At 71.3% G+C, this 40,572-nt stretch carries 45 protein-coding genes and 1 tRNA gene (1 of these 46 only partly in view); 31 read left to right on the forward strand and 15 right to left on the reverse strand.

Annotation, left to right across the window (positions count from 1 at the left end; all coding sequences use genetic code 11):
* Both lysS and AOM06_RS08465 read left to right on the forward strand, forming a co-directional pair.
* Positions 1-829, forward strand: the 3' portion of a protein-coding gene (gene lysS, locus AOM06_RS08460; RefSeq protein WP_082105436.1) for a lysine--tRNA ligase. The gene continues 635 nt to the left of window position 1, outside the view; 829 of the gene's 1,464 nt are visible here — the last part of the coding sequence; its start codon lies off the left edge, out of view; it ends in the stop codon at positions 827-829.
* Between the two features lies 1 nt (position 830).
* On the forward strand, positions 831-1,022 hold the full coding sequence (locus tag AOM06_RS08465; protein ID WP_062304617.1) for a hypothetical protein: 192 nt from the start codon (positions 831-833) through the stop codon (positions 1,020-1,022).
* A gap of 15 nt (positions 1,023-1,037) precedes the next feature.
* Here AOM06_RS08465 and AOM06_RS08470 read toward each other — a convergent pair whose 3' ends face one another.
* Positions 1,038-1,226, reverse strand: coding sequence for a hypothetical protein (locus AOM06_RS08470; RefSeq protein ID WP_062304619.1), 189 nt, complete (start codon positions 1,224-1,226; stop codon positions 1,038-1,040).
* A gap of 266 nt (positions 1,227-1,492) precedes the next feature.
* Between AOM06_RS08470 and AOM06_RS08475 the strand changes: the two genes are divergently transcribed.
* Both AOM06_RS08475 and AOM06_RS08480 read left to right on the forward strand, forming a co-directional pair.
* On the forward strand, positions 1,493-1,816 hold the full coding sequence (locus AOM06_RS08475; protein ID WP_062304621.1) for a histone-like nucleoid-structuring protein Lsr2: 324 nt from the start codon (positions 1,493-1,495) through the stop codon (positions 1,814-1,816).
* Positions 1,813-2,880 carry a lactonase family protein gene (locus tag AOM06_RS08480; protein ID WP_062304624.1) on the forward strand — a complete coding sequence of 356 codons (1,068 nt, stop codon included), beginning with the start codon at positions 1,813-1,815 and terminating at the stop codon, positions 2,878-2,880. Before AOM06_RS08475 ends, AOM06_RS08480 begins: the two co-directional genes overlap by 4 nt.
* Positions 2,881-2,901: 21 nt before the next feature.
* Here the strand turns inward: AOM06_RS08480 and AOM06_RS08485 are convergent, their stop codons facing one another.
* From AOM06_RS08485 to AOM06_RS08495, 3 genes are read right to left on the reverse strand one after another with little or no spacing between them, the layout of a single operon-like run.
* On the reverse strand, positions 2,902-3,141 hold the full coding sequence (locus tag AOM06_RS08485) for a thioredoxin family protein (protein ID WP_062304626.1): 240 nt from the start codon (positions 3,139-3,141) through the stop codon (positions 2,902-2,904).
* 22 nt (positions 3,142-3,163) lie between these two features.
* Positions 3,164-4,219: a permease gene (locus tag AOM06_RS08490; RefSeq protein ID WP_062304629.1), complete on the reverse strand. Its 1,056-nt coding sequence runs from the start codon at positions 4,217-4,219 to the stop codon at positions 3,164-3,166.
* The gene (locus AOM06_RS08495) at positions 4,219-4,551 is read right to left on the reverse strand and encodes an ArsR/SmtB family transcription factor (protein WP_228372899.1); all 333 of its coding nucleotides are present in this window, start codon (positions 4,549-4,551) and stop codon (positions 4,219-4,221) included. The genes AOM06_RS08490 and AOM06_RS08495 overlap by 1 nt, the downstream gene beginning before the upstream one ends.
* Positions 4,552-4,780: 229 nt before the next feature.
* Here AOM06_RS08495 and AOM06_RS08500 point away from each other — a divergent pair, with 229 nt between their 5' ends.
* A complete protein-coding gene (locus AOM06_RS08500; protein WP_062304631.1) occupies positions 4,781-5,527 on the forward strand; it encodes a phosphoglyceromutase in 747 nt (248 codons plus the stop codon).
* 171 nt (positions 5,528-5,698) lie between these two features.
* On the forward strand, positions 5,699-6,523 hold the full coding sequence (locus tag AOM06_RS08505; protein WP_062304633.1) for a hypothetical protein: 825 nt from the start codon (positions 5,699-5,701) through the stop codon (positions 6,521-6,523).
* Positions 6,524-6,598: 75 nt separating this feature from the next.
* Here the strand turns inward: AOM06_RS08505 and phoU are convergent, their stop codons facing one another.
* Positions 6,599-7,258 carry a phosphate signaling complex protein PhoU gene (gene phoU, locus AOM06_RS08510; RefSeq protein WP_062304635.1) on the reverse strand — a complete coding sequence of 220 codons (660 nt, stop codon included), beginning with the start codon at positions 7,256-7,258 and terminating at the stop codon, positions 6,599-6,601.
* 139 nt (positions 7,259-7,397) lie between these two features.
* Between phoU and AOM06_RS08515 the strand changes: the two genes are divergently transcribed.
* The 6 genes from AOM06_RS08515 to pstB all read left to right on the forward strand — a co-directional run bounded on the left by AOM06_RS08515 (position 7,398) and on the right by pstB (position 13,407).
* On the forward strand, positions 7,398-8,507 hold the full coding sequence (locus tag AOM06_RS08515; RefSeq protein WP_062304637.1) for a sensor histidine kinase: 1,110 nt from the start codon (positions 7,398-7,400) through the stop codon (positions 8,505-8,507).
* Positions 8,504-9,202 (forward strand): response regulator transcription factor, encoded by a 699-nt coding sequence (locus tag AOM06_RS08520; RefSeq protein WP_304512038.1) that lies wholly within the window; start codon positions 8,504-8,506, stop codon positions 9,200-9,202. Before AOM06_RS08515 ends, AOM06_RS08520 begins: the two co-directional genes overlap by 4 nt.
* 209 nt (positions 9,203-9,411) lie before the next feature.
* Entirely contained in the window at positions 9,412-10,557 is a 1,146-nt protein-coding gene (pstS, locus tag AOM06_RS08525; RefSeq protein WP_228372900.1) for a phosphate ABC transporter substrate-binding protein PstS, read from the forward strand.
* Positions 10,558-10,654: 97 nt separating this feature from the next.
* A complete protein-coding gene (gene pstC / locus AOM06_RS08530) occupies positions 10,655-11,653 on the forward strand; it encodes a phosphate ABC transporter permease subunit PstC (protein ID WP_062304644.1) in 999 nt (332 codons plus the stop codon).
* On the forward strand, positions 11,653-12,609 hold the full coding sequence (pstA, locus tag AOM06_RS08535) for a phosphate ABC transporter permease PstA (protein ID WP_062304647.1): 957 nt from the start codon (positions 11,653-11,655) through the stop codon (positions 12,607-12,609). The genes pstC and pstA overlap by 1 nt, the downstream gene beginning before the upstream one ends.
* 18 nt (positions 12,610-12,627) lie before the next feature.
* Positions 12,628-13,407 (forward strand): phosphate ABC transporter ATP-binding protein PstB, encoded by a 780-nt coding sequence (gene pstB / locus AOM06_RS08540; RefSeq protein ID WP_062304650.1) that lies wholly within the window; start codon positions 12,628-12,630, stop codon positions 13,405-13,407.
* Between the two features lie 150 nt (positions 13,408-13,557).
* Here pstB and AOM06_RS08545 read toward each other — a convergent pair whose 3' ends face one another.
* On the reverse strand, positions 13,558-14,019 hold the full coding sequence (locus tag AOM06_RS08545) for a hypothetical protein (RefSeq protein ID WP_062304652.1): 462 nt from the start codon (positions 14,017-14,019) through the stop codon (positions 13,558-13,560).
* 208 nt (positions 14,020-14,227) lie between these two features.
* Here AOM06_RS08545 and AOM06_RS08550 point away from each other — a divergent pair, with 208 nt between their 5' ends.
* The 5 genes from AOM06_RS08550 to rlmB all read left to right on the forward strand — a co-directional run bounded on the left by AOM06_RS08550 (position 14,228) and on the right by rlmB (position 18,644).
* Complete coding sequence (locus AOM06_RS08550) at positions 14,228-14,710, forward strand: CarD family transcriptional regulator (protein ID WP_042213676.1); 483 nt, start codon at positions 14,228-14,230, stop codon at positions 14,708-14,710.
* Complete coding sequence (gene ispD / locus AOM06_RS08555; RefSeq protein WP_228372901.1) at positions 14,707-15,390, forward strand: 2-C-methyl-D-erythritol 4-phosphate cytidylyltransferase; 684 nt, start codon at positions 14,707-14,709, stop codon at positions 15,388-15,390. Before AOM06_RS08550 ends, ispD begins: the two co-directional genes overlap by 4 nt.
* Positions 15,387-15,863 carry a 2-C-methyl-D-erythritol 2,4-cyclodiphosphate synthase gene (gene ispF, locus AOM06_RS08560; RefSeq protein WP_062304657.1) on the forward strand — a complete coding sequence of 159 codons (477 nt, stop codon included), beginning with the start codon at positions 15,387-15,389 and terminating at the stop codon, positions 15,861-15,863. The genes ispD and ispF overlap by 4 nt, the downstream gene beginning before the upstream one ends.
* Before the next feature lie 229 nt (positions 15,864-16,092).
* Positions 16,093-17,517, forward strand: coding sequence for a cysteine--tRNA ligase (cysS, locus tag AOM06_RS08565; RefSeq protein WP_062304659.1), 1,425 nt, complete (start codon positions 16,093-16,095; stop codon positions 17,515-17,517).
* A gap of 161 nt (positions 17,518-17,678) precedes the next feature.
* Positions 17,679-18,644: a 23S rRNA (guanosine(2251)-2'-O)-methyltransferase RlmB gene (gene rlmB / locus AOM06_RS08570; RefSeq protein ID WP_062304661.1), complete on the forward strand. Its 966-nt coding sequence runs from the start codon at positions 17,679-17,681 to the stop codon at positions 18,642-18,644.
* A gap of 39 nt (positions 18,645-18,683) precedes the next feature.
* Here the strand turns inward: rlmB and AOM06_RS08575 are convergent, their stop codons facing one another.
* Together AOM06_RS08575 and AOM06_RS08580 are read right to left on the reverse strand one after the other, a co-directional pair.
* Positions 18,684-20,156, reverse strand: a complete 1,473-nt coding sequence (locus AOM06_RS08575) for a DUF4032 domain-containing protein (protein ID WP_082105432.1) — start codon at positions 20,154-20,156, stop codon at positions 18,684-18,686.
* Positions 20,157-20,265: 109 nt separating this feature from the next.
* Positions 20,266-21,429, reverse strand: coding sequence for an ABC transporter ATP-binding protein (locus AOM06_RS08580; RefSeq protein WP_062304721.1), 1,164 nt, complete (start codon positions 21,427-21,429; stop codon positions 20,266-20,268).
* A 191-nt stretch (positions 21,430-21,620) separates the two neighbouring features.
* Here AOM06_RS08580 and AOM06_RS08585 point away from each other — a divergent pair, with 191 nt between their 5' ends.
* The 4 genes from AOM06_RS08585 (at position 21,621) to AOM06_RS08600 (ending at position 24,866) form a co-directional block, all read left to right on the forward strand.
* Complete coding sequence (locus AOM06_RS08585; protein WP_062304665.1) at positions 21,621-23,213, forward strand: serine/threonine-protein kinase; 1,593 nt, start codon at positions 21,621-21,623, stop codon at positions 23,211-23,213.
* A 106-nt stretch (positions 23,214-23,319) separates the two neighbouring features.
* Positions 23,320-23,829, forward strand: coding sequence for a MauE/DoxX family redox-associated membrane protein (locus AOM06_RS08590; RefSeq protein ID WP_062304668.1), 510 nt, complete (start codon positions 23,320-23,322; stop codon positions 23,827-23,829).
* A gap of 54 nt (positions 23,830-23,883) precedes the next feature.
* Positions 23,884-24,711 carry a DsbA family protein gene (locus AOM06_RS08595; protein ID WP_062304670.1) on the forward strand — a complete coding sequence of 276 codons (828 nt, stop codon included), beginning with the start codon at positions 23,884-23,886 and terminating at the stop codon, positions 24,709-24,711.
* A gap of 79 nt (positions 24,712-24,790) precedes the next feature.
* Positions 24,791-24,866: transfer RNA gene (locus tag AOM06_RS08600), tRNA-Thr, on the forward strand.
* 187 nt (positions 24,867-25,053) lie between these two features.
* On the opposite strand, the gene AOM06_RS08605 is transcribed toward AOM06_RS08600, so the two are convergent.
* A complete protein-coding gene (locus AOM06_RS08605; protein ID WP_156163650.1) occupies positions 25,054-25,722 on the reverse strand; it encodes a uracil-DNA glycosylase in 669 nt (222 codons plus the stop codon).
* An 83-nt stretch (positions 25,723-25,805) separates the two neighbouring features.
* On the opposite strand from AOM06_RS08605, the gene AOM06_RS08610 reads away from it, so the two are divergent.
* The 3 genes from AOM06_RS08610 to groL all read left to right on the forward strand — a co-directional run bounded on the left by AOM06_RS08610 (position 25,806) and on the right by groL (position 28,612).
* The gene (locus tag AOM06_RS08610) at positions 25,806-26,093 is read left to right on the forward strand and encodes a DUF3263 domain-containing protein (protein ID WP_062304723.1); all 288 of its coding nucleotides are present in this window, start codon (positions 25,806-25,808) and stop codon (positions 26,091-26,093) included.
* Between the two features lie 22 nt (positions 26,094-26,115).
* On the forward strand, positions 26,116-26,721 hold the full coding sequence (locus tag AOM06_RS08615) for a LytR C-terminal domain-containing protein (RefSeq protein ID WP_062304672.1): 606 nt from the start codon (positions 26,116-26,118) through the stop codon (positions 26,719-26,721).
* Positions 26,722-26,986: 265 nt separating this feature from the next.
* The gene (groL, locus tag AOM06_RS08620; protein ID WP_062304674.1) at positions 26,987-28,612 is read left to right on the forward strand and encodes a chaperonin GroEL; all 1,626 of its coding nucleotides are present in this window, start codon (positions 26,987-26,989) and stop codon (positions 28,610-28,612) included.
* Between the two features lie 88 nt (positions 28,613-28,700).
* Here the strand turns inward: groL and AOM06_RS08625 are convergent, their stop codons facing one another.
* The 4 genes from AOM06_RS08625 to AOM06_RS08640 form a co-directional block, all read right to left on the reverse strand.
* The gene (locus AOM06_RS08625; protein WP_062304676.1) at positions 28,701-28,970 is read right to left on the reverse strand and encodes a DUF4031 domain-containing protein; all 270 of its coding nucleotides are present in this window, start codon (positions 28,968-28,970) and stop codon (positions 28,701-28,703) included.
* Between the two features lie 40 nt (positions 28,971-29,010).
* Positions 29,011-30,381 carry a glycoside hydrolase family 6 protein gene (locus AOM06_RS08630; protein ID WP_369401403.1) on the reverse strand — a complete coding sequence of 457 codons (1,371 nt, stop codon included), beginning with the start codon at positions 30,379-30,381 and terminating at the stop codon, positions 29,011-29,013.
* 71 nt (positions 30,382-30,452) lie between these two features.
* A complete protein-coding gene (locus AOM06_RS08635) occupies positions 30,453-30,740 on the reverse strand; it encodes a WXG100 family type VII secretion target (protein ID WP_062304680.1) in 288 nt (95 codons plus the stop codon).
* Between the two features lie 72 nt (positions 30,741-30,812).
* Entirely contained in the window at positions 30,813-31,535 is a 723-nt protein-coding gene (locus tag AOM06_RS08640; protein WP_062304688.1) for an HD domain-containing protein, read from the reverse strand.
* Positions 31,536-31,707: 172 nt separating this feature from the next.
* Between AOM06_RS08640 and AOM06_RS08645 the strand changes: the two genes are divergently transcribed.
* The 3 genes from AOM06_RS08645 (at position 31,708) to AOM06_RS08655 (ending at position 34,293) form a co-directional block, all read left to right on the forward strand.
* Positions 31,708-32,088 carry a cold-shock protein gene (locus AOM06_RS08645; RefSeq protein ID WP_062304690.1) on the forward strand — a complete coding sequence of 127 codons (381 nt, stop codon included), beginning with the start codon at positions 31,708-31,710 and terminating at the stop codon, positions 32,086-32,088.
* The gene (locus AOM06_RS08650) at positions 32,088-33,098 is read left to right on the forward strand and encodes a DUF3027 domain-containing protein (protein ID WP_082105434.1); all 1,011 of its coding nucleotides are present in this window, start codon (positions 32,088-32,090) and stop codon (positions 33,096-33,098) included. Before AOM06_RS08645 ends, AOM06_RS08650 begins: the two co-directional genes overlap by 1 nt.
* Before the next feature lie 73 nt (positions 33,099-33,171).
* Positions 33,172-34,293 (forward strand): MFS transporter, encoded by a 1,122-nt coding sequence (locus AOM06_RS08655; RefSeq protein ID WP_369401404.1) that lies wholly within the window; start codon positions 33,172-33,174, stop codon positions 34,291-34,293.
* Here AOM06_RS08655 and AOM06_RS08660 read toward each other — a convergent pair whose 3' ends face one another.
* Together AOM06_RS08660 and serC are read right to left on the reverse strand one after the other, a co-directional pair.
* Positions 34,294-35,148, reverse strand: coding sequence for a CAP domain-containing protein (locus AOM06_RS08660; protein ID WP_062304696.1), 855 nt, complete (start codon positions 35,146-35,148; stop codon positions 34,294-34,296).
* Positions 35,145-36,269 (reverse strand): phosphoserine transaminase, encoded by a 1,125-nt coding sequence (gene serC / locus AOM06_RS08665; protein WP_062304698.1) that lies wholly within the window; start codon positions 36,267-36,269, stop codon positions 35,145-35,147. Before serC ends, AOM06_RS08660 begins: the two co-directional genes overlap by 4 nt.
* Before the next feature lie 32 nt (positions 36,270-36,301).
* On the opposite strand from serC, the gene manA reads away from it, so the two are divergent.
* The 4 genes from manA (at position 36,302) to AOM06_RS08685 (ending at position 40,436) form a co-directional block, all read left to right on the forward strand.
* Positions 36,302-37,516, forward strand: a complete 1,215-nt coding sequence (manA, locus tag AOM06_RS08670) for a mannose-6-phosphate isomerase, class I (RefSeq protein WP_062304699.1) — start codon at positions 36,302-36,304, stop codon at positions 37,514-37,516.
* A gap of 27 nt (positions 37,517-37,543) precedes the next feature.
* A complete protein-coding gene (locus tag AOM06_RS08675; protein WP_062304700.1) occupies positions 37,544-38,872 on the forward strand; it encodes a UDP-glucose dehydrogenase family protein in 1,329 nt (442 codons plus the stop codon).
* Positions 38,869-39,549: a metal-dependent transcriptional regulator gene (locus tag AOM06_RS15175; RefSeq protein ID WP_062304701.1), complete on the forward strand. Its 681-nt coding sequence runs from the start codon at positions 38,869-38,871 to the stop codon at positions 39,547-39,549. Before AOM06_RS08675 ends, AOM06_RS15175 begins: the two co-directional genes overlap by 4 nt.
* Before the next feature lie 152 nt (positions 39,550-39,701).
* Positions 39,702-40,436 carry a C40 family peptidase gene (locus AOM06_RS08685; protein WP_228372902.1) on the forward strand — a complete coding sequence of 245 codons (735 nt, stop codon included), beginning with the start codon at positions 39,702-39,704 and terminating at the stop codon, positions 40,434-40,436.
* The last annotated feature ends 136 nt before the right edge of the window (positions 40,437-40,572 follow it).

The following is a 40,572-nucleotide window of genomic DNA, read 5'->3' on the forward strand; positions in this document are numbered from 1 at the left end:
CATCGACCTCTACATGCGCATCGCGCCCGAGCTCTTCCTCAAGCGCGCGGCCGTGGGCGGCATCGAGAAGGTCTTCGAGATCAACCGCAACTTCCGCAACGAGGGCGCGGACAGCTCGCACAGCCCCGAGTTCTCGATGCTCGAGGCCTACGAGGCCTACGGCAGCTACGACACCATGGCCGAGCTCACGCAGAGCCTGGTGCAGGGCGCCGCGGACGACATCTTCGGGACGCAGGTGGTCACGCTCGCGGACGGCTCGGAGTACGACCTCTCGGGCCAGTGGCGCACCATCTCGATGTACGACTCGCTGTCCGAGGCGATCGGCGAGGAGATCACGCCGGACACGTCCGTCGCCGCGCTGCAGGCGCTGTGCGACCGCTTCGAGGTCTCCGTGGACCCCAAGCGCGTCAACCACGGCAAGCTGGTCGAGGAGCTGTGGGAGCACCACCTGGGCGACACGCTGCACGAGCCCACGTTCGTGCGCGACTTCCCGGTCGAGACCTCGCCCCTCACGCGCGACCACCGCACCAAGCACGGGGTGGTCGAGAAGTGGGACCTCTACGTCCGCGGCTTCGAGCTCGCGACGGCGTACTCGGAGCTGGTCGACCCCGTGATCCAGCGCGAGCGCTTCGAGCAGCAGGCGCGCATGGCCGCGCAGGGCGACGACGAGGCGATGACGCTCGACGAGGACTTCCTCACCGCGATGGAGTACGCGATGCCCCCGAGCGGCGGCATGGGCATGGGCATCGACCGCCTGCTGATGGCGCTCACGGGCCTGGGCATCCGCGAGACCATCCTGTTCCCGCTCGTGAAGCCCACGGAGGACTGACATGCCGATCTGGCAGCAGGTGCTGGTCGGCGTCATCCCGTCGATCGGCGTCGGCGCGCTGTTCTGGTACGTCATGCGCGCCGTGATCCGCGCGGACCGCAACGAGCGCGCGGCGCTCGCGGCCGCCGAGGCGGGCGACGATGCGACCGAGGCCGCGGAGCCGACCGAGGCGGGGAGCTCCGCTCAGGCGTGAGGCGCGCGTCGCGCGTCAGCGCGACGAGTGCCGCGGTGCCTGGTTCTCGACGGCGTAGGCGAGCGCTCCCGCGCCGGCCAGGCACGCGAAGGACAGCAGCCACAGCGCCGCCGCGACGCCTTCGAGGGCAGGGATCTGCGAGAAGGCGACGGCGATCGCCGCGATAAGGCTCAGGGCGCTCGCGGCGCGCAGCTCCGTCAGCATTCATCCTCCGTCAGATGCGTGGCCACCGATGGCCCGGCTCCGCACGTTACCGGTGCGACGGCGGCAAGGCAACGACCTGGCCGGATGCCGGTGTCGCGCGCGTTCGCGTGGCGGGGGAGCGTGATTATCGGCGCCTGTCGGCCCATTTTTGGAAAAGGTGGCCGATTCATCTCCGAAACCCGATTCGATAATCGGCGGGAACGCAATTGACGCGCACGTGTCGGGAATGCGAATATCGGGGTCACATGCTGAGGAAGGGAACTGCTGTGGCGCAGAAGGTTCAGGTGGTCCTGGTCGACGACATCGACGGCACCGCCGCGTCCGAGACCGTGTCGTTCTCCCTCGATGGGTCGTCCTACGAGATCGACCTCACCGAGGGCAACGCCCAGAAGCTCCGTGACGCGCTGGCGCCGTGGATCGCTGCCGGCCGTCGCACCGCGACGCGCAAGGCCCCGACCCGCGCACGCAAGTCCGCGTCCGGGCCCGCGCCCGCCGCGATCCGTGCATGGGCGAAGGAGAACGGCGTCGACGTCCCTGAGCGCGGGCGCATCCCGTCGAAGGTCCGCGAGGCCTACGACGCCGCGCAGTGACGCTCCTCTGGGGCACCTATCCGGTCGCGGGGCTCGGCACCCCGGCCGGGCTCGGGGAGGGCATCTGGCGTTCCGCCACCCCTGAGTCGGTCGCCTCGGAGCAGGTGCTCGAGCTGTCCGCGCCCTCGTTCCTCGTCGCGCACCCGACGCTGCCGCTGGTCTACGCGGCGTGCGAGCTGCCTGCGAGCGAGGTCGCCGTGCTCGACGTGAGCCGCCCGGCCGCCCCGCGCATCGTCGCGCGGCTGGTGACGGGCGGTGCCGATGCGTGCCACCTGCTGCTCGCGGGCGACGCGCGGACGCTCTATGTGAGCCACTACTCGAGCGGGGACCTCGCCGTGGTCCCGCTCGGCGAGGACGGGCTGCCGTCGGACGATGCGCCCGCCCAGCTGTGGGGCCACGCCGGCTCGGGCCCGAACGTGGACAGGCAGGAGGCGCCGCACGCGCACTCGGCGACGCTCGCGCCGGGCGGACGGCACGTGCTCGTGGCTGACCTCGGCACCGACCAGCTGCGTCGGTACAGGATCCTCGACGGCGGGCTGCTCGAGCCCGACGGCATCGCCGCGGTGCTGCCCCCGGGCGCCGGCCCGCGTCACATCGTGGTGCGCGGGAACCTGCTCTACGCGACGTGCGAGCTCGACCACCAGGTCCGGACGCTCCGCTGGGACGCCGCATCGTCCACCGCCGAGGTGATCGCCGAGCGGCCGTCCACCATGGCCCCGCCCCGCACCGCCGAGCTGCAGGACGCGCACCTTGCGCTCGTGCCGGGGCATACGGGCGACGTGCTGCTGGTCTCGGTGCGAGGCGCGGACGTGATCTCGGTCTTCGACGTCGCGCCCGAGGGTGAGCTCGCGTACCGCGGAGCCTTCGATGCCGGGCACTGGCCGCGGTACTTCGCGGCCTTCGACGACAGGCTCGTGGTGGGGGAGGAGCGCGGCCACCGCGTGCGCTCATACGCGCTCGCCGACGTGATCGGGATGCCGCCCGAGCTGGGGGTGGGCGAGGTGGTCGAGCTGCCGCATGAGGTCGGCGAGGTCCCGAGCCCCGCCTGCGTGATCGAGGTCTGACCGCGCCCCGATCGCGCGGGATCAGGCGAGCGGCGCGAGCAGCTCCTTGACGGCCGAGGCGGTGGGCACGCGGCCGGACATGAGCAGCTTCTCGTCGACCACCAGGCCCGGCGTGCGCATGACGCCGTAGCCGGCGATGGCGCCGTAGTCGGTGACCTTCTCGAAGGTGGCGTCGAGGCCCAGCTCCGCCGCGGCCTCGCGGGTGACGCGCTCGAGGTTCGCGCAGTTGGTGCAGCCGGGGCCGAGGATCTTGATGATCATGAGGGGTTCCTTTCGGGTGGGTTCACGCGGGGAGGACGGCGTTGAAGAGGTAGCCGACGGCGACGATGCCGGCGGTCACCACGGCGATGAACAGCCCGATGAGCTGCGGCTTGAGCAAGCGGCGCAGCAGGATCATCTCGGGCAGGCTGAGCGCGACCGTGGCCATCATGAAGGCGAGCAGCGTGCCCATCGGGAGGCCCTTGTCGAACAGGGCCTCGACCATGGGGAGCACTCCGGCGGCGTTCGAGTACAGGGGTACGCCGAGCAGGACGGCGAGCGGGACGGCGAGCAGGTTCTCGGGGCCGGCGTGGTCGGCGAACCACTGCTCGGGCGCCCAGCCGTGGATCGCGGCGCCGATGCCAATGCCGACGATCAGGTACGGCCAGATCTTCTTGAGGATGTCCCGGACCTCCTCGAGGCCCATCTGGATGCGGTCGTTCCACGTGAGCGAGTAGCCGGGGTCGACGGCCTGGCCTCCCAGCGTGGTCTCGAAGACGAACGGCTCGATCCAGCGCTCGGGTCGCATGCGGCCGAGGATGAAGCCGGCGACGATGGCGATGGTGAGACCCGCGCCCACGTAGAGAAGCGTGGGTCCCCAGCCGAACAGCCCGAGCAGGAGCGCGATGGCGACCTCGTTCACCAGCGGGCTCGCGATGAGGAAGCTCAGGGTGACACCCACGGGGACGCCGGCCGCGACGAAGCCGATGAAGGCCGGCACGGCCGAGCACGAGCAGAACGGGGTGACCACGCCGAGCGCCGCGGCGGCCACGTTGCCCACGCCCTCGCGCTTGCCACCCAGGATCGCGCGCGTGCGCTCGACGGACATGAAGGACCGCAGCACCGTGACGAGGAAGATGATCCCGGCCAGCAGCAGCAGGATCTTGACGGTGTCGTAAAGGAAGAAGTGGATGCCGGAGCCCAGGCGCGTCTCCAGGTCGAGGCCGACGGCATCGCCGAGCAGCCAGTCCCAGAAGGGCAGGTTGACGGAGTACAGCGCCCACCAGGCGAGCGCGGCGGCGCCCAGCCCGACCCAGCGCTGACGCGGGTTCGCGCGGTGCACGCGTTCCATCACCGTCATCACGCACCTCCGAGGTCGCGGGCGGGCGCGGGAAGCGCTCCGGCCAGGCGGGACGATGCGTCGGCCGCCAGGGCGTAGTCGATCCAGCGGCCGCGGCGGGTCGCGGTGACCAGCTCCGCGTCGCGCAGGATCCGAAGGTGGTAGCTCAGCAGCGTGCTCGACACGTCGACGTGCTCCTGGAGGTCGCACACGCAGCGGGGCCCATCGGCCAGGCGCTCCAGCACCGTCCACCGGACCGGATCCGCGGCCGCCTGGAGGAGCGCCACAGCCGTCGCGGGGTCGGTCGGGGGCGCCTGCCGGAGCAGGACCGGGGCCGCCGACGATTGAGCCACAATTGAAGTGTGTACCCGTGGGGGTATCGCGTTCCGGGACCGTGGTCCCGTTGCCCTCCCCGCACAATTGACAGTCCCAACGGACCTGGTCCCGGTTGCGCGGCGTGTCGGGCCCGGAACCGGGCGACACGCCGCATCGTCCCGGCGAACTCCGTTGCGACTGTCAGGAGGGGCGGGCGCTGGGACCTCAGTCCAGCGCGGGCCCCGGAGACCGCACTAGGCTGACCGCATGACCTACACATTGATCCTGCTCCGCCATGGCGAGAGCGAGTGGAACGAGAAGAACCTGTTCACGGGCTGGGTCGACGTCCCGCTGAACGACAAGGGCTGGGGCGAGGCCGTCCGCGGCGGCGAGCTCCTCAAGGAGGAGGGCATCCTCCCCGACGTGGTGCACACCTCGTTGCTGCGTCGCGCGATCATGACGGCGAACCTCGCGCTCGACTCGGCGGACCGCCACTGGATCCCCGTGAAGCGCCACTGGCGCCTCAACGAGCGTCACTACGGCGACCTCCAGGGCAAGAACAAGGCCGAGACCCTCGAGCAGTTCGGCGAGGAGAAGTTCATGATCTGGCGCCGCAGCTACGACGTGCCGCCGCCGGAGATCTCCGCCGAGAACACGTTCACGCAGGAGGGCGACCCGCGCTACGCCGGCGAGGCCATCCCGAAGACCGAGTGCCTCAAGGACGTCCTCGAGCGCGCGCTTCCCTACTGGGAGGAGCAGGTGGTCCCGGACCTCAAGGCCGGCAAGACCACGCTGGTCGCGGCGCACGGCAACTCGCTGCGCGCGATCGTCAAGCACCTCGACGACATCGCGGACGACGCGATCGTGGGCGTCAACATCCCCACGGGCATCCCGCTGGTCTACCACCTCGACGAGGAGACCCTGAAGCCCACCAACCCGGGCGGCACGTACCTCGACCCCGAGGCCGCCGCGGCCGCCATCCAGGCCGTCGCCAACCAGGGCAAGAAGAAGTAACGCACCCGCGTCGCCGGAGGCCCCCGACCACCAGGTCGGGGGCCTCCGTGCTTTCCGGGGACGATGTGCGGCGCTCGCTCCGAGGACCAGTAGCCTTCGCACGTGCAGCGGGACGGGACGGCAGGGCGGGATGGGCGCCGCCGCATCCACGCGGCTTGGAGCGTCATCGCCATGGTGCTCGCCGCGGCGGCTGCCGCGTTCACCGGCACCCTCATCGATTTCGACCTCCACCTGGGTGACGATGCCCCGACGGCGTCAGCCACGATCCTGGAGACCGGGACGCTGCTAGGCGCGAGCTGGGCGACGATCGAGTTCACCACGCAGGACGGCCGGGCCGTGACCACGTCCTCGATCGATGTTGCCGGCAGGCCGGAGGCGGGCTCCACCGTGCTCGTCCGCTACTCGTCCGAGGACCCCGCCTACTACGTCCGCGGCGACGCACTCGGCACCGTGGGGAGCGACACCATCGCCTTCGCTGCGATCGCGGTCGCCCTCTTCGCGCTCGGCCTCGTGCTCCGGCGTCGCCGTCGTCGCGGGAAGCCGCGACGCGGATTCCGCGCCTGGTGGACGTCGCAGCAGGGGGCGGCGACCTGTGGGCTCGTCGTCGCCTTGCTCTGCGGCACCATCGCGACCGCCGGCATCGACTCCATGGCTCACCTGGACGCCGACGATCCCTTGGCCGAGGCCACGGTGACCGATCGCTGGTGGGCGGGACGAGGCGGCGATCACATCGAGTTCGTGTTCGAGACCGAGTCCGGTCAGGTGGTGATCGGACAGTCGTCCGCCGGAGGCCGCGAGATCGGCGACACCTTCGCCGTGCGCTACGACCCCGACGACCCCGCGTACTACTACGGGCCCGCCGACGGTGACGGCGCCGATGCCGTGCTCGTGTGGGGCATGGGCATCGTCGCCGTGCTCGCCCTCGTCTACGCCGCGCTCGGCCTGGCCGGTCGACTGCCTGGGTGGGCGCTCAACCGCTGGACCCTCGACGCCTGAGTCGCCTCCGCATCGTCCCGCGGGGAAGCAGAAGGCCCCCGCCTGAGCGGGGGCCTTCGTCGCGTGAGGTGCGCGTCAGATCTTGGCGTCGGTGTCCGACAGATCGCCCGTGACCAGGTAGACGATGCGGCGGGAGACGCCCACGGCGTGGTCGCCGAAGCGCTCGAAGTAGCGGGCCAGCAGCGCGAGGTCGAGCGTCTCGCGCGGGGTGCCCTGGTACTCGCCGTCGACGATCGCCTTGTAGGCGCGCGCGTGGAGCTGGTCCAGGTTGTCGTCGTCGGACACGATCGCCGCGGCGACGTTGAGGTCGCGGGTCTCGAGCAGGCGGACGGTCTCGGCGGCAGCCTCCTTGGCCGCCTCCGCCATGCCGGTGACGATCTCGCGGTGCGAGTCGGGGATCGCCGACTCGGGGTAGGCGCGGCGCGCGGCCTCGGCGATGTGCTGGGCGAGGTCGCCCATGCGCTCGAGCGAGGCCGAGATCCGCAGCGACGAGATGATCGTGCGCAGGTCGAGGCCCACCGGCTGCTGCTGCGCGATGAGCAGCACGCAGCGCTCGTCGACCAGGGACTCGAGCTCGTCGAGCTTCGCGTCCTTCGCGATCACGCTCTGCGCGAGCTCCACGTCGCTGGACAGGATGGCGGTCGAGGCGTCGGTGATGGCGCCCTCGACGTGACGCGCCATCGCGATCAGGTCGTCCGCGAGCTCCGACATCTCGGCATTGAACAGGGTCCGCATGGCTCTCCTTCTTGCTGTGCCCCCCTAGTCTGGCATCACTGCCAGGCACCTTGGGCGAACGGCCTGATGACCTCGGTGAACAATCGGTGCCATCCGTGAACATTGGGTGAACGTGGGGGCGCATGGATACTGTGTCGCCATGAGTCCGGAGGTGTGGATCGCCGCGATCGTCGGCGCCGCCGTCGGCGCCCTCGTCGTGTCCGTCACGTTGCTGCTGCGCCGTCGCAACGAGGCCATCTCGGCGACCCTGGTGCCGCATCGCACCAGGCAGCTCATGAGCGCCCTTCAGTCGGGCACCGTCGTGATCCGCCGCGACCGCCGGAGCGCCTACAGCAACAGCGCGGCGGCGGCGCTCGGCGTCGCACGCCCGGACGGCGCCCTCAACTCCGACCTCGCGGATCTCGCGGAGGAGGCGTGGCGCCGCCAGATGCCGCTCGAGGACGAGGTCGCGGTCCACCGCGGCGTGCTCACCAACCCGCGCTTCGTCCACGTCCGCGTGACGCCGCTGGACGACGAGCTGTGCCTCGCGGTGGTCAACGACAACACCGAGTCGCGCGCCGCCGAGCAGTCCCGTCGCGAGTTCGCGGTCAACGTGTCGCACGAGCTCAAGACCCCGGTCGGTGCGCTGAGCCTGCTCGCGGAGACCATCGAGGAGGGCGCCGACGACCCTGACCTGGTGCGCAAGTTCGCCAAGAAGATGCGCAAGGAGTCGCGCCGCCTCACCAAGCTCATCCAGGAGATCATCGAGATCTCGCGCCTTCAAGGCGGCGGCTCCGTGGTGGAGCACGAGGAGCTCCATCTCGAGGGCGTGGTGCACGAGGCGATCGAGGGCGCGCGCCTGGGTGCCGAGGCGAAGGACATGCGGCTCGTCATGGACGTGCGGGAGCGCTCCACGGTCCTGGGCGACCGCGACCTCCTGGTGATGGCGCTGCGCAACCTCATCGACAACGCGGTCGCGTACTCGGACGAGGGCACCGAGGTGGTCGTCTCCGTGGCGGCGCGCGACGGCGTCGCCTCCGTCGCGGTGATCGACAAGGGCATCGGCATCGATGCGGGCGATCAGGAACGCATCTTCGAGCGCTTCTACCGCGCCGACCCGGCCCGCTCGCGCGAGACCGGCGGCACGGGCCTGGGCCTCAGCATCGTCAAGCACATCGCACTTCAGCACTCCGGCTCGGTGGCCCTGTGGTCCGAGCCTGGGGTGGGCTCCACCTTCACCCTCAAGCTCGCAGTACACCGGGAGGCATGATGACCGAGGCGCGGATCCTCGTGGTCGAGGACGAGGAGTCGTACCGCGACTCTCTCCAGTTCCTGCTCGAGCGCGAGGGGTTCTCCGTCGCGCTCGCGGCGACGGGGACGGCCGGCCTCGACGCGTTCATCCGTGACGGCGCCGACCTCATCCTGCTCGACCTCATGCTCCCGGGCATGTCGGGGCCGGAGGTCTTCAAGGCGGTGCGCGAGCGGTCCGACGTGCCCGTGATCATGGTGACGGCCAAGGACGACCAGGTGGACCGCATCATCGGCCTCGAGCTGGGCGCCGACGACTACGTGACCAAGCCGTACTCGGGCCGCGAGCTGGTCGCGCGCATCCGCGCGGTGCTGCGCCGCTACGCCGCGGGCGCCGGGGACATCGCCGACGAGCCCGAGCGCCTCACCATCGCGGGGATCACCCTCGATCCCGAGCGCCTCCAGCTCACGCGCGACGGCCAGACCCAGTCGCTGCCGCCCAAGGAGTTCGCGCTCCTGCACCTGCTGGCGCAGAACGCGGGTCGCGTGCTCCCGCGCCAGGTCATCATCGACCGCGTCTGGGGCTCCGACTACTTCGGCGACACCAAGACGCTCGACGTCCACATCAAGCGCATCCGCAGCCGCGTCGAGGCGGACCCGTCGGAGCCGACGCTCATCCAGACCGTGCGCGGGGTCGGGTACAGCTTCGAGGCGTGAGCCCGCAGCGTCCGCCGCGGTTGGACGATGCGGGCCGCCGACGCGGTCCTCGGCCGCGCATCATCGTCACGTTTCGATAACGGCGCGGGCGCGTTCACCTGATGTTCACCGTGAGTTCAGAATCCGCCCCGTGACCCGTTACCTCGCCTCCCTAACGTGAGGGTCATCCGGCATCGAGCCGGGGAACCATGAACGTGAGGAAACTCGAAGTGAAGCTTGTGATCCGTTCCGGTGCGGTGCTGACCGCGGCCGCCCTGTCGTTCACGCTCGCCGCGTGCTCGCCCACCAACGAGGCTCCCGCGGGCGGCTCGACCGACGAGTCCACCGCTGGCACGACCACCGAGTCGACCGACGGCGCGATGGAGATCTCCGGCAACCTCCAGGGTGCCGGCGCCTCCTCGCAGGAGTCCGCGATGGACGCCTGGCGCGCGAAGTTCCAGGAGGCCAACCCCGATGTGACCGTCGGCTACGACCCGGTCGGCTCGGGTGGCGGCATCGAGCAGTTCCTCGCCTCCGCGGTCCCGTTCGCGGGCTCGGACGGCCTGCTCGACTCGGAGGAGTACGCCGCGGCCGTCGAGCGCTGCGACGGCGACGGTGGCGCGTACCACCTGCCGATGTACATCTCGCCCGTCGCCGTGATCTTCAACCTCGACGGCATCACGTCGCTCAATATGGACGCCGCGACCATCGCGCAGATCTTCGACGGCAAGATCACCAAGTGGAACGACGAGGCGATCGCGTCGCAGAACGAGGGCGTCGAGCTCCCCGACACGACCATCACCGTCGCGCACCGCTCGGACTCGTCCGGCACCTCGGACAACTTCACCGACTACCTCGAGCAGGCGTCGGATGGCGCGTGGCCGTACGAGGCGACCAAGGAGTTCGACTCCGCCGCCTCGCAGAAGGTCGGCTACGACGGCACCTCGGCCCTCGTCGAGGGCGTCACCTCGACGCCGGGCGCGATCGGCTACGCCGACGCCTCGCGCGCGGGCTCGCTCGGCACCGTCGCCCTCAAGGTCGGCGACGCGTACGTGCCCTACTCGGCCGAGGCCGCCGCGAACATCATCGCCGCGTCGCCCCTGTCGGACGAGGCCAACGGTGAGAACGACCTCGCGTACGCGATCGACCGCACCACGACCGACTCCTCGGCCTACCCGCTGACGCTCGTGAGCTACCACATCGTCTGCTCGCAGTACGACGACGAGACCGAGCGCGCGCTGGTCACGGCCTTCGAGAAGTACGTCGCCTCCGAGGAGGGCCAGGCGGTCGCCGCCGAGGCCGCCGGCTCCGCGCCGCTCCCCGCCGACCTCTCCGCTCACGTCGAGTCGATCCTCGACGAGATCGCGGCCGGCTGAGACCGACGCCTGACCTGACGGTGGTGGGCCTGCCCGTGAGGGGCGGGCCCACCACCTCGCCCATTACGATGGGCGCAGATCCGAGGGAGAACCGCGCGTGACCACCACCGAGACGCAGCCTGAGGCTGCTCCGCCGAGCGACTACGGGACCCATCCCGGCGCCTTCGCCAACAGCTTCTTCAAGAGGCTGTCGACGGCAGCCGGCTCGCTCATCCTCATCACTCTCGCGGCGGTCGCCACCTTCCTCCTGGTGGAGGCCTGGCCCGCGATGACGATGGGCGCGGAGGAGCTCGGCAAGGTCGTCTCCTTCATCAAGCCCGACCAGGGCCAGAGCCTCATCGAGATCGTCGGCTACCTGGTCTACGGCACGCTGCTGATCTCGCTGATCGCGCTGCTGCTCGCGACGCCCGTCTCGATCGGCATCGCGCTCTTCATCTCGCACTTCGCCCCGCGCAGGCTCGCGCAGGGGCTCGGGTACCTCATCGACCTGCTCGCGGCCGTGCCCTCGGTGGTCTACGGCCTGTGGGGCGTCGCGGTGCTCGTGCCGTTCCTCCAGCCCTTCTACCAGTTCCTCGCGGACTACTTCGGCTGGATCCCCCTCTTCGCGCCGCCGGAGTCCGGCGAGATCTTCACGGGCCGCGTGGCGATGTCCGCGGGCATCGTGCTCGCGATCATGATCATCCCGATCATCTCCGCGGTCTCCCGCGAGGTCTTCCTCCAGACGCCCAAGCTCCACGAGGAGGCGGCGCTCGCGATGGGCGCGACGCGCTGGGAGATGATCCGCATGGCGGTCTTCCCGTTCGGCCGCTCGGGCATGGTCGGCGCCACGATGCTCGGCCTGGGCCGCGCGCTCGGCGAGACGATGGCGGTGCTCATGATCATCGGCCCCGGCCTCACCTACTCGCTGCTGGTGCTCCAGCCCAACCAGCACAACACCATCGCCGCGTACATCGCGCTGCAGTTCCCCGAGGCCAACGCCACGGGTGTGAGCTCGCTGATCGCGATGGGTCTCGCGCTGTTCCTCATCACCCTGCTCGTCAACATGCTCGCGCGCTGGATCGTGTCGCGCCGCAGCGAATTCTCGGGAGCCAACTGATGGCGACGTCGACCATGCCCCTGGGCGCGCTGTCGCGCTCGCGCCGGATGAAGAACGCCATGATGACCGTGGTCATCTACGCGGCCTTCGCCGTCGCGGTGATCCCGCTCATCTGGCTCGCGGTGACCGTGGTGGTCAACGGCCTCGACCGCTTCATGATCTCGGACGCGAACGGCCTCGACTCGGGCTTCAACCTCGAGTTCCTCAACCAGACGATGCGCGGCATCTACGGCGCCGAGGCCCCGTACGGCGGCATCATGCACGCCGTGGTCGGCACGGTCATGATGACGCTCGCCGCCACCGTGATCTCCGTGCCGGTGGGCCTGCTCACCGCGATCTACCTCGTCGAGTACGGCTCGGGGTGGCTCAAGCGCTCGATCACCTTCTTCGTCGACGTCATGACGGGCATCCCGTCCATCGTCGCCGGCCTCTTCGCCTACTCGCTCTTCGCGATCATCATGGGGCCCGGCACCAAGCTGGGCATCGTCGGCGCGGTCGCGTTGTCCGTGCTCATGATCCCGGTGGTCGTGCGCTCCTCGGAGGAGATGCTGCGCCTGGTCCCCAACGAGCTGCGCGAGGCGTCCTACGCCCTGGGCGTGCCCAAGTGGCTCACGGTGATGAAGGTGGTGGTGCGCACCGCGATCGCGGGCATCACCACCGGAGTGACCCTCGCGATCGCGCGCGTCATCGGTGAGACCGCCCCGCTGCTCGTCGCGGTGGGCGTCGCGGACTCCCTCAACTGGAACCTCTTCGACGGCCGCATGATGTCGCTGCCGGTGTACATCATCTCGGAGTACGAGAAGGGTGTGCTGCCGTGCGCCACCGACACCTGCATCGGTGAGATCACGCAGTACCGGGCCTGGGGCGCGGCCCTGGTGCTCATCCTCATCGTGATGGCGCTGAACCTCATCGCGCGACTCATCGCCCGCTACTTCTCCCCCAAGACCGGCCGCTGAGCCAGAACCGGAGCATCCGTGTCCAAGCGCATCGACGTCAACAACCTGAACGTCTACTACTCGAGCTTCCTGGCCGTCGAGGACGTGTCCCTCGCCATCGAGCCGAAGTCCGTGACGGCGTTCATCGGCCCCTCGGGCTGCGGGAAGTCGACGTTCCTCCGCACCCTCAACCGCATGCACGAGGTCATCCCCGGCGCCCGCGTCGAGGGCGAGGTGCTCATCGACGGCGTGAACCTCTACGGCGACAACGTGGACCCCGTGACGGTCCGCCGCCACGTCGGCATGGTGTTCCAGCGCCCCAACCCGTTCCCCACCATGTCGATCGCCGAGAACGTGCTCGCGGGCGTCAAGCTCAACAGCAAGCGCATCTCGCGTTCGGACGCCGACGACCTCGTGGAGTCGTCGCTGCGCGGCGCGAACCTCTGGGAGGAGGTCAAGGACCGCCTCGACAAGCCCGGCTCCTCGCTCTCCGGCGGCCAGCAGCAGCGTCTGTGCATCGCGCGTGCGATCGCGATCAAGCCCGACGTGCTGCTCATGGACGAGCCGTGCTCCGCGCTCGACCCGATCTCGACGCTCGCGATCGAGGACCTCATGCAGGAGCTCAAGGACGAGTACACGATCGTCATCGTCACGCACAACATGCAGCAGGCCGCGCGCGTCTCCGACCGCACCGCCTTCTTCAACATCGCGGGCACCGGCAAGCCGGGAAAGCTCATCGAGATGAACGACACCCCGACGATGTTCTCCACGCCGTCGGAGAAGGCCACCGAGGACTACATCTCGGGCCGCTTCGGCTGATCCGCCGGCGAGCCCCTGCGGCTCCGCCACACAAGAAGGGCCGATGCGTAGCGCATCGGCCCTTCTTGTTGTGCATCATTCCTGGTAGAGGACGATGCGGGGGTTCAGCTGTGTGGCGGAGCCGCCGATCGGTGTGGCGGAGCCGCGGGGTCAGAGGCTGTCGAGCTCGGGCGCGTACTCCGGGAGCGTGCCGTCGAGGACGGGGATGTCCTCGGAGATCTGGCCGGCCTCCTCGGTCTGGAACAGCACCTCCTGCAGGAGCCCGGGCGCCGCGGTGGACGTTCCGGTCACGTGCGTCTCGCCCTCGTCGCCGCCGAGGCGGACCGTGGCGCCCGCGGGGATCTCGATGCTGACGATGTTGCCGCCGTCGATGCTCGCGGCGACGGTCGCGTCCTCGTCGCCCGCGTTCTTGAACGATCCGGTGAGCACCGCCGCGGAGCCCTCGGCCTCGGTGATGACGAGCAGGTTCAGCGCCGTGACGTCGCCGAGCTCGACGCTCACGCCGTCCGACGCGTCGTACGCCATCTGGGTGGTGATGGGGTTGACGGTGCTGCAGCCGGCTGCGACGAGCGCGAGCGCGGCGAGCGGGAGGGCGCGTGCGGGGATCTTCACGGCGGGGAACCTTTCCGGGGTGATGTCACTGGAAGGATAGTGGCTCCGCGTGCCGCGCGGCCACCGTGCCCGGGGTGGGGCGGAGCGTAGCGGGGCGCGATTTCCGGCCGACAGGGACCAAGTGCCCATTGCCAGGCATGATGCGCCTGTTATTGCGGTTTTGCGAACTGGTAGAATGGAGTTCCGTCGAGAAGGGGATTACTCCACCATGAACTTCGTCGTTGGCGAGACCGTCGTCTACCCCCACCATGGGGCGGCCCAGATCCAGGACATCAAGAAGCGCATCATCCGCGGCGAGGAGAAGACCTACCTCAAGCTGAAGGTGGCGCAGGGTGACCTGACCATCGAGGTGCCGGCCGAGAACGTCGACCTGGTGGGTGTCCGCGACGTCGTCGACCAGGCGGGTCTCGAGAAGGTGTTCGGCGTCCTGCGCGAGCCCTACATCGAGGAGCCCACCAACTGGTCGCGCCGCTACAAGGCCAACGTCGAGAAGCTCGCCTCCGGCGACGTCATCCGCGTGGCCGAGGTCGTGCGCGACCTGTCCCGCCGCGACACCGACAAGGGCCTGTCCGCGGGCGAGAAGCGCATGCTCCACAAGGCTCGCCAGATCCTGGTGAGCGAGCTCGCGCTCGCCGAGAAGTGCGACGAGGGCGCCGCCGAGGCGCGACTCGACGAGGTCCTCGCCTCGTGACCGTCGCGGCCGTCGTCACGGCCGCCGGCTACGGGACCCGGCTGGGTTCCGACCTCCCCAAGGCGCTCGTCGTCGTGGCGGGCGAGCCGCTCGTCACGCATGCCGTGCGCCGCATCGCGCGCGTCGCCACCCGAGTGGTGGTGACCGCGCCTCCCACCCACCTCGACGACTTCGCGCGCGCTCTCGACGGGCTCGACGTGCGCATCGTCCCCGGCGCGGGCACGCGCCAGGAGTCCGTCAACCTGGGCCTCGCCGCGCTCGGCCTCGCGTCGCATGACATCGTCCTGGTGCACGACGCCGCGCGCGCCTTCCAGACCACCGAGGCCATGAGCGCCGTCATCGACGCGATCGAGTCGGGCGCGGATGGCGCGATCCCCGTGGTGCCCGTGGTCGACACGCTCGTGACGGCGCCCGGCGCCGACGGCGCTCTCGGCGAGCCGGTCGACAGGGACGGCTTCCGCATCGTCCAGACCCCGCAGGGGTTCCGGGCGTCCGTGCTGCTCGACGCCCATGCGCGCGGGGGCGACGGCGCCACCGACGACGCGACGCTCGCACGCGCGCTCGGCTACCGGGTGGTCGCGACCGCGGGCCACGAGTGGGGCGTCAAGGTGACGCACGCGGGCGACCTTGCGCTCGCCGAGCACATCGCGGCGCTGTCCGCGGATGAGGAGAAGGTGTGACCACGCTGCCCCGCACCGGCATCGGCGTCGACGTGCACGCGTTCGGCGGCGACCGCCCGCTCATGGTCGCCGGCCTCGAGTGGCCCGGCGAGCCCGGGCTCGAGGGGCACTCGGACGCGGACGTCGCCGCGCACGCGGCGTGCGACGCGCTGCTGTCCGCCGCCGGGCTGGGAGACCTGGGCGCGAACTTCGGCACCTCGCGCCCCGAGTGGGCCGGCGCCGCGGGCACCGCGCTGCTCGCGGAGTCCGCGCGGCTGGTGCGCGAGGCCGGCTTCGAGATAGGCAACGTCGCGGTCCAGGTAATCGGCAACCGGCCCAAGCTCGCACCGCGGCGGGCCGAGGCGGAGGCCGCGCTGAGCGCCGCCGTCGGGGCGCCGGTCACCGTCGCCGGCACCACGACGGACGGGCTGGGGCTCACGGGGCGCGGCGAGGGCATCGCGGCGATCGCGACCGCGCTCATCGTCCAGTCCTGAGCGCCGTCCTCCTCGGCCCGGGACACTCAGCACTCCTGGATCCTTGGGAACCCCTCGTCGCGGGACACGCACCTCCGGGCGATGAACGCCGCCGGAGCCTGATGTCCCGCGAGAGGCGCGGGTAGAGATCCGGGAGTGCTGAGCGTCCCGACTCGGCGGGGTCGCGGCGCGCGGTGAGGCGCGGACCCCCGCATCGTCCCGACGCGCGCGCTCCCGGTAGCCTGGGCGCGTGACCCTCCGCCTGTACGACACCGCCACCCGCGACGAGCGCGACTTCGCGCCCCTCACCCCGGGCAGGGTCGGCATCTACCTGTGCGGTCCCACGGTGCAGGGCTCGCCGCACGTGGGTCACCTGCGCGCGGCCGTCGCCTTCGACGTCCTGCAGCGCTGGCTCGAGCGGTCCGGCTACCAGGTGACGCTGGTCCGCAACGTCACCGACATCGACGACAAGACCCTGGTGAAGGCCGCCGAGGCGGGCGACGACTGGTGGGCGTGGGCGCTGCGCCACGAGCGCGAGTTCCAGGCGGCCTACGCCGCGGTCGGCGTGAAGCCGCCCGCCGCGGAGCCGCGCGCCACGGGGCACATCCCCGAGATCGTCGCGCTCATCGCGAGGCTCGTGGAGAACGGCCACGCGTACGAGCAGGACGGCTCCGTGTACTTCGACGTCCGCTCGTTCGCCGAGTACGGCGCGCTCACGCGTCAGGCCCTCGACGCCCTCAGCCCCGCGACGGACTCGCCGTCCGAGGTCAAGCGTGACCCCCACGACTTCGCGCTGTGGAAGGCACGCAAGGACGAGGAGCCTGCGACGGCCTCGTGGGACTCGCCGTGGGGACCGGGGCGCCCGGGCTGGCACATCGAGTGCTCCGCCATGTCGCAGCGCTACCTGGGCGACGAGTTCGACATCCACGGCGGCGGGCTCGACCTGCGCTTCCCGCACCACGAGAACGAGCAGGCCCAGTCCCGCGCCGCGGGCTACGGCTTCGCGCGCCTGTGGATGCACTCCGCGTGGGTGACGCAGTCCGGCGCCAAGATGTCGAAGTCGCTGGGCAACGGGCTGCTGGTCTCCGAGGTCCTCGCGGCCCACGAGCCGGCCGCGCTGCGCCTCGCGCTCGCCGCGGTGCACTACCGCTCGATGCTCGAGTACACGCCGTCGACCCTCGACGAGGCGTCCGCCCAGTGGGCCCGCTTCCAGGGCTTCGTCGCGCGTGCCTCCGAGAAGGTGGGCGCTCCGTCGCTCGAGGACGTCGCTTCCGCGCCGCTTCCGGAGGCGTTCGTCGAGGCCATGGACGACGACCTCGCGGTGTCCCGTGCGCTCGCGGTGATCCACGAGACGGTCCGTGCCGGCAACGCGGCGCTCACGGCGGGGGACGATGCGGCGGTGGCCGCCGCGCTCATGTCGGCCCGCGCGATGCTCGGGGTCCTCGGCCTCGACCCGGCCGCCCCCGAGTGGGCCGCCGAGAAGGCCGGAGCCTCGGACGCCGCGATGAGCGCGCTCGACTTCCTGGTCCAGGCGGACATCGCGGCACGTGCCGCCGCGCGCGCGGCGAAGGACTGGGGCACCGCCGACGCGATCCGTGACCGTCTGGCCGGCGCGGGCATCGTCATCGCGGACGCGGCGGACGGCGCGCGCTGGTCCCTCGCTTCCGAGGGCTGAACCCCCGCCACCGGGACACTCCCAACGGAGCTGGTCCCGGTCTGTCGGCGTGTCGCGCCGGCCTGTCGCCTCGGCGGCGGCGTGTCGCCTCGAGATCCGTCGGCAGTGTCAGGCGAGGGGAGGGGCGCCCGCGCGCACCTTCCGCGATTACCCTTGTAGCCATGGCTGGTAACTCGAAGCGCCGCGGCGCGACCCGAAACGCAGGATCCAAGAAGGGCGCGCAGGTCGGCACCGGCGGCCACGGTCGCAAGGCGCTCGAGGGCAAGGGCCCCACGCCGAGGGCCGAGGAACGCCCGAACCACAAGGCATACAAGGCGAAGCAGCGCGCCGAGAAGGAGGCCGCCAAGCGGCCTCAGAAGGCCGTGAAGGCGACGCCGCGCGACCGCACGTCCGGCTCGCTCGAGCTGGTGGTCGGCCGCAACAGCGTGCTCGAGGCGCTGCGCGAGGGCATGACCGCGCACATGCTGAGCATCTTCAACCGCATCGACGCCGACGACCGCGTCACCGAGATCGTGTCGCTCGCCGTCGAGCAGGGCGTCACCGTCCGCGAGGTCACCAAGGCCACGCTCGACACCCTCGCGGGCGGCTCGCCCCACCAGGGCGTCGCGCTCGAGGTCCCGCCGTACCAGTACGCGGAGCCCCAGGACCTGCTCGAGGCTCCCGCGCCCGTGCGCATCATCGCGCTCGACGGCATCCAGGACCCGCGCAACCTTGGCGCGATCGTCCGCTCGGCGGCCGCGTTCGGCGCGACCGGCGCGCTCATCCCCGAGCGCCGCGCGGCCGGCATGACGGTCGCCGCGTGGAAGGTCTCGGCCGGAGCGGCGTCGCGCCTTCCCGTCGCGCGCGCGGTCAACATGGTCCGCGCGATCGAGGAGTACAAGAAGGCCGGCCTGTTCGTGCTCGGCCTCGCGGGCGACGGCGACGTGGAGCTGCACGAGTCGAACCTGCTCGACGGCCCGCTCGTCATCGTGGTGGGCGCCGAGGGCGAGGGCCTGTCCCGCCTGGTGCGCGAGGCCTGCGACCAGGTGGCGTCCATCCCGATCGCGGCGAGCACGGAGAGCCTCAACGCCTCGGTGGCCGCGTCGATCGCGCTGTACGAGGCGTCCAAGGCGGCTGCCCGCGCCTGACGCCCGGGGACGATGCCGGGCGCGAGCCCCGCATCGTCCCTAGAAGCCGGACTCCTCCGACGCGTCGTCCTCGTCGTCCTCGGCGGTGGCGCGTGCCTGGGCCTGCGCGGCGACCTGACCCGTGAGCGGCGAGCGCTCGGGCGCCGGGATCCGCGTCGACTGGCGGCGCACCTGCGGCGGCTCGCTCGTCTCGGGGACGGGGACCTCGCCCCACGCGTACGTGTTGTCGTTCTCGAAGGGGTCGCGCGCCTCGAACTCGGTGCCGACCTCGTCGGTGAGGGCGGGAAGCTCGGCCGTCATCTCTGCGAGCGAGCGGCCGAGCACGGCGCGCTCGTCGGGGCGCAGCGGCAGCACGTTCTTCACGTAGGAGGCCGTCGCGACCGGCATGGGCACGTCCTCACCCGCGGACTCCGCGAGGTACCACCGGTGGTCGAGGACCTCGTGGAACACCTGCGCCGGCTCGAGCTTGCCGCGCAGCTCGCGCGGCACCGCGCGCACGGTGGGCTCGAAGATGCTCGTGAGCCACGCGTGGGCGCCGAAGGCCTCGTCCTCGCCGATCTCGGGGTGGACCAGGCGGAACTCGTCGAGGTCGTTGAGCAGCCGCCGCGCCTGGTTCTCCTGGACGTCGAGACCCGTGAGACGCATGAGGCGACGCGAGTGGAAGCCGGCGTCGACCACCTTGGGGCGGATGCGCAGCCCCTGGCCGTCGGGGGTCGAGAGCATGTCGAGCTCGCCCACGTCGAAGCCCATCTCGTTGAGCGCGCGCACGCGCTCCGCGACGCGCAGCGGGATGTTCGCGTCGAAGGTCTCGGTCGCGGTGAGCGCGGCCCACAGCTTGCTGTACTTGGACTCGAGCCGCTCGCCGATCTTGAACGGGTCGATGCCCTCGTCGAGGTCCTCGTTGGCCTGCAGGTCGAGGATCTCGCCGATGATGTTGGTGGTCGCGATCTCGAGGTCGTACGAGCGCTGGCCGTCCGTGAGGGCCTCGTGGAGGTCGCCCGTCTCGGCGTCGACCAGGTATGCCGAGAACTCCGAGGCGTCGCGACGGAAGAGCGCGTTCGACAGCGACACGTCGCCCCAGTAGAAGCCCGTGAGATGCAGCCGCACCAGCAGCACGGAGAGCGCGTCGATGAGGCGGTTGAGGGTGCCCTTGCGCAGCGCGGTCGAGAACAGCGCGCGGTACGGCAGAGAGAACGCGAGATGCTCGGTGACCAGCGCCGCGGAGAGCTCCTCACCCATGGGGGTGCGTCGCTGGGTCACCACGGCCACGGCATGCACGCAGGGCGCCTCGAGGCGCTCCAGCTCGCGCAGCATCTGGAACTCGCGGTACGCGATCTCCCGGTTCGTCTCCTTGACCGCGAGCACGTTGCCGCCATGGCGGACGAAGCGCACCACGTGGCGGGACAGGCCCCGGGGGAGAGCGGCGATGACGTCCTCGGGCCAGGCGGACAGCGGGATGTCCCATGGCAGCTCCATGAGCCCAGGATCGGCGGCCCCGGTGATGTGCGGCATGGCTCCAGCGTAGCGAGGGCGGCCCGGGACCCCACGCATCGTGCCCGGGGCATGCAGAAGGGGCGGCCCCGGCATCGCCGGGACCGCCCCTTCCGTGAAGCGCTGAGCCTTAGCCCGCGAGCGAACGCGACGCGTCGGTCTTGACGACGTGCGTCGAGATGCGCTCCTGGGTGGCGGAGGAGAAGACGTGCTGCTCGCCCTCGCGGATGGTCACCCAGATGGTGTCGCCCTTGGCGGGGACGTCGCGCGGGTCGACGCGGACGATGCCGTCGCCGGAACCGCCCACGACGTTCTTCGAGGCAGTCGCGAGCGGCGTCGGGATGGTGCCGTACACGAAGGCGTCGGAGCCGAGCTCCTCGACCACGTTGACCTCGACGGGGAACGCGCCGGGCGTGTTCGGCGCGACGCGGTCGAGCGACTCGGGACGGAAGCCGAGGATGACGTCGCCGCCATCGGCCTCGGTCATGTTCGCGACGGTGTCGCGACGCAGCTGGATCTTCGAGTCGCCGATGAGCGCGTAGCCGTCCTCGACGCGGAACGTCGAGAGGTTCATGGCGGGCGAGCCGATGAAGCCGGCGACGAACACGTTCTGCGGGGTGTCGTACATCTCGCGCGGCGTGCCGACCTGCTGGAGGACGCCGTCCTTGAGGACCGCGATGCGGTCACCCATGGTGAGTGCCTCGACCTGGTCGTGCGTCACGTAGACGGTGGTGGTGCCCAGGCGGCGCTGGAGCGCGGCGATCTGGGTACGGGTCTGGACACGGAGCTTGGCGTCGAGGTTCGACAGCGGCTCGTCCATGAGGAACACCTGCGGCTGGCGGACGATCGCGCGGCCCATGGCGACGCGCTGACGCTGACCACCCGAGAGGGCCTTCGGCTTGCGGTCCAGGTACTCGGTGAGGTCCAGGATCTTCGCGGCGGCCTCGACACGCTCGCGGATCGTGGCCTTGTCGACCTTGGCGATCTTGAGCGCGAAGCCCATGTTGTCCGCGACGGTCATGTGCGGGTACAGCGCGTAGGACTGGAACACCATCGCGATGTCGCGGTCCTTGGGCTGCACGTGGGTGACGTCGCGGTCGCCCACGAAGATCGCACCCTTGTCGACGTCCTCGAGGCCGGCGAGCATGCGCAGCGAGGTCGACTTTCCGCAACCCGAGGGGCCGACGAGGACGAGGAATTCGCCATCGGAGATCTCGAGGTCGAGCGAGTCGACGGCGGGGCGCTCGGTGCCGGGGTAGATCCTCGACGCCTTGTCATAAGTAACGGTGGCCATGGCCATGTGTCCCTTCACCGGCAGGTACGTGCCGGACGATCCGTAGTGAAGAAATGCCGTTGTGGTGTCCACAGTGACACTGCCGGGCTCCTCCCGGCCCGCCCATCATGACACAGCCCGCGTGGGACCCGGCACACACCCAGGGTCCGGGGGCTGGTGAGGAGGCACGATGCCCCCGGTAGGTTGGGTGCATGGCAGGGCTGCAGCGCGAGGTGGGGGACGTCGTCGGCGGGTACCGCGTGGTCGGGCGCCTGGGCACGGGCGGCTCGGGGTCGGTGTACCGCGTGGTCGACGAGGGCGGCACGGAGGCGGCTCTCAAGCTGGTCGACGCGCGCGAGGACCAGGTGGCCGCCGCGCGGCTCGCGCGCGAGGTGCGGGCGCTGCAGTCGCTGCGTCACCCCGCCGTCCCTCAGATCCTGGACGCCGAGCTCGACGACGACGAGACGTTCGTGGTGTTCGAGCTCGTGCCCGGCAAGACCCTGTTCGACGACATCCAGGAGCACGGCCCGCTGGCCGGGCACGCGCTCGCGGCCTTCGCCGAGCGGACGGCCTCGGCGCTCGAGGCGGTCCACGCCGCCGGGGTGGTGCACCGGGACGTGACCCCGTCGAACGTCATGATGGGGCCGGACGGGCCGGTGCTCATCGACTTCGGGCTCGCGCATCGCACGGACGACGCGCGCCTCACGCGCGAAGGTCTGGTGAGCGGCACGCCGGGCTACGTGGCCCCCGAGGTCATCGACGGCGCCGAGCCGGGCGCGCAGGCCGACCGCTGGTCGTGGGCCGCGACGGTCGCCTACGCGATGACGGGCAGGGCGCCGTTCGGCTCCGGCACGGGAGCGATCAGCCGCACGCTCGAGGCCGACGCGAACCTGCCGGATGTGGCGGGGGCGGCGTCCCTGCGCGCCGCGCTCGGACGCGACGTCGATGCGAGGCCCGGTATGCGCGACGTGGTCGCGGCCCTCAGCGGCGCCACCGAGGTGATGCCCGCGATCCCCGCGACGGCGGTCGCGCCGGTCGGCTACCTCGGCGAGGGCGCGGACCCCGACGCGACCACGGTGCTCCCGAGCGGCGACGACCTCCCCGTGACCACCGCGCAGCCGCAGTGGGAGGACGATGCCGAGCCGGGCGCGTGGGACGACGTCGTCGGCGAGCACCACGAGGGTGTCGACGAGCCCGAGGAGGTGCCGCCGCCGCGCCGCCGCACGCTGCTCATGCTCGCGGGCCTCGTGGTCGTCGCGGCGGCGCCGCTCGCGCCGCTGCTCACCTACCTCGTGCTGGTCGGCGTCGCGGTGGTCGCGAGGACGGTCCAGCGCCGCGAGCTCGCGATCGAGGCCGCGCAGGCACGGCGCGGCCACCGGCGGACCACCGACACCGTGGTGCAGACCATCGGGCTGCCGTGGCACGTGCTGCGCGCCGCGGTCGAGACCATCCCGGCCGCGCTGACGGCGGCGGCCGTGGCCGTCGGGGTCCAGCTGGGCTCCTGGTGGGTGCTCGGGCAGCTCGACGTGGTCGGCGCCGCGGCCGACGCGGAGAGCGACACGCTGCTGTACTCCGCGACGCTCGCGCTCGCGGGGCTGGCGGCGGTGCTGGTGATGGCCTTCGGGCCGCTCATGTCGACCACGCGCGCCGGCGCGCATCGGCTCGCTGCCGCCGTCTCGCCGACCGGCGGGCTTGCGGTGGCGTGGGCGCTCATCGCCGCGACCGCGATCCTGGTCGCGTGCATCGCGATCTTCGCGGGCGCCGGCGACTGGTGGTGGCCGCTGCCGCAGGCGCCCGCGCTGTGAGACGGATGCCGGGAACGGTCCCGACGGGTGGGACGTTGGGCGTGCGAGCACCCAGGCGCACGGCGGTACCGTGGCGCGCAGTGCGACGAGCGAGGGAGAACGTGCGATGAACGCCGATGCGGTGCAGGCCGACGAGTCGACGGAGACCGGGCGCTGGGCCACCATCCAGCCGTGGCTGAGCACGCTGGTGCGCCTGTCGATGGCGATCATCCTCGTCGCGGCGGCGATCCCCAAGATGACGGACATCCCGCAGTCGATCATCGCGGTGCGCGCGTACGAGATCCTCCCGGAGGCGCTGGTCCCGCTCGTGGGCACCATGCTCCCGTTCTTCGAGCTCCTGCTCGCGGTGTTCCTGTTCGCCGGGCTCTTCACGCGCCTCGCGTCGATCGTCTGGCTGCTGATGATGGCCGCCTTCGTCACGGGCGTGATCTGGGCGTGGGCGCATGGCCTCAGCATCGACTGCGGCTGTTTCGGCGGCGGTGGCGAGGTCGCGGAGGGCACCACGAACTACCCGTTGCATATGCTCGAGCGCGGCATCTTCGTGGCGTTGGGCACCTATCTGGTCATCTGGCCCCGGAGCCGCTTCTCGCTCGACGGCTGGATGAAGGCCGCGTGAGCCGCGGCGGCTAAAGTTGTTGTGACAACCGACGACAGAACCCTGGAGAGATCGATGTCGAGCAAGAACAGCAAGGCCAACGACGCGCGCGCCGCGGCCAAGGCGCAGGCCCAGGCGCAGGTGCGTGCGCAGGAGCGCCGGACGATGCTCATGATCGTCGCGGGCTCGATCGTCGGACTGGCGATCTTCGGCGGCCTGATCTTCTTCATCATCAACCAGGGCAAGGTCGAGCCCCTCGGCACCGAGGGCGCGGCCGCTCCCGCCGCCGCCGACACGACTGGCGGCATCCCGGTGGGCACCGCCGGCGTGGTCGGCGAGGACCTGGTGACCGATGTGCCGCGCGTCGACGTCTACCTCGACTTCATGTGCCCGATCTGCAACGTCTTCGAGCAGACCAACGCCGCCGACCTCGACGAGATGCGTGAAGCCGGTGAGATCCAGGTCTACTACCACCCGATCTCGATCCTCGACCGCTTCTCGTCGGGCACGGACTTCTCGACCCGTTCCGCCGGCGCCGCGGGCGTGGTCGCGCACCTCGCGCCCGAGGCGTACCTCGACTTCACCGCGGCGATGTTCGCGAACCAGCCCGAGGAGAACTCGGAGGGCCTGAGCGACGCGCAGATCGAGCAGATCGCGATCGACGCTGGCGTGCCCGAGGAGGTCGCCGCAAGCCTCGACGACGACGGCATGAAGAAGTGGGCGACCGCGGCCACCGAGCAGGCCTCGGTCGACGGCATGCGCGGCACGCCGACCGTGCGGGTGTCCGCCACCGGCGACTTCGCCGACGGCGTCATCCTCAACGAGCAGGGCAACGACGAGGCCCCGGTCGTGGACTACTTCACCGCCGGTGAGCTCCGGGCGTACATCGAGAGCCTGGGCTGATCTTCCGCCGCGAGCGCCGCATCGTCCTCCGGGGCGGTGCGGCGTTCGCGCGTTCGGGGCCGGTATCCTGGCCGCCCCGGCTGGCATGGCGCAATCGGTAGCGCAGCGCTCTTGTAAAGCGAAGGTTGCGGGTTCGAGTCCCGCTGCCAGCTCCACTTCATTTCCGCACCACCCAGCCCTGCCCACCCGCCACCAACGGTTCGGGACACTCACCACTCCTCGCATCGGTACGAGACCGCCTCGCGGGACAGCCACCTCCGCCTAGGTGGATCGCGCGGAGCCTGGTGTCCCGCGAACGCATCCGGCACGCGCAGCGGAGTGCTCAGTGTCCCGACCGGGAGGCTAGAAGAGCGCCGGTGCGCCGGTGGCCCAGCGGATGGGTGACGCGCCCTGCTCCTCCAGCAGGCGGTTGACCCGCGAGAACGGCCCCGAGCCGAAGAACCCTCGCGACGCGCTCAGCGGGCTCGGATGCGCGCTCTCGACGCGCGGGACGTCGCCGAGCATCGGCGCGAGCGCCTGGGCGTGCCGCCCCCACAGGACCGCGACCAGCGGCCCGCCGCGCGTCGCGAGCCTGCGGATCGCGAGCTCGGTGACCTCCTCCCACCCGAGGCCCTGGTGGGAGCCTGCCTCGCCGGGACGCACGGTGAGCACCCTGTTGAGCAGCATGACGCCCTGGTCGTGCCACGGGGTGAGGTCGCCGCTCGCGAGCTCCTCGCCCGTGTCATCGCGCAGCTCCCGAGCGATGTTGCGCAGCGAGCGGGGCAGAGGATGGCCTGGGGGGACGGAGAAGGACAGCCCGACGGGGTCGCCGGGCGTGGGGTAGGGGTCCTGGCCCACCAGCAGGACGCGCACATCGGCGAGCGGCAGCCCGAAGGCGCGCATCACCGCCTCGGGCGCGGGCAGGTAGGGCTCGCCCGCGAGCGTGGCGTCGAGCCGCTCGAGCGCCGGCGCCACCGGGGCGAGAGCGCGGGCCCAGTCCGGGGCCACGGGGGCCATCCACGCCTCACGCATGCGGCCCACCCTAGCGACGGGGGGACGATGCGCCGCGCGCCTGTCAGGCGGGCCTCGCCGCCGCGCTTACCCTGGTGGCGATCATGGACCTGACGAGCGACACCGCGGACTCCCCGGCACCTCAGCCGGAGCTCGACGAGCGCGCCGTCCAGGTCCTGGCCCTCGAGCGTCGTTGGTGGCGCTACGCCGGTGCCAAGGAGGACGCGGTGCGCGAGAGCCTAGGGCTCAGCGCGACGCAGTACTACCAGGTGCTCAACACGGTCATCGATTCGCCCGAGGCGCTCGCGCACGACCCGGTGCTGGTCCAGCGCCTGCGGCGGATGCGCGACTCGCGCATCCGCGGCCGGGCGGCGGGTCCCGCGCACGCGTGAAGGTGAACGGTAGGGTGTCCGCGTGACGACCGCGCATGAGCCCGACGAGTTCGACCAGATCGCCCAGAGCGGCGGCCCTGTGGGCGTGCACCGTGCTCCGCGCCCGTGGTGGAGCGTGGCGATCGTGCCGCTCGTCGTCTTCGTCGTGGCCGGCCTGGTGGCCTTCGTGGTCGCGCAGCTGTTCTGGAACACGGGCGTGACGCCGTCGTCGACGGTGAGCGAGTCGCCCGCCGCCGAGGTCACCACCGAGGCGACCTCCGAGGCGACCACGGAGCCCTCCGAGACCGTGTCCGAGGAGCCGTCCGAGACCCCGTCCGAGGAGCCGTCGGAGACCGCCGAGCCCGAGCCCGTCATCGACTACGACGCCTCGATCGCGGTGCTCAACGGCTCCGGGATCACCGGCCTTGCAGGCTCACAGGCCACGCTTCTCGAGGAGGCGGGCTTCGCGACCCCGACCGCGGACAACCTCTCGGGTGCGATCCCGACCGCCAACCGCGTGGTCTACGCGGACGAGGCGATGGCGGACACCGCGGCCGAGGTCGCGTCGACGCTGGGGATCGACACGGTCGAGCTGGGCGAGCCCACCACGGACGTCGACGTCGAGGTCCAGCTGGTCTCCTCGCCGTAGCGCGAGGCTCGCGGCGCGGGCCGCCCCGCGCATCGCCCTCGCGGGGCACGATGCGCCGCCACGCCCTCGGCGAACACGGTTCACGCCGTTTGCACTCGGCGGGGGAGAGTGCCAGAATCGGCGTTAGCACTCGCCAGGCGCGAGTGCTAAGAGACCTAGGGTTCTCCGCCGAGGTGCGGGGCCTGGCGTGACGTGAACGCCCGGCCGTGCATCGTCCGTCGCGGGCGGTGGGGGACCGTCATCCATCGGAAGAGGTACTACCCCCATGGCAAAGATCATTGCCTTCGATGAGGAGGCCCGCCGCGGCATGGAGCGGGGCATGAACGCCCTCGCCGACGCCGTCAAGGTCACTCTTGGACCCAAGGGTCGCAACGTCGTTCTCGAGAAGAAGTGGGGCGCCCCCACCATCACGAACGACGGCGTCTCCATCGCCAAGGAGATCGAGCTCGAGGAGCCCTTCGAGAAGATCGGCGCGGAGCTCGTCAAGGAGGTCGCGAAGAAGACCGACGACGTCGCGGGTGACGGCACCACCACCGCGACCGTGCTCGCCCAGGCGCTCGTGCAGCAGGGTCTGCGCAACGTCGCGGCCGGCGCGAACCCGATCGCCCTCAAGAAGGGCATCGAGAAGGCCGTCGAGGCCGTGACCGCCGAGCTGCTCAAGGCGGCCAAGGAGGTCGAGACCAAGGACGAGATCGCCGCGACCGCGGGCATCTCGGCCGGCGACCCCGCGATCGGCGAGCTCATCGCCGAGGCGATGGACAAGGTCGGCAAGGAGGGTGTCATCACCGTCGAGGAGTCCTCGGCTCTGGGCCTCGAGCTCGAGCTGACCGAGGGCATGCGCTTCGACAAGGGCTTCCTCTCCGCCTACTTCGTCACCGACGCCGAGCGCCAGGAGGCCGTCCTCGAGGACGCGTACATCCTGCTCGTCGAGTCGAAGATCAACTCGGTCAAGGACCTCGTGCCCGTGCTCGAGAAGGTCATGCAGACCGGCAAGCCCCTCGCGATCATCGCGGAGGACGTCGAGTCCGAGGCCCTCGCGACGCTCGTGGTCAACAAGATCCGTGGCACCTTCAAGGCCGTCGCCGTCAAGGCGCCCGGCTTCGGCGACCGCCGCAAGGCGATGCTGCAGGACATGGCGATCCTCACCGGCGGCACCGTGATCTCGGAGTCGGTCGGCCTCTCGCTCGACAACGCGGGCCTCGAGCTCCTCGGCCAGGCGCGCAAGGTCGTCGTGACCAAGGACGAGACCACGATCGTCGAGGGTGCGGGCTCGGAGGAGCAGCTGGCCGGCCGCGTCCGCCAGATCCGCGCCGAGATCGACAACTCCGACTCGGACTACGACCGCGAGAAGCTCCAGGAGCGCCTCGCCAAGCTCGCCGGCGGCGTCGCCGTCATCAAGGCGGGCGCGGCCACCGAGGTCGAGCTCAAGGAGCGCAAGCACCGCATCGAGGACGCCGTCCGCAACGCGAAGGCCGCCGTCGAGGAGGGCATCGTCGCCGGTGGTGGCGTGGCCCTCATCCAGGCCGGCACCACCGCGTTCGAGGGTCTCGAGCTCGAGGGTGACGAGGCCACCGGTGCCCGCATCGTCGAGGCCGCGATCACCGCGCCGCTGCGCCAGATCGCCGTCAACGCCGGCCTCGAGGGCGGCGTCGTGGTGGAGAAGGTCAAGGGCCTCCCGGTCCACTTCGGCCTCAACGCCGCGACCGGCGAGTACGTCGACCTGCTTGCCGCGGGCGTCAACGACCCGGTGAAGGTGACCCGCTCGGCGCTGCAGAACGCTGCGTCGATCGCGGCGCTGTTCCTCACCACCGAGGCCGTCGTCGCCGACAAGCCCGAGCCCGAGCCGGCCATGCCGGCCGGTGCCCCCGACATGGGCGGCATGGGCTTCTAAGCCCTGCTCGAGCTTCGCAGAAGCCAGCTCGAAGGCCCCGCTCCCGGTTCGCCGGGGGCGGGGCCTTCGTCGTAGGCGCCCCGGCCCCTCAGCGCGCGCGTCGCTGCGCCGCGGTCACCCTGAGCCCCGACTCGCGCAGGCGCAGGATGAGGTCCCGCGTGGAGACCTCCGTCGCGCCGAGCGCCACCAGCGCGTCCCGGCGTTCCACGGGGTAGTCGTAGTGGTCGCGGTCGAATGCGCGAGGGGGGATGCCTGCGGCGGCGGCGAAGCCGTGGAGCTCGTCGAGCGACGAGTCCGACACCAGGTGGCCCCAGACCGTGCCGTGGCGGGGCCACAGCGGCGGGTCGATGAGGATCATGACCTCAGGGTAGGCGCGGGCCGCTCGGTGCCCGCGCGCGTCACCACGAGGCGTTGCGTGCGAGCGCCAGGGCGCCCTTCTGCCACCAGGCCCCGGCCGCCGGGCCGCCGTTGCAGTAGCCGTCGGACTCGCCGGGCGCCTTGATCCACAGGTACGCGTCGACGTACTTGCGGTCGGCCGTGACCATCGGGCGCGTGCCGAGGCCGCGGCCGGAGGGGTTGCACCACTGGCCGTTCGAGCCCTTGCCGTTGCGCGACGTGTCGATCACGAACGTCCGTCCGCCCAGCTTCCTCGCGATCGCCGCACCGTAGGCACGCTCGGCCGCGGTGGTGTTGTAGTTCGACGTGTTGAGGGAGAAGCCGGCCGCGTACTTGAAGCCGACCTTGCGCAGGCGCGCCACCGTGTCGTCCACCGACCGCCAGTTGGAGTGCCCGGCGTCCAGGTAGACGCGCGCGCCGGCCTGCGTGAGCTTCTTCGCCGCGTAGCGCAGGTACCCCACGCGGTCGCCCTGTCCCGAGCAGTCGCCCAGCTGGGCGAGCGCGTCCGGCTCGAGGATCACCCAGGGGCGCCCCACGATCCCGTCGGCGACCTTGTCGATCCAACGCGCGTACTGGCTGGTCGAGACCCCGCCCGCGGAGTAGGAGCCGCAGTCGCGCCCGGGGATCGCGTAGATGACGAGCACACCCGTGCGGCCGGCCTTCTTGGCGCGGCTCGTGTAGTCGCGCACCGCGGTCCGCGCCTGCGTGCCCGAGAGCCACGATCCGACCCACTTCGCCGTCGGCGTCTTCGCGATCTTGGCGAGGCGCGTCTTGGTGGTGCCCGAGGACTTCGCGTACGCCGCATATGCCTGCGAGCGGGTGTCGACGAAGAAGCGCGCGCTCGCCTTGACCTGAGGCGCCTTGGTCCACGTGAGCGGGTTGGTCGCGCCCGCGGAGGAGGTGGACGAGGCGGACGAGGACGTGGAGCTCGACGACCCGGACGACGCGTTCGAGGTCGGGATCGACGTGGTGAGCTTGCAGGTGGTGCCGTTGAGCGTGAAGGCCACGGGCTTGGTGTTGCTCCCCGTCCACGAGCCGTTGAAGCCGAAGTCGATCACGTCTCCGCTGCGCACCGTGGCGTTGTACGACTCGTGGCGGACCGTGACGCGCTTGGCGGCGCGGACGGTCTGCGCGTTCCACGACTGCGTCACCTTCTGGCCGGACCGGTAGCTCCACCGGACCGTCCACCCGGAGAGCGTCGGACCGGTGTGCTTGATGCGCACCTGGGCGGTGAACCCGCCGGGCCACTGGGCATGTACGGAGTAGTTCACCGCGCACGCCGATGTCGCCGCGGTGGCGGCGATCGGGGTCGCGATGCTGAGGGCCAGCGCGCCCATCACGGCGGCGGCGAGCACCCGGAACCTCATACGCATCGCGCCATGCTAGGGGCGCCTCCGCGCGCGCCGGTGTCAGGCGGGCGAAGTGTGGCGAGTCTCACGTCCCCTCACCTGCTGAACAGGCGCGACGCCGTCGCCTCCGCGTCCTCGTAGGACCGGGCCGCGTGCCCGAGCGCCTGCGTGATCGCGTCGAGCGCGGACTCGACGTGGGCCTGGGCGCCCCGCCATTGCTCCCGCACGTCCGCGAAGGCCGTCGCCGCGCCGCCGCGCCATGAGCTGTCGAGCCGTGTGAGCTCCGCCATGAGGGCCGCGACCTCCCCGCGGATCGCATCGGCCGAGCGCGCCGCCCTCGCGGAGACGGCCGAGACCTCGGCCGCGTCGACGTGGTACTCCATGGTGTCCTCCTCGATGTCGGTGCGACCGAGGCTAGGAGGACGCGCGCGGGCCGTGCCGCGCGGGACGCGCGCTCAGGGGAGGGGCGTCGATGCGTCCGCGGCCGTGGACATCGCCGCGATCGCCTTGTCGAGGCGTGCGAGCTCCGCAGTGAGGTTCTGACGGGCCTGCGCCTCCCAGGTGGCGCCGAGAGGGCTCGTGTAGAGGCGGTCGCGCGACAGCAGGCGCGCCACGATCGCGCGCCGGCTCGCGAGGAACCGGTCCTCGGGGATCTCCGCATACTCCTCGCGGACGTCGGTGATGTAGGCCTTGTACCGCTGGGGGTCCGACGCGAGGATCGCGAGGTCGGCGTCCGAGAGCACCGCGGCGTCCGGGGTGTCCGGCACCGAGACGTGGCGCGCGAGGCCCCTGACCATCGTCGCCACCGCGTCGATCTTCTCCGCAGGGACGCCGAGGTCCCTCAGCTCCATCCGCGCGTACTCCGCGCTCGCGTCCTCGTCCTCGCCGCCGCGAGCCGCGTACGCCGACTCGGAGTCCGAGGAGAACACCGCTCCGTGGTACCAGGCCGCGAGGCGCACGCAGTGCGGGAGGCGGGTCTCCTGCTGGAGCTCGTCGACGCGCGTGAGGAGCTCCACGAGGTGGCGCACGTCGTGGAAGCGGCGGGCGGGGTTCTGCCAGCGGTGCAGCAGCCGCGCGCCCGCCTCGGCGACCTCCTCCGGCGATGCCGTCGCTCCCACCGCGGTCGCCTCCCGCACGAATGCGGGGAGCAGCCAGGCAGGCGTGGTGGGCGTGGGCATGTTCACCTCGAGTGGTTCCGGGCTTCCCTCTACGTCTCCAGTCTGCCCACATCCGGTGCCCGGAAGCAAAGCACCTCACCGCGGACCCTCGGCATGGGCCGGTGCCGCAGGGTCCGGCTAGAATCGTGCGGGGTGCCGAGCAGCGGCACCATCCAGGACGAACGAGGTAGATGTGCCCACTGGCAAGGTGAAGTGGTTCGACACCGACAAGGGGTTCGGATTCATCGCGAGCGACGATGGCGCCGAGGTCTTCCTGCACGCCTCGGCGCTCCCCGCCGGCACCACGGTCCGCCCGGGCGCGAAGGTCGACTTCTCGGTCGCCGACGGCCGTCGCGGTCCGTCCGCGCTCAACGTGACCGTCATCGAGGCGGCGCCGTCGGTCGCCGCCAACCTCCGCAAGAAGCCCGAGGAGATGACCGTGATCGTCGAGGACCTCATCAAGATGCTCGACGGCGTCTCCAACTCGCTGCGCAAGGGACGCTACCCGGACGCCGCGAAGAGCAAGCCGGTGGCCGCGGTGCTGCGCGCCGTCGCGGACCAGCTGGACGTCTGATGGCCAAGGACGCGGTGCTGCTGGGCGCCCTGGATCTCGCCCGCGAGGCGGCGGTCGAGGCCGCAGGCGACGATGCCCTGGTGGGCGACCACCTGAGCGCCACCACGGTCGAGGACCGGCTGGTGACGCATCTGTTCTCGTGCACGATGCCCGGCTACCGCGGGTGGGTGTGGTCCGTCACGCTCGCGCGCGCGCCGCGCCAGAAGGCCGCGACGGTCTGCGAGGCGCACCTGGTGCCCGCGGACGATGCGCTCCTCGCCCCCGCGTGGGTGCCGTGGGCCGACCGCGTGCGTCCCGGCGACCTCGAGCCGTCGATGGTGCTTCCGTACATCCACGGCGACGGCCGGCTCGTCCAGGGCTACGAGTCCACGGGCGAGGAGGACGAGGACAAGCTCGCGAACTGGGAGCTCGGCCTGGGGCGCCCCCGCGTGCTGGGGCCCGACGGCCGCACCGAGGTCGCCGACCGCTGGTACCGCGGCTCGCACGGCCCGAGCGCCGCGTCCGCGATGGCCTCCGCGTCCCCGTGCTCGACCTGCGCGTTCTTCATCCCGCTCACCGGTTCGATGCGCATGCGCTTCGGCGCGTGCGCCAACGAGTGGTCGCCCTCGGACGGCCGCGTGGTGAGCGTCGACCACGGGTGCGGCGCGCACTCCGAGACCGATGTCGAGCGCGGTGCCACGCAGTGGCCCGACCCGGACCCCGTGTTCCAGAACGATGTGCCCGTGGCGCTCGACCTCGCGCCCGAGCCGGAGGAGCAGCCGGTGGCGGAGCCCGTCGAGGACGAGGCGTCCGCGGAGCCGGAGACGGCGCCCGACGCCGCGACCGAGACCGTGGTCGAGTCCGAGCCCGAGGCGCCGGTCGAGCCGGAGCAGGAGCCCGCCAGCGACGACGCCACCGAGCCCGCGGAGGTCGTCGAGGCTGCGGAGGTCGTCGAGGCCGCGGAGGCGGAGACCGCCGAGACGGAGACCGCCGAGACGGAAGCCGAGGACGCGGAGCGCCAGGCTGACTGAGCCTGCCGCCGCCACGGCCCACGTCGCGCGCGCGCTCGCCGCTCGCGTCTACGTCCCCACGCTCGTCGCGGAGATCGGCATCGGGGCGATGCTCCCGGTGCTCGCCCTCACGGTGGTCGACATGGGGCACACCGCCGCCTTCGGCTCGCTCGCGGTCGCGGCGTACCAGCTGGGCAGGCTGCCCGGATCGGCCGTCGGCGGCGCGCTCACGCATCGTCTCGGCTCGGCGCATGCCGCGCTCGTGTCGCTCGGCCTCATCGGAGCGGGCGCGGCGGCGGCCGCGCTCGAGCCGGACCTTGCGGTCTTCATGGTCGGCGCGGTGCTCGTCGGTCTCGGACATGCGGCGTACCACGTGGCCCGTCAGGATCAGATCCTCGGCGTCATCAGCCACGAGGGCATCGCCCGCTCGCTCACCTCGCTCGCGGGGGTGTGGCGCATCGGGAACTTCATCGGACCGCTGATCGGCGCGGCCGTGATCGCGGCATGGGGCCTGCCCGCGACCTACTGGCTCGGGCTCGTGTGCATCGTCGCCGCGATGGCGCTCCTCGCGATCGTCGGCATGCGCGGCGACCGGCGCATCGTCCGTCCGCCGAGCCCGGCGAGCCTAAGGGAGGTGATCCGCGAGCATCGGCACGTCCTCGCGACGCTGGGCCTCACGGTGGTCGCGACGGGTGCGCTGCGCCAGGCGCGGATCGCGGTGATCCCGCTGTGGGCCGCGCACGTGGGACTCAGCCCCGAGGTGTCGACGCTCATCTTCTCGATCTCTGCGGGCATCGACATGCTGCTGTTCTACCCGGCCGGGGCCACGATGGACCGACGCGGCCGGCTGTGGACCGCGGTGCCGTCATCCCTCCTGCTCGCCGCCGGTTTCCTGCTGCTGCCGCTCACGCACGGCGCGGCCCAGGTGACGGCGGCGGCGCTCGTCCTCGGCGTGGGCAACGGGTGGGGGTCGGGGCTCATCATGACGCTCGGCGCGGATGTGGCGCCTGTGCGCGGACGCTCGGTGTTCACCGGCGTGTGGATGGTGCTCCAGGACGTCGGCGGTCTCGCTGGCCCCGCGCTGGTGTCCGCGGGAGCGCTCATCGCTCTCCCCGTCGGATACGTCGCGGTCGGCGGCATCGGCCTCGCGGTGACCGCCGGGTTCCTCCGGTGGGTGCCGCGCGGACGACCGGCGCACGTGCACCGGTCGGACTGATCAGCGGAAGTTCTGAGTCGCGTACCACGTGGTGCCGTCGTCGGTGACGGCGGCACCCGCGCCCATCTGGGTGTACGCGGGGTTCATGAGGTTCGCGCAGTGCCCGGACGAGTAGACCCAGTTGACGTGGAGCTTGTTCATGGCCGTCGACTCGGACATGCCGGTCGAGCGGTACGCGACGCCCACGTTCTCCGCTCCCGGTCGCGACGGGTTGTGCGCTAGGGCGTCGGCCGGCGCATCGGTCTTCGAGTCGCTCGCCGCCATCGACCTCGACCAGGACTGTGCCGCGGAGGCCAGCGAGCCCGACCACGTGAGCGGCGCGATCCCGGCCTTGGCGCGCTCAGCGTTCGCCGCGGCGAGGAGCCCGCTCACGCTCGAGGCGCCCGACGGCGCCTGCGGGTTGGCGCAGTAGGCGGTGAAGTCGACCTTGGTGCTCTTCTTCGAGGTCGAGCCGGAGGAGGTCGAGGTGGACGATGAGGTCCCCGAGCTGGACTTCGACGTCGAGCTCGAGGCGCTCGGGCTCGAGCCGCCGGACGATGCGGGGGTCGAGGTCGCGGTCGGCGTGGGGGTCGGCGTGGGCGTGGGCTTCGGCTTGGTGACCTCGACCGTGTGCGTCCGCGGGGCCTCGACGCCGTCGGCGGAGGCGGTGATGGTGGGCAGCGCCTGGGGCTGCTGGTCCTCGACGGCGGGTGCGTCGATCGCGTCCTGCGCGTAGGAGGCGGTGGCGGGGGCGAAGGTGTAGGCGCTGGCGAGCACCGTCGAGGCGATCACGACCGGCAGCCCGCCGAGCAGGATGGCCGGAGCGTGACGACGACGTCGGCGGTTGCGCTCCAGCACATCCTGCATCTCGGTCATGTCAGCAATCTCTCCACGAGGTAGTCCATCGACTGCACCAGGCGGCTCACGTCCTCCGGATCCACCGCGGGATACACGCCCACGCGGATCTGGTTCCGGCCAAGCTTCCTGTACGGATCAATATCGACAACCCCTTGAGCGCGCAGGTGCCTGCGCAGCTCGGCGCTGTCGACGCTCTGGTGCAGATCGATGGTCGCAACCACGGGGGAGCGGAGGCCAGGGTCTGTGACGAATGTCTCAGTCCATCCGGTTCGTGCCGCCCAGTCGTAGAGCAGGTCGGACGAGGCGCGCGAGCGCGCGGCGGTGAAGGGCAGGCCCCCGCCCGCGAGCATCCACTCGAGCTGCGCGCGCATGAGCACGAGCGTCGCCACCGCGGGTGTGTTGAGCGTCTGCTCGGCGCGCGAGTTGTCCAGCGCGACCTTGAGGGACAGCGACTCGGGGATCCACCGCCCGCTCGCCGCGATCTCATCGATCCGCGCGATCGCCGCCGGGGACACGATCGCGAACCACAGGCCGCCGTCCGCCGCGAAGCTCTTCTGGGGCGCGAAGTAGTAGACGTCCGCCTGCGCGATGTCGACCTCGACCCCGCCGGCCGCGGAGGTCGCGTCGACCACCGTGAGCGCCTCGCCGATGCCCTCCGGCCGGACGACGGGCACGCAGACGCCGGTCGACGTCTCGTTGTGCGGCCACGCGTAGACGTCGATGCCGGGCTCGGCCTCGGGCAGGACGGCGCCTCCCGGCGCCACGGTGCGGATGGACGATGCGCCCAGGTGGGGGGCGGCGTCGGTCGCCTTGGCGAACTTCGACCCGAACTCCCCGAACGCGCAGTGCTGGGCGCGCTCGCGCACGAGCGAGAACGCCGCCGCGTCCCAGAACATCGTCGAGCCGCCGTTGCCGAGCATCACCTCGTAGCCGGCGGGCAGCGCGTAGAGCTCCCCCAGCATCGCGCGGATGTCGCGCACGAGGTTCTTCACGGGCGCCTGGCGATGGGACGTGCCGAGCACCCCGGGCTGGCTCGCGACCAGGGCGTCCACCTGCGCGTCGGTGACCTTGGACGGCCCCGAGCCGAAGCGTCCGTCACGGGGCAGCAGGGCAGGCGGGATCTCGATGATGTCCGTCATGGCATCACTGTAGTGGCGGCGGTGCTGGCATCATGGCGCACGTGTACCGCCTTACGCCCGCCCTTCAGAACTACGCATGGGGGATGACCGAGGTCCTCGAGGACCTGGTCGGACTCCCCGTGTCCGGAGACCCCGTCGCCGAGGCGTGGTGGGGGGCGCACACCTCCGCGCCCGCGCTCGCCACGGCCGCGCATCACGACGGCGCGGACGAGCTCGGCATGCACCCCGGCGAGAGCGCTCCGCTGGATGCGTTGATCGCGCGCGCTCCCGAGGCGATGCTGGGCCCCGACCTCGCCTCCCGGTGGGAGCGGCTCCCGTACCTTCTCAAGGTGCTCGCGATCGCCAAGCCGCTCTCGCTTCAGGTGCACCCGACGCTCGACCAGGCCGAGGCCGGCTTCAAGGACGAGGAGGGTCGCGGAGTTCCCGTCGACGCGGCCACGCGCACCTTCAAGGACCGCTCGCACAAGCCCGAGATGATCGTCGCGCTCACCCCGATGACGCTCCTCGCGGGCTTCCGTCCCGCATCGGCCGTCGCGAAGGACCTGGTGTGGCTCGACCAGCCCTGCACCCGGCGGTGGGCCGAGGACCTCGCGAACGCGACCGAGCCGACGGTGGCGCTCGGCGAGTACATCCAGCGCGTGCTGCGCGACCCCGAGGCGCCCGCCGCGCTCGCCGCGCTCGTGGAGGTGGGCGGCCGCTCCGGCGTGCCCGAGTCGCTCGCCGTCGCCTCCGCCGCGGCGCTCGAGTTCCCCGGCGATCCCGGCGCCCTGGTCGCCGTCGCCCTCAACGTCGTGCGCCTCACCCCGGGCCAGGCATGCTTCACCGGCGCGGGCGTCATCCACTCGTACCAGTCGGGCGTCGGCGTGGAGATCATGGCGAACTCCGACAACGTGGTGCGCGCCGGCCTCACCCCGAAGCCCGTCGACATCGACCTCCTCGTGGAGCTCACGGACGGCACGCCGACGCCGCCCCCGGTGGTCGTGACCGAGTCCGAGGGGGTGGCGACCCGCTACCCGGCGCCCGTCGACGAGTTCGCCCTCACCATGGTGGAGCGAGGCACCGCAGCGTTCGCGGCCGGGCCCCGCATCGTCCTCGCCGTGGACGGCACCGCGACGGTCCACGGGGACCGCGGATCGCTGAGCCTGAGGCGCGGCGAGGCGGCCTTCGTCCCGTTTGCGGATGGTCGTCTGATTGTGGACGCGGTGGGCTCCGCCGTGGTCGTCGAGGTCCCGGCTCGCATGCGCTGACGAGCCACTAGCCTGGGGCGCATGACTATGCGCATCTCTGTCTTCGGCACCGGTTACCTCGGTGCCACGCACGCGGCGGGCATGGCCGAGCTCGGCCACGAGGTGATCGGCGTCGACATCGACCCCGCCAAGATCGAGCGCCTCCAGCGGGGCGAGGTCCCGTTCTTCGAGCCTGGACTCCCGGAGCTGCTCCGTAAGCACGTCGACTCGGGGCGCCTGCGCTTCACCACCGACGCCGCGGAGGCGGCGGAATTCGCCGACGTGCACTTCATCGGCGTGGGCACGCCGCAGAAGAAGGGTGAGAACGCGGCGGACATGCGGTTCGTCGACGCCGTGATCGACACGCTCGCACCGCTGCTCACGCGGCCCGCCGTGATCCTCGGCAAGTCGACCGTGCCGGTGGGCACGGCGGCGCGTCTGGCCGCGCGTGTCCGTGAGCTCGCCCCGGTGGGCGAGCAGGCCGAGCTCGGCTGGAACCCCGAGTTCCTGCGCGAGGGCTTCGCGGTCGAGGACACGCTTCGTCCCGACCGGCTGGTGCTCGGCATCGACAAGGCGCACCCGGGCCGCGTCGAGGAGGTCGCGCGCGAGGTGTACGCGGATGCGATCTCGCGCGACACCCCGTTCCTCACGACGGACCTCGCGACGGCCGAGCTGGTGAAGGTCAGCGCGAACGCGTTCCTCGCGACCAAGATCTCCTTCATCAACGCCGTAGCCGAGGTGTGCGAGGTCACCGGCGCTGACGTGGCGGACCTGGCCGACGCGATCGGTCACGACGTGCGCATCGGCCGCAAGTTCCTCGGGGCAGGGCTCGGATTCGGCGGCGGCTGCCTGCCCAAGGACATCCGCGCCTTCATGGCGCGAGCGGGCGAGCTGGGCGTCGACCAGGCGCTCACGTTCCTGCGCGAGGTCGACAACGTCAACATGCGTCGCCGCGACCATGTCGTCGACCTCGCCGCGCGTGAGGTCGGCGGCTCGCTCAAGGGTGCGCGCATCGCCGTCCTCGGCGCCGCGTTCAAGCCGAACTCGGACGATGTCCGCGACTCGCCGGCGCTCGACATCGCGGGCCGCCTCCACCTCGCGGGCTCGGACGTGCGCGTGTTCGACCCCGAGGCGATGAAGAACGCGGAGCAGGTGTGGCCGACGCTCAACTTCGCGGAGAGCGCGCTCACCGCGTGCCTCGACGTGGACCTGGTCATCGTCGCGACGGAGTGGTCCGAGTTCCGTGAGCTCGATCCGATGGCGCTCAAGGGGCGCGTCACCTGCCCCGTCGTCATCGATGGACGCAACTGCCTGCCGACCGAGCAGTGGACCGACGCGGGCTGGCGCTACATCGGGCTGGGTCGCCACGCGTCATGAGCGATCTCATCGACACGACGGAGATGTACCTCCGCACCATCTACGAGCTGATCGAGGACGGCGTCACCCCGATGCGCGCCCGCCTCGCCGAGCACCTGGGCCACGCCGGCCCGACGGTCTCGCAGACGATCGCGCGCATGGAGCGGGACGGGCTCGTGGTGGTCACCCCCGACCGCCACCTCGAGCTCACGGAGCATGGGCGCGAGCTCGCGATGCGGGTGATGCGCAAGCACCGCCTCGCGGAGCGGCTGCTCACCGACGTCATCGGCCTCGACCTCTCGCACGTCCACGAGGAGGCGTGCCGGTGGGAGCATGTGATGAGCGAGCGTGTCGAGATGCGCCTGCTCGAGATCCTCGGCGAGCCGACCGTCTCGCCGTACGGCAACCCCATCCCGGGACTCGACGAGCTGGGCGCCGCTGACGCCGCGCTGGTGCCCGACGAGCGCGGCCTCACGGACCTCGCGGACGCCGGTGTGACGCGCGTCACAGTCACCCGCATCGGTGAGCACCCGCAGGCGGACCTCCAGCTGCTCTCCGAGATGGTCGAGAACGGCCTCCTGCCAGGCGCGATCGTCGGGCTGGCGGCGCAGGACGATGCGGTGGTGGTCACGGTGGCCGACAAGCGGGGTGTTCTGGGCCGAGATCAGGCCCGCCACATCTTTGGCTTGCCTTCCTAGCGTTCTTTGATAAATTTTCGGTAACAACGACGGCCTTGAAGGCATGGAGACCATCTCCGCCGCGCCCCCCACAAGACGAAACGCTCGAAGATGACGCGAGCGTAGGGGTGCAGAAACATCGACGCGCACGGGGCGCGGAAGGAACGAAAACTTTGAAGTACGGATACATGCGCGCCAAGACGCGCGCGGTGGCCGCGGCCACGGGTGCAGCACTCGTGGTGGTCCCCCTGACCGGAGCCGCAGCCGCCGCCCTGGTGACCGACGACTCGTCGGGCACCGGCACCGTCCTTGATGCGGCCGCCGCCTACACGAGCGACGTGGCCGACATCCCCGAGGTGACGACCGCCGCCAAGAAGAGCGCCTACGAGATCGACACGCCGACCGTCAAGGTCAAGGTCCCGCCGCCGCCGGAGCCCGAGCCGGAGCCCGTGGTCGAGGAGACCACCGCGCCCAGCACGACGAGCGGCACCACGACCGTCTCGCGGAGCGAGTCGACCTCGTCGTCGTCCTCCTCGTCGTCGTCCTCGACCGCGTCGTCGGCGAACGTGCAGGCCGCGATCAGCGGCTCGGCGGTCATCGCCGAGGCCTCGAAGTACGTGGGCACGCCCTACCGTTCGGGTGGCTCGACGCCGGCCGGCTTCGACTGCTCCGGCTTCGTGTCGTACGTCTACGGCCAGCTCGGCATCTCGCTGCCGCGCTCGTCGGGCGCCTACTACTCGGTCGGCACGCGCGTGTCGAACCCGCAGCCGGGCGACATCATCGTCTCGCCGGGCCACGTCGCGATCTACGCGGGCCCGAACCTGCAGATCGACTCGCCGCGCCCCGGCAAGACCGTCCAGTTCCGCGCGATCTGGCAGTCGAGCCCGGTCTACGTCCGCGTGACCTGATCCTCACGTGTCGCACGAGGGCCGCCACCGTCTCGGTGGCGGCCCTCGTCGCGTCCGGGGCCGGCGCATCGTCACGCCGCGCCGCGCGTGCGCTGCGCCGCCCCTCCTCCCGCGAGGTGCTCAGTGCTCGAATCGC

Origin of the sequence: Demequina subtropica (assembly GCF_000971235.1) — a bacterium.
In the GTDB taxonomy this organism is placed as follows: domain Bacteria; phylum Actinomycetota; class Actinomycetes; order Actinomycetales; family Demequinaceae; genus Demequina; species Demequina subtropica.

Coding starts and splice junctions, on each gene's coding strand:
- AOM06_RS08465 (WP_062304617.1), top strand. CDS start 831: ATGCCGATCTGGCAGCAGGTGCTGGTCGGCGTCATCCCGTCGATCGGC.
- AOM06_RS08470 (WP_062304619.1), bottom strand. CDS start 1,226: ATGCTGACGGAGCTGCGCGCCGCGAGCGCCCTGAGCCTTATCGCGGCG.
- AOM06_RS08485 (WP_062304626.1), bottom strand. CDS start 3,141: ATGATCATCAAGATCCTCGGCCCCGGCTGCACCAACTGCGCGAACCTC.
- AOM06_RS08490 (WP_062304629.1), bottom strand. CDS start 4,219: ATGACGGTGATGGAACGCGTGCACCGCGCGAACCCGCGTCAGCGCTGG.
- AOM06_RS08500 (WP_062304631.1), top strand. CDS start 4,781: ATGACCTACACATTGATCCTGCTCCGCCATGGCGAGAGCGAGTGGAAC.
- AOM06_RS08505 (WP_062304633.1), top strand. CDS start 5,699: ATGGTGCTCGCCGCGGCGGCTGCCGCGTTCACCGGCACCCTCATCGAT.
- phoU (WP_062304635.1), bottom strand. CDS start 7,258: ATGCGGACCCTGTTCAATGCCGAGATGTCGGAGCTCGCGGACGACCTG.
- AOM06_RS08515 (WP_062304637.1), top strand. CDS start 7,398: ATGAGTCCGGAGGTGTGGATCGCCGCGATCGTCGGCGCCGCCGTCGGC.
- AOM06_RS08520 (WP_304512038.1), top strand. CDS start 8,504: ATGATGACCGAGGCGCGGATCCTCGTGGTCGAGGACGAGGAGTCGTAC.
- pstA (WP_062304647.1), top strand. CDS start 11,653: ATGGCGACGTCGACCATGCCCCTGGGCGCGCTGTCGCGCTCGCGCCGG.
- AOM06_RS08550 (WP_042213676.1), top strand. CDS start 14,228: ATGAACTTCGTCGTTGGCGAGACCGTCGTCTACCCCCACCATGGGGCG.
- rlmB (WP_062304661.1), top strand. CDS start 17,679: ATGGCTGGTAACTCGAAGCGCCGCGGCGCGACCCGAAACGCAGGATCC.
- AOM06_RS08575 (WP_082105432.1), bottom strand. CDS start 20,156: ATGCCGCACATCACCGGGGCCGCCGATCCTGGGCTCATGGAGCTGCCA.
- AOM06_RS08580 (WP_062304721.1), bottom strand. CDS start 21,429: ATGGCCACCGTTACTTATGACAAGGCGTCGAGGATCTACCCCGGCACC.
- AOM06_RS08585 (WP_062304665.1), top strand. CDS start 21,621: ATGGCAGGGCTGCAGCGCGAGGTGGGGGACGTCGTCGGCGGGTACCGC.
- AOM06_RS08590 (WP_062304668.1), top strand. CDS start 23,320: ATGAACGCCGATGCGGTGCAGGCCGACGAGTCGACGGAGACCGGGCGC.
- AOM06_RS08595 (WP_062304670.1), top strand. CDS start 23,884: ATGTCGAGCAAGAACAGCAAGGCCAACGACGCGCGCGCCGCGGCCAAG.
- AOM06_RS08605 (WP_156163650.1), bottom strand. CDS start 25,722: ATGCGTGAGGCGTGGATGGCCCCCGTGGCCCCGGACTGGGCCCGCGCT.
- AOM06_RS08610 (WP_062304723.1), top strand. CDS start 25,806: ATGGACCTGACGAGCGACACCGCGGACTCCCCGGCACCTCAGCCGGAG.
- groL (WP_062304674.1), top strand. CDS start 26,987: ATGGCAAAGATCATTGCCTTCGATGAGGAGGCCCGCCGCGGCATGGAG.
- AOM06_RS08625 (WP_062304676.1), bottom strand. CDS start 28,970: ATGATCCTCATCGACCCGCCGCTGTGGCCCCGCCACGGCACGGTCTGG.
- AOM06_RS08630 (WP_369401403.1), bottom strand. CDS start 30,381: ATGCGTATGAGGTTCCGGGTGCTCGCCGCCGCCGTGATGGGCGCGCTG.
- AOM06_RS08635 (WP_062304680.1), bottom strand. CDS start 30,740: ATGGAGTACCACGTCGACGCGGCCGAGGTCTCGGCCGTCTCCGCGAGG.
- AOM06_RS08640 (WP_062304688.1), bottom strand. CDS start 31,535: ATGCCCACGCCCACCACGCCTGCCTGGCTGCTCCCCGCATTCGTGCGG.
- AOM06_RS08650 (WP_082105434.1), top strand. CDS start 32,088: ATGGCCAAGGACGCGGTGCTGCTGGGCGCCCTGGATCTCGCCCGCGAG.
- AOM06_RS08660 (WP_062304696.1), bottom strand. CDS start 35,148: ATGACCGAGATGCAGGATGTGCTGGAGCGCAACCGCCGACGTCGTCGT.
- serC (WP_062304698.1), bottom strand. CDS start 36,269: ATGACGGACATCATCGAGATCCCGCCTGCCCTGCTGCCCCGTGACGGA.
- manA (WP_062304699.1), top strand. CDS start 36,302: ATGGCGCACGTGTACCGCCTTACGCCCGCCCTTCAGAACTACGCATGG.
- AOM06_RS08675 (WP_062304700.1), top strand. CDS start 37,544: ATGCGCATCTCTGTCTTCGGCACCGGTTACCTCGGTGCCACGCACGCG.
- AOM06_RS15175 (WP_062304701.1), top strand. CDS start 38,869: ATGAGCGATCTCATCGACACGACGGAGATGTACCTCCGCACCATCTAC.